This is a genomic window from Pseudaminobacter sp. Soil_N_29 (assembly GCF_057656055.1).
Window position 1 is genome coordinate 111,341 of record NZ_JBDGLC010000008.1, and the last position, 55,886, is coordinate 167,226.

The following is a 55,886-nucleotide window of genomic DNA, read 5'->3' on the forward strand; positions in this document are numbered from 1 at the left end:
CGCGCCCTCGAAGGTGATCGAGCCTCCGGTCGGCTGGATCAGCCCGGCGATGGAGCGCAGCAGCGTCGACTTGCCCGAGCCCGAGCGGCCAAGCAGGCCGACGATCTCGCCCGAGCGCAGGGTCAGGCCGACATCTTCCAGCACCACGAACTGGCCGTTGTCGTAGCTCTGGCTCACGTCCTTGACTTCGACCAGGGGAGCTACGCTTGCAGCGGTGGCTGTCACGAATTCATTCATTTTCCGGTCTCCCGAAGCAATATGTAGTGTCTTTTCAGTCGAGGCGCAGGCGGCGCTCGGCGAAGACGTAAAGCGGGCGCCACAGGGCGCGATTGAAGGTGGTGACGAACAGCGACATCACCGCAATCCCCAGCACCACGCGGGGAAAATCGCCGGCCTCCGTCGCCTTGGCGATGTAGGCCCCGAGCCCGTAGGCCTGGAGATGCGTGTTGCCCCAGCTCGCCACCTCGGCGACGATGGAAGCATTCCACGAGCCGCCGGTGGCGGTCAGTGCCCCGGTCACATAGTAGGGGAATATCCCCGGCAGCATTACCTTGCTCCACCAGCTCCACGAGCTGAGCTTGAACACCGCCGCCGCCTCCCTGAGGTCGGACGGGAAGGCGCTGGCACCGGCGATCACGTTGAACAGGATGTACCACTGCGTCCCCAGGATCATCAGCGGCGACAGCCAGATGTTGGGGCTGGCACCGGTGGCGACAATGGCGATCACCACGAACGGAAACAGCACATTGGCCGGAAACGCGGCCAAAAACTGCGCCAGCGGCTGCACCTTCTGGGCCACGGCCGGCCGCAGTCCGATCCACACGCCCACCGGCACCCAGATCAGGCTGGCGAGGCCGACCAGAACGACGACGCGCAGAAGGGTCGCGAAGCCGCCGCCGAAGGCTTGCGCCACGTCCCCCCAACCCAGCGTGCGGCGGATGTAAAGCACGGTCACCGCAGCCCCTGCCGCGGCCAGAAGCACGATGAAGGCAAGCCAGAGGCGATCCGCAATCCGGCTGGTCCGCGCCGGCTCCACCGGCCGCGGCGCCTTGCGTGGTGCGCCGGCGCCCGCCAGCATCAGCCGGCCCCAGCCGGCCGCAAAGGGTGCGCCGGCCAGCTTGAGCATGCGGGTGCGGCGCATCACGTCATAAACCCAGGAGCGTGGCTTTTCCTGCGCCGCTGTCTGTTCGGCCCGGAATTTGTCGGCCCAGGCCACGATCGGCCGGAACAGCAGTTGGTCGTAGAGCAGGATCAGCAGCGCCATTGCCAGCACCGCCCAGCCCACCGCAACGAAATCCTCCCTGGAAATCGCCAGCGCCAGCCATGAGCCGATGCCCGGCAGTTCCACCGTGGTGTCGCCGACCGTGATCGCTTCCGAGGCGACCACGAAGAACCAGCCGCCCGACATCGACATCATCGTGTTCCAGATCAGGCCCGGCGCCGCAAAGGGCGCTTCCAGCCGCCAGAAGCGCTGCCAGGCCGTCAGGCCGAAGCCGCGGCTCACCTCGTCCAGGTCACGCGGAACGGTGCGCAGCGACTGGTAGAAAGAGAAGGTCATGTTCCAGGCCTGCGCGGTGAAGATCGCGAAGATCGACGCGCATTCGGCCCCGAGCTGGCTGCCGGGAAACAGGCCCATGAAGAAGGTCACGGTGAAGGTCAGGAAGCCCAGCACTGGCACCGACTGCAATATGTCGAGCGCCGGGATGATGACCATCTCGGCGCGGCGGCTCTTGGCCGCCAGCGTCGCCACCACGAAGGTAAAGATCAGCGAGGCGATGATGGCCGCGAACATGCGCAGCGTGGTGCGTAGCGCATATTCGGGCAGGTTGGCCGGGTCGAGCGTCACCGGCCTGGTGGAAAGCAGTTCCACCGAGCCGCGCATCTCGACGGCCGCATGCGCCAAAAGCACGAACACCGCCGCCATGATCGACAGGGCGAGAAGGTCGTAGACATTGGGCATGATGCGGGCGCGCGACAGCGTCGCGGCGTCGCTCAGCGACTGGCGGTTATGGGGCAGGAAGATCATTTGCGAACCTCGGTCTCTGGCTGCTCAAGGCAGCATTGCGTTCCCCGCCGCTTCGGGCGCGACATGGCGGCGGAGCGGGCAGGGGCGAGAGGCGCGCGTCGGCGCGCCGCAACCGGGACGGGTTGCGGCGGGCGCAAGATCTTCGCGATCAGGAAAAAGGCGTTTGCGGCGCGGACCGGAAGGTCAGGCGGCGAGAGCGTGTCGCAAGCTTCGACTGACACCCTCTTCGGAAAGGGTGCGATGCTCCCGTGACCAGCGGCCTTCGAGCCTTCCGGTCAGCTTGTCGCGCTGCCAGCGGCAGGTCAGCGCGCTGCGTCCGGCTTCCGGATGCGCGGGCTCGAGCGGCCGGATGCGGGTACGCGCGACGGGTGCGGCCGAACGCATGGCAAGGCGCACGGCGTCGCGGTCACGAAAAAAGAGGATGGTGTTGTTCATGGCTCACCTCCTTGGCCCGACAGGCCCCGGAAGCAAGCGGACAGACCGTCAGGCCTTGCCGAGGCTCGCCCGGCGGGACATGCCGGACACGGTATCGATTGTCGAATACGGTGTCCGGATCCGGCTCAGAGCCTTCCCCGAACAGCGACTAGAATGACTGTCCATAACCTGTTCAATCAGTTGTTGACTGCCTCGGGCGAGCCAAAGGGCGAGCCGGAAGCATGGGTGCCTTACGCCCCCATCATTTGGGGTGTCAAGCTTGAATTAACCATACGGCCTCACCTCGCCGCAAAGTGATGCGGCGAGGCCATTACTGCAGGCAGCGTTTCCGCGCCGCTACCCGGCGCGGCCTTCCGGCGACAGTTCGATGAGGAAAATCCGCGCCGTGGCGTCGGTTTCGATCCGCAGCGCCTGCGGCGTGCGGTCGAGATGGGCGGTGTCGAGCGGGCCGAGCGCTGCCGTCTCGTCGCCGGTGGCAAGGCGGCAGGTTCCGCGCTGGCAGAACACCAGAAGTTCCGATGCCGACACGGCGATATCGACGGTTCCGGCAATGTCCAGCCGCCGCATGGCGTGGCTCATGCGACCGCGCCGGGTCATGATGTTGAGGTCGATCACGGTGCCGTCGATCAGCTCGGCGCCGGTGGGCGCGTCGCCGGGGAAGGGCAGCGGCGCCGAGCCGGTCGTCAGCTCGGTCGTGCCCATGCCTTCCACGGTGAGGCGAAGCCCGTCGCCGTCGAGCACCGCCAGCGTGCGGTCGATGGCGGCAAAGGTCGAAAACGGCCCGCCTTGCGCTACCGTCGCCATGGAAAGCCGCCAGTCGAAGCTGTCCACCGTCGCGCCTTCCGGCGAAACGGCGATTTCCGTTGTCTCGCCGCCGCCGTTCTTCCACGGCATGCGGCGATAGTTTTCGGCGGGCAGAACGCGCATCATGGTCAGGACAGCCAGCCCATCGACACCGCCAGCCAGGCGACGGGCGCGGTGAGCAGGATGCTGAGCGCGGTGCGCACATACCAGATCACCAGCAGGTCGCGGAACCGGAGCGGGATCGTCGTGGCGAGCACGCAGGGGATCGACGCCGACAGGAACAGCACCTGGCTGACCGACACCACCGCCGCCACGAATTTCAGCGCCAGGTCGGATTCCTTCAGCAGGATCGCCGGCAGGAACATTTCCGCCAGGCCCGCGGCAAGCGACTTGGCCGCAAGCATCGGCTCGGAGAACTGTGCGATCCAGGTGACGGGGTAGAGCAGCAGTCCGATCACGTCGAAGATCGGCGTGTGCTTGGCCGCCAGCAGGCCGAGCAGCCCCACCGCCATGATGCTGGGCAGGATCATGGCTGCCATGCGCAGGCCGTCGAGGAAGTTCTCGCGCAGGGTCGCCGGCAGGCTCTTGGCGACGGCCGCCTGTTCGAGGCCGGCGTCGAAGGCCGCCTGCAGGCGGCTGCGGTCGGCCGGCAGCGGCGCGTCGCGGTCGGCCGGATGCTCCATGCCGGCCAGCGGCCACATCCGCGCGGTGATGGCCGAGACGATGAAGGTGATGAAGAAGGTGGTCCAGAAATACAGGTTCCAGGAACCCATCAGGTCCAGCGTCTTGGCCACGATCACCATGAAGGTGGCTGACACGGTGGAAAAGCCGGTGGCGATGATGGCGGCCTCGCGCACCGTGTACTTGCCTTCGCGGAACACGCGGTCGGTGATCAGCAGCGCCAGCGAATAGCTGCCGACGAAGGAAGCCACGGCGTCGATCGCCGACCAGCCCGGCGTGCGCCAGAGCGGCCGCATCACCGGCTGCACCAGCACGCCGGTCAGCTCGAGCAGGCCGTAGCCCACCAGGAAGCCCAGCGCCAGCGCGCCGATGGGCACGATGAGGCCCACCGAAAGCACCAGCTTGTCGAACAGGAAGGGCAGCATGTCGGGCGCGAACAGTTCGGCCGGGCCCACGCCGGTCAGGTACATGCCGGCCAGGACCGCGCCCAGCACCCTCAGAAACGAGAAGATCGTCCCCGTGACGCTGCCGCGCCAGGTGCCCTGCACGAAGGGTGCCAGGGCGCCATAGGCGATCAGCAGGCAGACGAACGCGATCGCGGCCGGCCGTGCATGAGTCACGATGGCCGTCGCGGCGTGGTCGAGAGGAATGGTCGACTTGCCGCCGATGGTCACCGGCACGAAGAACACGAAGATGCCGATCAGGCTGTAGAGAATGAGCTTGACCGCTCCGCTGCCGCGCGAACCGCGCTCCGTATACGAGATGTCTGTCATCGAGGTCGTCTTCACCTGTTCGTTTGAGTATCAGCCCAGGATGCCGGGCAGGTTGAGGCCATGCTCCCTGGCGCAGTCGATGGCGATGTCGTAGCCGGCATCGGCATGGCGCATCACGCCGGTGGCCGGGTCGTTCCACAGCACGCGCTCGAGGCGACGTGCGGCGTCTTCGGTGCCGTCGCACACGATGACCATGCCCGAATGCTGCGAGAAGCCCATGCCGACGCCGCCGCCATGGTGCAGCGAAACCCAGGTTGCGCCCGAGGCGGTGTTGAGCAGCGCGTTGAGCAGCGGCCAGTCGGACACGGCGTCCGAGCCGTCCTTCATCGCTTCGGTCTCGCGGTTGGGCGAGGCGACCGAGCCGGAATCGAGGTGGTCGCGGCCGATCACCACCGGCGCCTTCAGCTCGCCCTTGGCGACCATTTCGTTGAAGGCGAGGCCGAGGCGATGGCGGTCGCCGAGACCCACCCAGCAGATGCGCGCCGGCAGGCCCTGGAAGTGGATGCGCTCACGCGCCATGTCGAGCCAGTTGTGCAGGTGCTTGTTGCCGGGCGTCAGCTCCTTCACCTTGGCGTCGGTCTTGTAGATGTCCTCCGGGTCGCCCGACAGGGCCGCCCAGCGGAACGGGCCAACGCCGCGGCAGAACAGCGGGCGGATATAGGCCGGCACGAAGCCCGGGAAGTCGAAGGCGTTTTCCACGCCCTCTTCCTTGGCCATCTGGCGGATGTTGTTGCCGTAGTCGACGGTCGGAATGCCCTGGTGGTGGAAGTCGAGCATGGCCTTCACATGCACGGCCATGGAGGCGCGGGCGGCCTTGGCGACGGCCTTGGGGTCGCGCTCGCGCTTTTCTTCCCATTCGGCCACGGTCCAGCCGATCGGCAGGTAGCCGTTGACCGGGTCATGCGCCGAGGTCTGGTCGGTCACCGCGTCCGGCTTCACGCCGCGCTTGACGAGTTCGGGCAGGATCTCGGCGGCGTTGCCGAGCAGGGCGACGGAGATCGCCTTCTTCTCCTTGGTGGCCTTGTCGATGATGGCCAGCGCGTCGTCGAGGTCCTTGGCCTGCACGTCGACATAGCCGGTCTTCAGGCGCATCTCGATGCGGCTGGCCTGGCATTCGATGGCCAGGCACGAGGCGCCGGCCATGGTCGCGGCCAGCGGCTGCGCGCCGCCCATGCCGCCGAGGCCCGCGGTCAGGATCCAGCGGCCGGAAAGATCGCCGCCAAAGTGCTGGCGGCCCATCTCCACGAAGGTCTCGTAGGTGCCCTGCACGATGCCCTGGGAGCCGATATAGATCCAGGAGCCGGCCGTCATCTGGCCGTACATCATCAGGCCCTTCTTATCGAGCTCGTTGAAGTGGTCCCAGTTGGCCCAGTGCGGCACCAGGTTGGAGTTGGCGATCAGCACGCGCGGGGCGTCCGCATGGGTGCGGAACACGCCCACCGGCTTGCCCGACTGCACCAGCAGCGTCTGGTCGGCTTCCAGCGCCTTCAGCGCGCCGACGATGCGGTCGAAGCTGTCCCAGTCGCGGGCCGCGCGGCCGATGCCGCCATAGACCACCAGCTCGCCGGGCTTTTCGGCAACGATGGGGTCGAGATTGTTCATCAGCATGCGCAGCGGCGCTTCCGTCAGCCAGCTCTTGGCGGAAAGCTCGGTGCCGGTGGCAGCGCGAATGACGCGCGAATTGTCGATGCGGGTGTGTTGGGTCATCATTTTCTCCAGCATGAAGGCCGGCCGCGCCTCAGGCGCGGGCCCAGCGGATTGCGGTTTGAAGGATTTCTGTCAGCGTCCCGCGAATCGGCGCGGCAAAGTCGGGATCGTAATCCGCCGGCCAGTCCTCGGCGCTCACCGGCCCCGGCCGCTCATGCATGTAGCAGCGGCAGGAAAGCTCCATCTGCAGCGCATGAACGCCCGCTTCCGGCTTGCCGAAATTGCGGGTGATGAAGCCGCCCTTGAAGCGGCCGTTGATCACATGGCTCTCGCCGGTGCCGGCGATGATGTCGGCCACCAGCGTCTGCAGCGCCGGGTCGGTGCTGGCGCCGCTGTTGGTGCCGAGGTTGAACACCGGCAGCTCGCCATCGAACAGGCGCGGAATGACCGAGCGGATCGAGTGGCAGTCATAGAGCACGACCTTTTCATGCACCTTGCGCAGCCGTGCCAGCTCTTCGGCCAAAGCGGCGTGGTAAGGCTCGAAATAGGTCTTTCGACGCTCGGCGACCTCTTCCGCACCCGGCGCCTGCCCTTCGCGATAAAGCGGCTCGCCATCGAAGGTGGTGGTCGGGCAAAGCTCGGTGGTTGCCTGTCCCGGATAGAGCGAGACGCCGGACGGGTCGCGGTTGACGTCGATCACCGTGCGCGAAATCGAGGTGCGCACCACGGTCGCGCCGAGGCCGGCGGCGAAGCCGTAGAGCTTTTCGATCCACCAGTCGGCATCCTTGCGGCCGAGCCAGGGCGAGACCAGACGGTCCTCGAGGCCCGCGAGGTCGGTGCCGGTATGCGGGATCGACACCAGCAGCGGCGCCTCGCCGCGTGTTATGGAAAGCCAGGGCAGGGCGGTCATGCCTCGCACCCTGCAACCGCCGGCAGCTTCACCGCGCCTGCCGCCGCAATCACCGCGCCGCTGCGCACCAGCGCATTGGCCTTTTCCATGTCCGGGTGGAAGTGACGGTCGTCGTCGAGATGCGGCACCTGCGCCCGCAAGAGCTTGCGCACTGCCTCCAGCGGCGCGCTGGAAGCCAGCGGCGCGTGGAAGTCGCAACCCTGCGCGGCGGCCAGAAACTCGATGCCGATCACGGCGGTGGCGTTCTCCACCATGCCCATCAGCCGGCGCGCGCCATGCGCGGCCATGGAGACGTGGTCTTCCTGGTTGGCCGAGGTGGGGATGGAGTCCACGCTTGCCGGATAGGCCTTCTGCTTGTTTTCAGAGACGAGGGCTGCCGCCGTCACCTGCGGGATCATGAAGCCGGAGTTGAGGCCCGGCTTCGGCGTCAGGAATGCGGGCATGCCCGACAGCGCCGGGTCGACCAGCATGGCCACGCGCCGCTCCGACAGCGAGCCGATCTCGCAGACGGCCAGAGCGATCATGTCGGCGGCAAACGCCACCGGCTCGGCGTGGAAGTTGCCGCCCGAAAGCGCGGTTCCGTCCTCGGCGAAGATCAGCGGATTGTCGGTGACGCCGTTGGCTTCCGTTTCCAGCGTGTCGGCGGCCTGGCGCAGCACGGTCAACGCAGCACCCATCACCTGCGGCTGGCAGCGCAGGCAGTAAGGGTCCTGCACGCGCTCGTCGCCGACGCGGTGGCTTTCGCGGATGGCGCTGCCCGCCATCAGCGCGCGCAGCGCGTCGGCCGTATCGATCTGGCCTTTGTGCTTGCGCAGCAGGTGGATGCGCGGGTCGAACGGCGCATCCGAGCCCTTGGCCGCATCGGTCGACAGAGCGCCGACCACCAGCGCCGAATGATAGAGTATTTCCGCCTCGAACAGCGCGGCCAGCGCATAGGCCGTGGAGAACTGGGTGCCGTTCAGCAGCGCCAGCCCTTCCTTGGGGCCGAGCGTCACCGGCTCCAGCCCGTGCGACACGAAGGCCACCTTGGCCGGCACGCGGCCATGCGGGGTGAAGCAGTCGCCCACGCCGATCATCGCCGCCGTCATGTGCGAAAGCGGCGCCAGGTCGCCGGAAGCGCCCACCGAACCCTGCGCCGGCACCACCGGGATCACGTCGTTGGCCAGCATCTTCTCCAGAAGCTCGACGGTCTCGACCTTCACGCCCGAGGCGCCCTGCGCGAGGCTGGCAAGCTTCAGCGCCATCATCAGCCGCGCCACGGCCACCGGCATCGGTTCGCCGGTGCCGGCGGCATGCGACAGCACGATGTTGCGCTGAAGCGTTTCGAGGTCGGCGGCCGGAATGCGCACGCTAGCCAGCTTTCCGAAGCCGGTGTTGATGCCATAGACCGGCTCGCCCTTGGCGACGATCTTTGCGACCGTCTCGGCGCTGGCCTGGATCTTGGCCCGGGCGCTCTCATGCAGCTTGGGCACGGCGCCGCGATAGATGGCGCGCCAGTCGGCGAGCGTGGCTTCGCCGGGCTTCAATACGAGTTCAGTCATTTCCCCCTCCAGATGCGCGCATGGAGCGGATTGAAGCCCATGCGGTAGACAAGTTCGGCCGGCCGCTCGATGTCCCAGATCGCGAGGTCGGCCCATTTGCCGGCCTCCAGCGTTCCGGTCTCGCCGAGCATTCCCAGCGCGCGCGCCGCTTCGCGGGTCACGCCGGCGATGCATTCGTCGACCGTCATGGCAAAAAGCGTCGCGCCCATGTTCATTGTCAAAAGCAGCGAGGTCAGCGGCGAGGTGCCGGGATTGTTGTCGGTCGCCAGCGCCATTTTCGTGCCGTGGCGGCGGAAGAGGTCGACCGGCGGCTTTTTCGTCTCGCGGATGAAGTAGAACGCGCCGGGCAGGATCACCGCCACCGTGCCGGCGCTCGCCATGGCGGCAGCACCTTCGTCGTCGGTGTATTCCAGATGGTCGGCCGAGAGCGCGCCGTAGCGCGCGGCAAGGGCTGCGCCATGCAGGTTGGAAAGCTGGTCGGCATGCAGCTTTACCGGAAGCCCGTGCGACTTCGCGGCCTCAAACACGCGCACCATCTGTTCCGGCGAAAAGGCGATGCCCTCGCAGAAGCCGTCGACCGCGTCGGCCAGCTTTTCCGCCGCGATTGCCGGCAGCATCTGCTTGGCGACCAGGTCGATATAGGCGTCCTTGTCGCCGTTCGCCTCCGCCGGCAGCGCATGCGCGCCGAGGAAGGTGGTGCGAACCGTCACCGGCCGCTCACCGCCCAGTCGGCGTGCGGCGCGCAGCGATTTCGCCTCGTTTTCGAGGTCCAGCCCGTAGCCGGACTTCATCTCGACAGTGGTGACGCCTTCGGCCAGCAGTGCGTCGAGCCGGGGCAGGGATTGCCGCACCAGCTCTACCTCGCTCGCCGCGCGCAGCGCCTTCACGGAGGAGACGATGCCGCCGCCCGCGCGCGCGACTTCCTCATAGGTGGCACCCGCCAGCCGCATCTCGAATTCGTTGGCGCGGTCGCCGGCATGCACCAGGTGCGTGTGGCAGTCGACCAGGCCGGGCGTGATCCAGCGGCCCTCGCAGTCCACGGTCTCGGCGCCGTCGCGCAGAGCCGCCGGCAGTTCGGCCTCGGGGCCGGCATAGACAATGCGCCCGTCCCTTGCGGCGATTGCCCCATTTTCTACGACGCCCAAGCCGGGCGCGGTTTCGGCCAGCGTCGCGAGGCGGGCATTCCGCCACAGGCGGACCCGTCCCGTTTGCGCGCTTTCGCGGTTCTGCATGATGTTTTCCATTTCCATCCCGATCGTTTATGTATAGACATATGAGCGATTGACGCAAGCGTCTTGTGGCGATCGGATGCAAGAAACGCAGGGGAAGGCTCCATGACGACCATTTTTGCCGGGCAGGCGCTGCTGCCGCAGGGCTGGCGCAACGACGTGCGCCTGACCGTCAGGGAAGGCCGTATCTCGGCCGTCGAGGCGGATGCCGCTCCGCAATCCGGCGACGAGCGCCAGGCGATCGTCCTGCCCGGCATGCCCAACCTGCACAGCCACGCCTTCCAGCGCGGCATGGCCGGCCTTGCCGAAACGCGCGGCCCCGGCGCCGACAGCTTCTGGTCGTGGCGCGAGGTCATGTATCGCTTCGCGCTCTCGATGACGCCGCGCCAGGTCGAGGCCGTCGCCGCCCAGCTCTATGTCGAGATGCTGGAAGCCGGTTTCTCCCGCGTCGGCGAGTTCCACTATCTGCACCACGATCTCGACGGCGGGCACTACGCCAACATCGCCGAAATGGCCGAGCGCATTGCCGCCGCCGCCGCGCGCACCGGCATCGGCCTCACCCTGCTGCCGGTCTTCTATGCCCATTCCGGTTTCGGTGGTGCCGCGCCCAATGAGGGCCAGCGCCGCTTCATCAACGATCTCGACAGTTTTGGCCGCCTGATGGAAGGCGCCCGCGCGGCAGTGAAGGACCTGCCCGGCGCCGTGGTCGGCGTTGCCCCGCATAGCCTGCGCGCGGTGACGCCCGACGAGCTCTCCGCCGTCGTCGCAATGACCGACAAGCCCGTCCATATCCACGTCGCCGAACAGGTGAAGGAGGTGGAGGACTGCATCGCCTGGTCCGGCGCTCGCCCGGTCGAATGGCTGCTCGCCAACGCCCCCGTTGACGGGCGCTGGTGCCTTATCCACGCCACCCACATGCTTGACGCCGAGACGACCGGCATGGCCAAAAGCGGCGCCATCGCCGGCCTGTGCCCGGTCACGGAAGCCAATCTCGGCGACGGCACTTTCGCTGCGCCGCTGTTTGCCGCGCATGGCGGCCGCTTCGGCGTCGGCTCCGACTCCAACGTGCTCATCGGCCTGCCAGACGAGCTGCGCCAGCTCGAATATTCGCAGCGCCTGTTCCACCGCCAGCGCAACGTGCTGGCCGCGCCGGGCCAATCCAATGGCCGCGCGTTGTTCGACGGCGCGCTGGCCGGCGGTGCCGCCGCGCTCGGCGCGGGCCCGGCGGAAATCGCCATCGACGCTTCGGCCGATTTCGTCTCGCTGGGGGCCGACCACCCGTCCCTGGCCGGCAAGAAGGGCGATGGCGTTCTCGATGCCTGGATCTTCGCCAATGGCGCGAAGGTTGACGGCGTCTGGGTCCGCGGCAAGAAAGTTGTGGTTGGCGGCAGGCATTTCATGCGTGATGCCATTGCCGAGGACTTCCGTGCCGTGATGAATGAGCTTGCCGCGGGCTGAAGCGTGACGCGTGCCCGGCCGCCGTTCTGGATCGCACAATGGACAAGATGGACACCTTGAAGGAGCAGGAACCGATATCGCTGCACCAGCGCATTCTCGCTGACATCAGCGAACGCATCCTGTCGGGCGAATGGGCGCCTGGCCATCGCATTCCCTTCGAGCACGAGCTGACAGAGGAATATGGCTGCTCGCGCATGACCGTGAACAAGGCCCTGTCCGAGCTCGCCAGGACGGGCCTGATCGAGCGCCGCCGCCGCTCGGGCAGTTTTGTGCGCACGCCGGTGTCGCAGGCCGCGGTGCTGGAGATCCATGACATCAAGGACGAGGTGCAGGAACTGGGCCTGCCCTATCGCTACGAGCTTGCCTCGCACCAGAAGCGCAAGGGCACGCCGGCCGACCGCGCGCTGATGGAGCTGCACGAGGCCGGGCCGGTTCTGGCGCTCAAGTGCCGGCATTTCGCCGGGCCGCGGCCCTTCTGCCTGGAAGAGCGGTTGATCAGCCTGGTCGCCGTGCCCGAGGCCGCCGAGGAAGCTTTCGAGGAGATCGCGCCGGGGCCGTGGCTGGTCGGCCATGTCCCCTGGAGCGCGGCCGAGCACCGCATAAGGGCAACCGGCGCCGATGCGGAAATCGCCGCCGCGCTCGGGGTTGAGCCCGGGGCGCCGTGCCTGGTCGTCGAGCGCCGCACCTGGAGCGCCGAGCACCCCGTCACCCATGTGCGCTTCACCTATCCGGCCGACAGCCACACGCTGGTGGCCCGCTTCACGCCCTCGCAGGCGCGGTGAGGCAAAGAATTACGCCGCTCCCATCCACTCCTGCGCCTCGGCCCACAGGCGTCGCGTCAGCTCGCCGGCAGGCATCTCGCGGCCGAGCCGGGCCGCCTGTCCCGACCACAGCGACATGAAATCGCCGGAGCCTACCGGCTCGCTCCTTGCCTTCAGCGGCGCCAGCGCGCCGCCGGCCAGCGGAAATGCCGGTGCGAGCCCGGAGATAGGCCCCACCTCCCGCACGATGCGGTTGACGATGCCGCGCGCCGGGCGGCCGGTGAACACATTGGTGATCGCGGTCGCGTCGCTGTGCGTCTCACGCAGCGCCTGCCGGTGCAGGGCCGCCACCTTGGCCTCGGGGCAGAACAGATAGGCGGTCCCGATCTGCACGGCCGAGGCTCCCAGCGCGAAGGCGGCCACGATGCCGCGCGCATCTCCGATGCCGCCGGCCGCAATCACTGGAACCGACACCGCATCCACCACCTGCGGCACCAGCGCGAAGGTGCCCACCTGGGTGGCGATGTTATCGGTCAGGAACATGCCGCGATGGCCGCCGGCTTCCGCGCCCTGGGCGATGATGGCGTCGCAGCCATGGTCCTCCAGCCAGCGCGCCTCGTCCACGGTCGTAGCACTCGACAGCACTTTCGCGCCCGTCGCCTTCACGCGCTCCACAAGCGCCTGTTCCGGCAGGCCGAAGTGAAAGCTCACCACCTCCGGCCGGAATTCCTCCACCACCTCGCACAGCCCGGCGTCGAAAGGCGTGCGGCTGGAGTTCGGCACCGGCGCTTCCGGATCGAGCCCGAGCTCGACATAGTAGGCGGCCAGCCGCTTGCGCCATGCGGCCTCGCGGGCGTCGTCGGGAATTGGCGGCGTGTGGCAGAAGAAGTTGAGGTTGATCGGCTTTGCCGTGCGCTGGCGGATGATGCCGAGCTCGGCGCGGATCTGCTCGGGCGAAAGCAGCGCGCAGGGTAGCGCCCCAAGGCCGCCGGCCTCGGCCACCGCGATTGCGATCTCGGAGCCGACGGGTCCCGCCATGGGCGCCAGCAGGATCGGCAGCTCCGTGCCGGCAAGATCCTGGAAACGGCGGTCTCTGTGCATGGTCGGTGCTCCGTGGGGAAGATCGATGATGCGTCGGCCGTCCGTCGCGGTTCGGCCGAAAAGCATTGGATCAGGCGGTGATGACGGTGTCCATCGGGATGTCGTGCGGCTGCGGATAGATGGTGGCAAGCCTCGCTTGGCTGTAGCCCACGCCGATCGCAAGCGGCTTGCGCGGCATGGCCGCCAGGGTACGGTCGAAAAAGCCGCCGCCATAGCCCAGCCGGTAATTGTCGCTGTCGAAACCCACCAGCGGCGCGATCACCACGTCGGGAAATACTGCCGGCCCGTTCGCCGGCACAAGGATGTTCCACACGCCGCGCTCCAGCGGTTCGCCCGGCGCCCAGGCGCGGAACTCCAGCGGCCAGCCCGACTTGATCACCACCGGCAGCGCGAAGCGCCCGCCGGCCGCGATGGTTTGGGTCATCCAGCCGCGCAGGTCGGGCTCGCCCTTGAACGGCCAGTAGATGCCGATCAGCCGGTGGCGCGGGTCGCCGATCGCCTTGGTCAGCCCGGCCGCGATCGTTTCCGTGCGCCGCGCCCGCTCTTCTGCCGGCACAGCCATGCGCTCGTCGATCAGCCGCTGGCGTTCGGCCTTGCGCCAGCGCAGCACGTCGGCCCACGCAATGGGGTCCGCGGCGCGGTCGTCGGCCTGAAATTCCGGCGTCAGCTCATGCATGAGGCAGGGCGGAGAGGCATAGCCGCGCGCATCGTTATCGTTGCTCATGAAGCCTCCTGGCTGGGCTGCGATGGCAAATATCGATATGGGGAATGGGAAAGGCAAATGGAATTAAATGCTAGATTAATGCAAAAAGATTGTTGCATGGGCGGCATTACCTTCAAGTTGACGCTTGGCCGCTTCGCTGATGAAATGTCCGCGCGGGGAAGGGAGGCGCCATGCGGCAGCCATTCTTCACCATCGGCCACGGCACGCGCAGCATCGAGGCCTTCGTCCATCTGCTAAAGCTTGCCGAGGTGGGGCTGGTGGTCGACATCCGCACCGTCCCGCGTTCGCGCGCCAACCCGCAGTACAATGGCGATGTGCTTCCCGACAGCCTCGCAACCTTCGGCATCGCCTACACGCACATGGTCGAGCTTGGCGGCCTGCGCGGCCGCTCGAAGACGGTGCCGCCCTCGACCAACGGCTTCTGGGTCAACCAGAGTTTTCACAACTATGCCGACTATGCCATGAGCGCCGAATTCCGCGTCGCGCTCGACCGGCTGGTGGAAATGGGCCGAGCGCGTCGGCTCGCCGTCATGTGCGCGGAAAGCGTGTGGTGGCGCTGCCATCGCCGCATCGTCGCCGACTATCTGATCGCCCGCGGCGAGGCGGTTTTTCACCTCATGGACCATGACCGGATCGAGCCCGCCACCATCACGCCCGAGGCCGTGCCGCAGGCAGACGGTTCGATTGCCTATCCACCGCCGGCCGCCGGCTGAGCATTCGTGTTGCGGGCTGCATCAGGCGGCTTGCGGCGCGTGCCTCACCACGCCGGTTCGAATTCGCCCGGCGGCAGCACGCCCTTCTTGAGGATCAGGTTGGCGTAGAGCATCAATTCGCCTGTGGCCACGATATAGGCCGCCTGGCGCGCGCGTTCGTAGAAGGCGAAGCGCTCCAGCGGCGCCACTCGGAACGGGCCGGCCAGCCGGTCGATGATTTCCTGGAACGAAACGCAGATCGGCGGCACTTCCTCCGGCGTCTCCACCATCGCCATTCGGAAGGCGGCGGCCGTGTCGAATGTGTCCAGCGGCATATGGGTGAGAATCGCCTCAACCACGGCCTCGGCGCCGAGGCCGTCGGCGCGGATCACCGGGCGGCCAAGCGTGCTGGCCGGAAAATTGGCGTCGGCGATCACGATCTCGTCGCCATGGCCCATGGTGCGCAGCGCGTGCAGCAGCTCGGGTCCGAGCAGGGGGTGGATACCGCGTAGCATGTCATCTACCTCGGCTTGAGGGGGTGGTTCGCAATCAGCCGGCCGGCCTTGCAGGCTGGTATCTAGGCATGGCCCGGGGCAAAAATCGACTCCGGATTTTTTGGCACGCAGCCTTAGCCATGGGCGATGTAGTCGCCCGAGCGCTCGGCCTCGAAAGCCAGGCGCTGGATCATCAGCGCCAGCTCCAGCTGCCTGCTTGTTCCGGTCTTGTGCAGGATTACCTTCAGCCGGCCGCGCGCCGTTTCCAGCGACACGCCTTCCGCGTCGGCCGCGTGCCGCAGAGTCTCGCCCCGCCCGATGCGTATCGCCAGTCGCACTTCCGCCGGCGTCAGCCGGTAGGTAGAGCGCAGGACGGTTTCGACCTTCGCCGGCTGCCCGCCTCCCAGGCTTACCGTCAGAAGCACGTCAGCTCTGCCCAGCATCTCGTACACCCGGCCGCGCAGCGGCAGCGCGCTGAGGGTCGCGCCGTCGGCGCGCGCCTCCAGCGCAATGGTGGCGAGCGGCTGCGCGCCCTGCGCAGCCTGTGCGATGGCCCACTGCAGCTTTGCATCGGCGTCGTCGCTGGCAGCATGAATGCGTCCGCCGCGCAGATGCAGAACGCTTCCGATAAGCTTTTCGAACGCCGCCGATGCCGCGATCAGCCGCCCTTTCGCATTCACCCAGGCGCGCGGCATGCCCTGTTGGTCCAGCGCTCCCAGAACGCCAGTGGCGAGATCAAGCCTGGCCTTGAGCGCATGGTTGAGCGACAGCGAAAGCAGGCGAAACAGCGAATTCGCGCCGTCCAGTTCCTCGTTCACGTAAGCGCCCTTGGCCTTCCCGCGCTCCACCGACAGGATGAGGTAGGAACTGTCCTCGCGCGGAATGAACGTGCCGGCAAAGTGCGCGTTCTGGTGCCTGACGGCGAATTCCTGTTCGAACGGGTCGCGTGCCAGCTCTTCCGGCGTGAAGCAGAGCCAGTCGGTCAGCAGCCCCTTCGTCCCATCGAGCGTGAGCTCCAGCGCCCGCCGCATGCGCGGAACTTCGTGCGGCCAGGTCTGGAAGTCGGCGTGGACCTCCTCGGACCCGCGCGATGCGAAGGAAACCAGGCTTTCGGGCGAAATATAGTGGGCGAAGGCGTGGTCGGCGCCGCAAGTCTCGGCAAGAATGCGCAGCGCGTTCGGCCAGGCCTCGGGGCTCAACGCCGCTTCCAGCACGCTCTCTACGGCACGCTCTATGTCCACGTCCCCCCACGCCGCTGCACGATTGCGCAGAATGGCAAGTCCCGCGGGGCCAGTCAAACCGACGAACAGGGAGCGCGCAAGGGCAGGCGCCCAGGCGCGCTTATCGGCCGGCTTCAGAAGCCGGCTAATGGAGGCCGCTATTCGTGCAGCGTGTAGCTGTCCATCTCGCAGAAGTCCTGCGTGTCGGTGGTGGTGTCGAGGTCCGAATCCTCGGTGAACTCGAAGCGCATGTCGTATTTGCAGGCGCGGCGCCCGTCGGCCACGGTCACGCGGACGCTTTCGCCCGGGTTCAGCACGTCGCGGCCCAGAATGTCCTCTTCCCATTCGTCCACCCCGCTCGGCGAGGCGTAGAATTCGGTGATCACAGAATTGGTGGCGTTCTTCAGCGTGAACACCAGGTCGTCCGCCTGAGCGGCAAAGGCGAAACAAGTAATGCCGGCCAGCGCCCCCGCTGCGGCCATGCGCAATTTCAAAGTCATCAAAAAGGTTCTCCACCCGGAATTGGGCAAAGCGTCGCTTATCAGCCGCTTGCGACATTTGGAATAAGGCGGGCGCAGGCATCCTTTGCGCCACGCATCGCCGGTCTACAGGTGGTGGGGGGCTCGCTTAGGTATCGAACTCCCATGGATGTGCCCACGCAAGTTGATTTTCCGGCAATACCCGCGAGTTCAGAGAACGAAGCGCCGCATTAACTTGGGTTAAGCTAGAATAACTGTGACGATGGTGAAACAAACGGTGGCCAATATAGTCACAAAACTGACAAAAATCGTCGATTTCATCCTCCAGGGGGCGCCAGAGGAGAGGACAATGCTGAAACGTCATCTTGCGACATTGGCTTGCCTTGGCCTTCTTGCCAGCGGCACATCTTTCGCACATCTCGATGGCTATGGCCTGGTCGGTTTCGCCCAGGCCAAGAACGGAAACGGCAATGGAGGGAATGGCGGCTCCGGCAACGGCCAGTCGTCTTCCGAACACGGCAAATCGGGAGAGGCTCCCGGCAAGTCGGGCACGGCCCCGGGCAAGTCGGGCGAAACCCCCGGCAAGTCGGGCACCGCTCCCGGAAAGTCGGGCGAGACCCCCGGCAAGTCGGGCACCGCTCCCGGAAAGTCAGGCGAAACTCCCGGCAAGGCGGGAACCGCTCCAGGCAAGTCGGCCTCCAATAATGCGCAAAAACCGGAAGTCACGGCTTCGAACACCCTTGGCGCCATGAATGCGGCCCATGCTTCCGCACAGGCGCGCAAGCACGCAAACCCGAAGTCGGCCGTCGGGCTGATCGCCGCCTATGACCTGCTCCGGCAGGCGGCGCTGGAAATCGAGGACCCGGTCGCGCGGGAGCAGGCGCTGGACGACGCGGAAACCCGACTGGCGGCGGATTTCGGAAGAGCCGCGCTGACGGACGACGAAATCGGCAAGATAAACGCGTTGCTAGATGCTCGTCAGTAGCAGTTCTGCAGGCGAATCCCCTCGGCAATGCGATGCAAGTGCCACTTGGCGGTATCGCCAGCTTCTGCCAGGGTCGGGGCGGCTTAGCCGCTCCGGCTGCCGACTCCTAGGCGAGCTCACCGGGCTCCTGCGGAACGGAAGGGAACAGCTTGCCGGGCAGGGTGATCTCGACGTCCATCCGGTTCCTTGACCAGCTGCGGCTATAGTTTCCCCGCAGTTGCGATTTGACGATGAGGTCCAGGAGCTTGGAGCCATAACCATTCTTGAGGGTGTCGGGCTGGCCGCTCAGGCCTGGCGCCCTCTCGCTCCAGTCGATCTGCAAATGCTCGTCATCGCGCCTGATGTGAACTTCCAAAACGCCCTCAGCATCGCTCAAGGCGCCGTATTTGGTCGAGTTCGTCGCCAGTTCGTGGAAGACGAGAGCCAGCGGCGAAACAATTCCCGCATCGACCAGGGCGTCGTCGCCGACGATGGCGAAGCGCTGGCCCTTGCCGCCCTCGTAGGGTCGGAGCAGCACGCCGATCAGTTCCTTCAGCGAGGTACGATCTCCGCCGCCCGTCGGGGCATTCCGGACCCGGATCAGGCTGTGGGCATGCTGAAGGGCAACAAGCCGCTGCCTCAGCTTGTTGGCCAGCGGCTTCATCTCGGGATTGTCGCGAACCGACAGGCTGATCAGCCCGTTGACCAGGGCAAAAAGGTTCTTGATCCGGTGCTCGAGTTCGCTCGAAACGATCTCGCGTTCGGCGGCGAGATATCTCAGCTGGTCCAGCACCTCGTTTCTCGTCGCCGTGGTCGTGGAGATGATGAGCGGCCCCAGGGTGATGAGCGCACCCCCCATGCTGATCGACAGCACGGGCGCCCGGCTGAGGTTCAACACAAAGATATAGCCGAGTGACGTAGCCGTGATCGCCCAGGCGCAGAAGGCGAAGGTCAGCAGCGCGGTGAGGAAGACACGATAGGAAATCGCGCACCAGAGAAGGGCCGGAACCGGGAACACGAAGGCAGCCAGCCCACCGAAGAAAATGCCCGCGACTGCCGACAGAACCAGCACGATGATCGGCGCCTGATCGTGCAGGGTAAGGGGCAGTTCCCGCGTCCATTGGCGATCCACCGGGAACGCCAGGATCATCGGCAGAAAGGCAAGCTGGTTCAAAAGCTCGACGGAAAACCAGTATCGGAAGGTTCTTTCCGCTGCCATTGCGCTGAACAGCGGTCCAACAAGCAGCGTACCCACTATGCTGGCGTATATGGATGCCGCCAAGGCGGCGGAAAACAGATAGAAAGCCGACGTCGGCCGCTCCAGGCGCTGGTCTGTCCGGTCAAAGCTTGAGAGCAGGGCGTAGCCGACGACGACGATGCCGAAATTGAATGTGGCCAGCCGTGCGCCTGTCGACAAGGAATACCCCAGGATCAGCAGCGCTATCGCGAAGCCGACGAGGCAGGCGATCCAGCCCCCCGCGCGCGCCAGCATCGGGAAGCGTACCAGCATGCCGATCATGAACGCGTTGGCGGGCCAGACCAGCGCCAGAACGCTGTTGTTTGCCGTGTAGACTCCGAGAAGGAAGAGGGCCGCATAGGCGCTGCCGAACAGCAGGTAAAGGACCCAGGCCCGGCTCGGAGTGAGCAGTTTGCCTACTCTGGATTCGACTTCGCTGGCATCGAGCATGATCCACATCCCCGGGGCGTCCATGCGTCCCCGGCGTCATTGGCCACCCATCAGGTAACCACCAATGCCGCGCATCGACAAGCGCCGAGCGCAATCAAGCCGCGCGGAATCCGGAGCCAGGACCGCCGGACCAGGCCTTCGCCTGAGACGATCGGGTGCAACGGCAGAGACGATCCGCACACCGTCGGGGGCTATCCGTCGTCATGACGGTCCGCATGGGCCTGGTCCCATCAGTATCGAGAATGCCCGTGGCACCACAGCTGACACGCGAAACCGTCGACCTTTCCGGTTACCCCGACCTCGTGGTCCTCTATCTCGGAATGCGGGTGAACGTCTTCCAGGGGCTTGCCACCCTGTTCGGCTTCGGCTCGAAGATTTCCGAGGCGGTGCAGGATGCGCCCGACGGGCTTCTTGCGCACGAGTCGATCGTCTACTCGCTGTTTCCGCCCCATGTCGGCATGCGCCAATACTGGCGGGATTTCGAGAGCCTCGAGCGCTGGTCGCGCAGCGAACCCCACCGGCAATGGTGGCAGAGCTTCCTGCGCGATCCGAAGGGCACCGGCTTCTGGCACGAGGCCTATTTCCGGCGCGGCGGCATGGAGGCGGTCTATGTGAACATGCCCGACCGGTCCGGCATGCGCGCCTTCGCGCCGGTGTGCGCGGCCAAGGGGCCGATGTTCTCGTCGCGCCAGCGCGCGGGCCTGGAGGGCGATGCGCCGCCCGCGCCCGTCCAGGAACAGGAAATCTACAAGTGATCGCCTCCCAGGCAGACCAAAGAAGGAGCAGAGCAGTGTTCGGTAAAAAAGGCGCATGGATGGCGCTCGTCGCAGGCGGGCTTGCCCTCGTTTCAGGCGCGGCGCAGGCCGAGTCGCTCAACGTGACGGTAACGGGCGTGCGCAGCAGCGCGGGCATCGTGCGCTGCGGCCTGTTCGCCACGGCGAAAGGTTTTCGCGTGCCTGGCCGCGAGGTGCAGGCCGCCGACGCTGCGATCAAGAACGGTCAGGCGGTATGCAGCTTCACCGATGTTGCGCCCGGCGCATATGCCCTGGCCGTCTTCCATGCGGAAAAGAACGAAACTGCAATCGAGTACGGTCTCTTCGGCAAGCCCAAGCAGGGGGTGGGCTTTTCCAACAACCCGTCGATCACCTTCGGCGCGCCGGGGTTCGAAAAGGCTCGCTTCGCGGTAAACAAGCCGCGCGTGGATCTCAGCATCCGCTTGCAATACTGAGGTCGCGTCCTCCCGCTACCGCAGACCCCGGCTCTCGCGCCCGTCCCGCAAACGAGCCGGGGTCGTGCCGGTCGCCTGCGCAAAGGCGCGGGTGAGGCCCGACAGGCTTTCGTAACCGCAAAGAAGGGCGATGCGCGCCAGCGGGATGGCAGGGCGCGCCTTGAGCAGCGAAGAGGCGCGCGCGATGCGAACCGAGCGGATGACGTCGCCCACGCTCTGGCCCCTTTGCGCGAACACCCGGTAGAGATGCGCGCGCGAGCACCCAAGGCGGTAGGCGATGGTGGCAGCCACCAGCGCGGGATCGGCGTAGTGCTGCTGGATGAACTGCAGCGCCCGGCCATGGAGTTCACCCGCGTGGTCGCGCAGCTGCGCTCCGTTCCTTGTCGATCGTTCCGAAGCCAGGATGCCGAGCGCGAGGTCCACCGCGACCCGCATGGCCACCTGCGCAGCGGCTGCGTCGAGATGCGCGGCATCCTGCGCCATCATGTGCAGATGGCTTTGCAGCGAACGGGCAAGTCCGGCCTGGGGCGGGCAAAAGGCGCCTTCCTGCAGGAAGCCTACGTCTCCTTCCAACTCCTCGATCACGGTGGCGCGCGGCAGCGTGATGTAGAGGTGGGCGTGGTCGCGCGAATGCGTGTGCAGCCGCTGGCTCGCGTCATAGATCGCAATCCCGCTTTGCTGAGACATTTCCAGCGCGGGGCCGTGCCCGCTCCGCACCCGCGTCTCGCCAGCCACCGTGGTGCTGATCATGATGAAGTCGCTGTCGCCGCGGGTCCTGCCCACCACGGCGCCGGCATTGGCGCTGTATCCGAAGGTGGCACCCTTGTCGTCGGCGCAAAGCAGCGCCTGGCCGACGAAATGGTCCGCCGCAGAGGCGGCGGTCAGGTCGAGGTCCATGCGCGGAAACAGGCTGCGCCAGTAGTCGAAGCGCTCGCTCGGGTCCAAGTCGTCGGTCGAGAGGCGCCGGAACCCGCTCCCGGCGTGTAGGTCGCTTCCATCGGCCACGCCGCTCCTCCTTCGCGTCATGGACAGGCGGCGGACAGCAAGGCGCGCCGCGCCCGGTTTGGCCAGGTCAGGGCCGCGCCGTCAACACCGCCGCGGATTCGATGCTGTCGAAGATCGTCGCGCCCTTGCGCGCTTCTTGTGCAATTTTCTGTACGTTGGCGTTGTTGCGCACCGCCTGCCGTCCGGCTTCGATGGCGAGGTCGACGTCGTCGCGGGCGAGCTTTAGCCGTGTGGGCATCCGGTTCAGGCGGTCGAAGTGCGCCGGGTCCGCATCGCGGAACGAAAGATACTCGGTCGTAACGGTCACGTCGCGGCAGTCCCAGCCGGCAAGGGTTCCGCGCACCTTGAGCACCTGCTCGCGCGAGAGGCCGCAGCGGTAGCGGATCAACATGTCCTGCCATCGATTCAGGGCGAGATCGACCGCGTCGAACCCGCTCCTGTTTGCCGAGGCAATCGTGGTGTCCGATACGGCACGAACGATATTCCCCAGGTGAGGCGGGCGCTGTGTTTCGCCCCACTCGTAAGGGACATGCCTGCCGGCGTCGGTAACGATGAAGACGAAATTGCGAAGCCGCACGGCCTGCAGCGGCGACAGCGGCGCATATGGCGTGCCCGCCTTTGCCAGTTCGAGGGTGAGACCGGTGATGCCGAGATTGTCGGTCAGCGCACCATCGAGCAGCCGGATATAGTTCAGATTTTGATCGGCCTGGTAGGAGTCCAGCGATCGCGCATAGGCCTGCAGCCGGATCGAGGGGTTCTCCGCGTTCAAGGCCCGCTCCAGCCAGTGCGGGCGGTGATAGCCGCAATCGATCTTGGGCGCCTGCAGGATCATCGGCGCGAAGGCCACAGGAACTGCCGCGGATGCTCCGACCGCCTCGGCGATCTTGAGCCGGTTGATGTCGCTGCACAAGGCGGCGAACGTGTCTTCGGTGAAGAGGAACGGCGTGTTGTTGTAGATGTCGGACGCGGTCACCCAGACCAGCGGCCTGCCAGGCTTGCCGAATTCCGAGAAGGTCGCATGGTCGAACAGGTTGTCGTCAAGCCATCGGGCAAAGCTGTTGCGGTCATTGGCTCCGCCCTGGAGCGCCACCTTGGCCAGAGTGCCGGGCAAGACGCTGGTGGCCATATTGGCTTCGGCATCTTGGTAGAGGAACCGTTCGCGGAAATCGCGGTATTCCTCCTTGCCCTTGTAGCCGAGATAGGCCGCCAGCACGGCCCCGCCTGACGTTCCGGCGACGGTGCGAACATTGTCGACCAATGTGCGATGATGGGGAAACTCGTCGATGGTCAGGCTGTCGAGTTCCTGCAGCACGCCATAGCCGAAGGCCGCCGCCCTCGTGCCGCCGCCTGAAAACGACAGCGCCACTACGGTCGAGCCATCATCGGTGGCGTCGGGGATGTAGTCCGGGGATGGTGCAGCCGGTTGGGTGCTGACGAAGTTTATCGGGGTGGTGTCGACGGCGACGCAGCCCGAAGCCGCGATCGCCGCGGCAAGGCCCACCGCCCCCAGCAGTCTGGACAACATGTTTCGCACTGACTGGAAGGCCCCTACCGCCGAATTCCCTCTATCCTAGGGTGGCACGGGCGAAGCGATCCTTCAAGCAGTCTTGGCTCTGGCGAGGGATTGATTCCGTTGTGGTTTCGGCGGGTAGCCCGCTCAGAAAAGGGTGGGTTCGGAAGGTGCTGCCTGCGCCGGCACCGGCGCCTCCACCACCACCAGCATGTCGTCGGGCAGGGGGCGCTGCAGGGCCCTGGCCTCCTCCCATGGCGCCAAAAGCCAGAGATCGACCTCCTCCGGCGTGGTGAGAATGACCGGCATCGCCTTGGGATGGATCGGTGCCATCAACCCGTTCGGCTCCGTCGTCAGGAAGCCGAAGAGCTCGAACTCGCGCTCGCCGTCGCGCACCTTCTTGATGCCTCTCCAGGGCGTCCAGAACCCGGCGAAGAACATCAGCGGCCGGTTGTCGTCGCGGGCGAACCATGCGTTGCCGGCGCCCTTGCCGGGAAGCGGCTCGGCGAAGCTGGTGAAAGGCACCACGCAGCGGCTCGTCGGCCCCAGCCAGCGCCGCCAATGCGGCGAACCGACGTTCCTGATGTTGGTGACGCCCGGATCGTAGTTCTTCACGAAGGCCGGCGGGGAAGGCATGCCCCAGGTGGCGGGCGCGACCTCGCGCTGCCCATCCGCGCCGGTGCGGACGATCGGCGCCAGATAGCCCGGATAAATGTCGCGCGACGGCTCGTTGAAGCCGGTGCGGTCGCGCAGGGCCCGCGTGATCTGGACGATGGCTTCCCGGGTCGTGGTGACGTTGTAGAGGTTGCACATGCGGCCATCCTGCTTCAACTGCTACGAATTGGCCAGCGCCGCCCCAAGTGGCCGCCGCAGACCCGCGTTGACTGCGGTCCGCTCGGAGATCGCCGACTAGGTGGCCGACTTCAAGTTCAGTGATAGGGTTACGAGAAGCAACGCCGACAGAATTGGGCCACGGAGTCACAAATTTATTCGCCTAAGCTGTTGTCCAATTGATGATAGACAATCCTCCAATCGAAGTAGACATAAGATTCATCATCGGTTCAGGGGGATGCGCGAACGATCCAATTGAGAAGACAACTTCTGCCAGACATAAGATGACAGAACCTTGCTTTCCCTACTTTAGCTACGGAACTTGCGATGGCGATTGAAGCTGACGCACTTGAAGCATTGCGAGAAAGGCACCGTCGCTGGCTCTCACGGCTTGGCATCCTGGCTAAGCCGTGGTTGATTCTCGGCTCCGCGCCGTCCCCCACGATTCCACCTGACCTGATTGGACATTGTGCACGCGTCGACGTCAACAACTCAGGCAAGACAGCCAACGCACTAGGTCTCCCGCCCGCCGACTTGACGTTCCGCAAGCGGAAGAAGTCGTGGGAAGAGCATCCTCATGTAAGGACGAGAGGCCTCCTATGGCTCCATACGAAGCCTCTTTGGGTGATGTATCTGAGCCTTCTAGCTAAGCCGCACGTGCGTTATGAGAGCCTGATGCGCGCCACTAAAGCTGAGCGCGAGGCGATCGTCGACGTCGTGAGTGGCGGACTTCCCTCTGATATTGGAGAGGTCGGCCATGTGACGAACGGAGTTGCCGCCCTCTGCTACGCACTTTTCATGGGCGTACCATCTGTGACCCTCGCAGGGTTCTCGATCACCAGGATGGGCCATTCTTACGACGACAAAGGGAAAATTCGGAGACAGATCGCCGAAGACACCTTCGTTCTGACGCGTTTAAAGGATCGGGGAAACGTCTTCACGACCGAGTTGGATCTCTCTGAGCATGTCGGCTTGCCTTTTGTTCGCGATAGAAGCGGCATCGCCAACATCGACAGCTCGATCGCACTGAGATCGCCCCCATCATCATTACCAGCAAATCGCCTGCCTGCGTGAAGGCCGGTGAACTTCCATAAACGAGAAGGCAACAAAAAAGCCCGGCGAACCGGGCTTTTTGACTTCATCCGCCGTGGTCAAGAACGGCTATGATCGGATGATGGTGCCCAGGAGAGGACTCGAACCTCCACGCCTCGCGGCACACGGACCTGAACCGTGCGCGTCTACCAATTCCGCCACCTGGGCTAGGTGTGCCGCCGATGTAAGCGGACAGCGGGGCCGTGTCAACGCGCTTTCGGCAAAAAAAACATCCGAATGCAAAGATGCTGTGGGTCAGCTGTTTTTCCCTCGCGCGAGGCTGCTCGCGCCGCGCAACAAATGGCCAAAAAACGTGTTTTTTCCGACCTTTGAACCCTTGCAGGGCACACAGTGTCCTATGCCTCAGGCTCCGACGCTCGGGTTCGGCAGCACGGGCGAATCGCTTTGCCGGCTGTGCGGGCGCGAATCGCTGCTGGGGAGGCGAAAAGGCCCGGCGCGGGGCCGGGCCTTTTCATTCCATTCGCGTTGCGAGTGCTTTATGCCGACAGCACTTCCTTCGATGCCACGGTCGAATCGGCGTTGAGCCGGTAGACGATCGGCACGCCGGTGGCGAGTTCCAGCTTGACGATCTCGTCGCCCGAGATGCCCTCCAGCGCCATGATCAGCGCGCGCAGCGAGTTGCCGTGGGCGGCCACCAGCACGGTCTCGCCGCGCAGCACATGCGGCTGCATGTCGTGCATGTAATAGGGCCACACGCGCGCGCCGGTGTCCTTCAGGCTCTCGCCGCCGGGCGGGGGCGTGTCGTAGGAGCGGCGCCACACATGCACCTGCTCGTCGCCCCACTTGGCGCGGGCGTCGTCCTTGTTGAGGCCGTTGAGGTCGCCATAGTCGCGCTCGTTCAGCGCCAGGTTGGAAACCGTCTTGAGGCCGCTCTGGCCGGTGGCCTCGAGGATGTACTGGCAGGTCTTCTGCGCCCGCTTCAGCACCGAGGTAAAGGCGATGTCGAACTTCATCCCGCGCGCGGCGAGCCGGGCGCCGGCTGCCTTGGCCTCGGCCTCGCCCTGCGCGCTGAGGTCAACGTCACGCCAGCCGGTGAACAGGTTCTTCATGTTCCATTCGCTCTGGCCGTGGCGCACGAGCACGAGGGTTCCGGTCATATGTCGCTCCTTGAGGGTAGTTGGCTGCGATCAGGGGGCCCGGGAAAGGCCCAGCACGTCGCGCATGGAAAACAGGCCCGGCTTGCGGCCGCGCGCCCACAGCGCCGCCTTCACCCCGCCGCGCGCGAATATGGCGCGGTCCTCGGCGTTGTGCGACAGGGTGATGCGTTCCCCGGTGCCGGCCAGAATGACGGAGTGGTCGCCCACCACCGAGCCGCCACGCAGCGTGGCGAAGCCGATCGACCCGGCCTCGCGCGGGCCGGTGTGGCCGTCGCGCACCCGCACGCTGTGCTCGCCCAGGCGAATGCCGCGGCCCATGGCGGCAGCCTCGCCCAGCAGCAGGGCCGTGCCCGAGGGGGCGTCGACCTTGTGGCGGTGGTGCATTTCCAGAACCTCGATGTCGAAGTCTTCCGGCCCCAGCGCCTGCGCGGCCTGCTCCACCAGCACCGCCAGCAGGTTCACGCCGAGGCTCATATTGCCGGATTTGACGATGGTGGCATGGCGCGCCGCTGCGGCAATAGCCGCGTCCTGATCGTCCGAGAAGCCGGTGGTGCCGATGACATGCACGATACGCGCCTGCGCGGCATAGCCGGCAAACTCCACCGTCGCCGCAGGTGCTGTGAAGTCGAGCACGCCGTCGGCCTTGGCAAAAGCCGAGAGCGGGTCGTCGGTGATCGTCACGCCGAGCCTGCCCAGCCCGGCCAGTTCGCCGGCATCCGCGCCAACGTGCGGCGAGCCGGCGCGCTCCACCGCGCCCGCCAGTTTCGCGCCCGGCATGGCGTGGATGGTGCGGATCAGCGTCTGGCCCATCCGGCCGGCAGCCCCGACGACGACGAGACCCATGTCGGTCATGCGTTTTCTCCTTCCGGGTTCCTGGCCAGCTCTGCGGCGGTCGCGGTGTCGTCCACCAGCTCCAGACCTCTCTGGTTCTGCAGGCGGTGGAAGCGGGCATAGGTGCCGTGCGGGTTGGCCATCAGCTCGGCATGGGTGCCCTGCTCGATCACCCGGCCGGCCTCCATCACGACGATGCGGTCGGCATTGACGACGGTCGACAGGCGGTGGGCGATGACGATGGTGGTGCAGCCCTTCATCACGGTCGCCAGCGCCTGCTGCACCCGCGCTTCCGATTCATTGTCCAGCGCCGATGTCGCCTCGTCCAGGAGCAGGATCGGCGCCTTGCGCACGATGGCGCGCGCAATGGAGACGCGCTGGCGCTGGCCGCCCGAAAGCGTCACCCCGTTCTCGCCCACCAGCGTGTCGTAGCCCTTGGGCTGCTGGCGGATGAACTCGTCGGCGGCGGCCTGTTCGGCGGCGAAGCGGATCTCGGCGTCGCTCGCGTCAGCGCGGCCGTAGCGGATGTTGTCGGCGATCGTACCTTCGAACAGGTAGGGCTGCTGCGACACATAGGCCATCGAGCTGCGCAGCGAGCTCTTGGTCACCTTGGAGATGTCCTGCCCGTCGACGGTGATCGTGCCGCCGTCCACGTCGTAGAAGCGTTCCAGCAGCGCTGTCAGCGTGGTCTTGCCCGCGCCCGAGGCGCCGACGATTGCCGTGGTCTTGCCCGCCTCGGCCACGAAGCTCACATTGGTCAGCACCGGCAGGCTGCCCGAATAGGCAAAGGACACGTTGTCGAAGCGCACCTCGCCCTTGCCGACCTTGATCTCGGCGGCATCGCGCGCGTCGCCCTGCTGCGGCGTGAGGTCGAGGATCTCGTAGATCATGCGCGCATTGACCAGCGAGCGCTCCAGTCCCACCTGCAGCCGCGCCAGCCGGCGCACCGGGTCATAGGCAAGCAGCAGCGCGGTGATGAAGGACACGATAGAGCCGGGCAGCGACCCGCCATGGGTAGCGCGATAGCCCGCATAGCCGATGACGCCGGCCACTGCGAAGCCCGCAAGCATTTCGGCTATCGGTGTCATCCGCTCCGAAACCCGGGCGATCTTGTTGGAGCGCTCCTCGGCATGGTCGATCATCTTGCGCATGCGCCGCGACAGCTGGTCTTCCATGGTGAAGGCCTTCACCACGGCGATGCCCTGCGTCGCTTCCTGCATGGAGCCGATCAGTCTCGAATTGATCTCCACCGCCTGCCGGGTCACGGCGCGCAGCCGCCGCATCAGGTAATTCACCGAAATCACCAGCGGCGGCCCGACGAGGAAGGCCAGCAGTGACAGCATCGGGTCCTGCACCACCATCACGGTCACCAGCGCCACCAGCGAAACCGCGTCGCGCGTCACCGCCGTCAGCGTCATCGACAAGAGGTCGCGTATGCCGCCGACATTCTGGTTGATCTGCGCGGCCAGGTGGCCGGAGCGATTTTCGGTGAAGAAGCCCACGTCGAGCTTCATCAGGTGGTCGAACAGCCGGCGCTGGTAGCGGGCGACAAGGTTGTTGCCGACCTTGGCCAGGATGACGGCCTGCGCATAGCCGGCCACGCCGCGGATGATGAATGCCGCCATGATCGACAGGCAGATCAGCGCGATCAGGTCGTTGCGCTGGCGATAGAAGATGTCGTCGATCACGTCGCGCATGATCCACGCCGGAAACGCCGTCGTCAGCGCAACCGCGACCATGCACAGCCCGGCGATCATGTACGAGCGCACATATTCGCGCCCGTTTTCAGCCAGGACGCGCTTGATCACGGCGATAATCGCGCCGCGGTCGGCTGCCGTCCTGCTTTTGTTCTTGAAGAGGCTCAAATTCGGATCTGCCGTGCCTATTGCGATGGGAGCGGCGCGCCGCGCCACCCGCTGGCGATCCTAATAGCGTCATCGCGCCGGCTTGCCTATGGCCGGAGTGCGAAACATCGTCGCTGTGGCCGCGATGCAGCGAGCGTTCCGGCCATGCCGTGGCGCGAAAGCCGCCTATTTGCTCCAGCGCCGGCCGGCGGTTTCCACGCCGAAGCGCGAGGGCGTGCGGGCGTAGGCCGCCAGCCCGGCAAGCGCCGCCAGCGGATGGGTGATCACATAGACCGGCATGCTGCGCATCAGCTCGCGGTGCGGCGCCTTGTCCTCGAAAGCCTCGCGGAAGCTGCCTTCCTTCAGGGCCGGCACGATCTTCTGCACGATGCCGCCGGTGAGATAGACGCCGCCCCGGCTCATGAACACCAGCGCGACATCGCCTGCCGTGCGGCCAAGCGCGGTGACGAAGAATTTCAGCGCCTCCTCGGCCACCGGGTCCGACTTCTCCAGCGCCGCGGCGGTAATCTCTGCCGGCGTGGTGAAGCGCGGCTCCTTGCCGTCGGCGGCCGCAATCGCCCGGTAGGAGCTCACCAGCCCGCGCCCGCACAGGATCTGCTCGCCCGAAATGCGGCCCTCGATCGGCTCCAGATGCGGGAAGATTTCGCGGTCGCGCGCCGTGCGCGGGCCGATATCCATGTGCCCGCCTTCGCCCGGAACGGGAATCCATTTGTGGCAGGCGTGGATCAGCCCGGCCACGCCCAGCCCGGTTCCGGGGCCCAGCACCACGCGGCCGGCATTCGGCTCCGGCTCGCCGCCGCCGATCTTCTCCATATGCTCTTCGCCGAGCGCGGCCACCGCAAGCGCCTGCGCCTCGAAGTCATTCAGCACCACGATGTCGGAAAGGCCGAGCGTCTCGAACATCGCCTTGGGCCGCACCACCCAGGGGCAGTTCGTCAGCGCGATCTCGTCGCTGTCGACCGGGCCCGCCACCGCCAGCACCGCCGAGCGCGGGGTCAGCGAGGTGTGGTCCAGCACCGCGCGCTGGATGGCATCGTCGATGGAGGCATAGTTTGCGGTCTGCACCACCCGCGTCTCGCCCGGCTCGGAATTGGCGTCGACGATGATGGCGAAGCGGGCGTTGGTGCCGCCAATGTCGCCGATCAGGATCGGAAACTGCAGCACGGGATCCTCGTCTCGGACAAAAGCCATTCTGATCGTCGTCTCCAAATTCACGGCTGGCGCAGCCGCTTGAGCATCATTTCGGCCGTGGCGAGGTTCAGCGCAAGCGGTATGTCGTAAACGATCGCCAGCCGCATCAGCGCCTTCACATCCACGTCATGCGGCATCGGCGTCAGCGGATCAACGAAGAAAATCAGCGCGTCGACCGCGCCTTCGGCAATCAGCGCGCCGATCTGTTGGTCGCCGCCCAGCGGGCCGCTCTTCAGCCGCCGCACCTCGAGTTCCGGGCAGGCTTCGGTCACGCGCTCGCCGGTGGTGCCGGTGGCCACCAGGTCGCATCCGGCCAGGAAGCCCGCATGCGCCCGGGCGAAGGCGACCATGTCGTCCTTCTTTTCGTCATGCGCAATCAGCGCCAGCCGGAGCGGAGATGCCACCTAGAAGTGCCTTCCCATAGCTAAATCGGTTGAAACCTATAGCCAAGCTCGCCGCAGCGTGAAAGGGGCCGTGGACGATGGTGGCCGATTTTGCCGGCGCGGCTGGCGCGCCGGCCGCGCGTCAATTACCGGGGCGCGGCAGCGGCAGTGGAATGCGATTGTCGGGTGTCGGCGCAAAGGCGCTGGCCGAAATCGGCGGCGCGCCCACCTCAACGGTCGGCCGCACCGGCTCGGAGGTGGAAGCCACCGCCGATGCGCCCATACCGCCCAACGTCACTGCGGCTTCCGAAACGGGCGCAGGCGCGTTCAGCACGGCGCGGCATTCCTTGGGCAGGCTCGCCATGGTCATCACGTCGCGCGCCTTCGGGGCGTCCGGGTTCTTGCTGGGGCGCCACGGCTCTTCGGTGAACCACCAGGCCAGCGACTTGTCGCAGCCGTCGCCCGGCGGCGTCGCCTCCTGCGCCTTGCAACCAACGGAGCCTGGCTGGCAGCCGATGCGCACATGGAAGTGGTAGTCGTGGCCCCAGAAGGGGCGCACCTTGCGCAGCCATGCGCGGTCGCCTGTCACCGTGTCGCACAGCTTCTTCTTGATGCCGGGGTTGACCAGGATGCGCTCGACTTCCGGATAGCTCGCGGCGCGCTTCAAGAGCCGCTCATGCGCCGGTGTCCACAGCCGGTCGATCACCAGATGGGTCTTTTCATTCACCAGCGAGGTCGCGCTCATGTTCTCGCGCTCGGTCGGCGTCAGCCGTCGGTCGGGCATCGGCGTGAACCAGATGTCGGCGTCCAGCCCGATCTGGTGCGAGGCATGGCCGGTCAGCATCGGCCCGCCGCGCGGCTGCGAGATGTCGCCCAGGAGCAGGCCCGGCCAGCCGTCGGCCACCGCGTCCTGCGACAGCTTCTCGATAAGGCGGATCATCGTCGGGTGGCCCCAGCGACGGTTGCGCGACAGCCGCATCGCCTGCCAGGTCGGGCCGTCGGTGGCGATAGCCATGCCGCCGGTAAAACAGCCCTTGGAATAGAAGCCGAAGGATTTCGGCGCGGTCGCCCCCGGCAGCCTCTGGGCGCCGAACAAATCCTTGGCCAACTCTTCCGCATGGGCCTGCGGCTCCGCCAGCACCGAGAGCGAAACCGCCGCTGCGACCGCCGCGACCAGGCGGGTTGCCGTCCGAAGCAAAGTGTTCATGCGCATGTCCATCCGGCCCCTTGCCGACAAGCTTGGAACGCCCCGGTTAGCGAAGTGTAAACGATCGCTCGGTGTGTCCCAGCCGTCTGTTGCGGCTTCTCCTGCCTCTCATCCGCGCTTCATCGGGCTGCGCGACTCGCCCTCGTTCCAGTCGCCCGCTTCCCACATGGCGTCGAAGGCCGCCCGATAGTCCGGATAGCGGAAGCGATAGCCGGCTGCCTTGATCGCCGCGTTGGAAACGCGCTTGTTCTCGCCATAGAAAGACCGCGCCATGGGCGAAAGTTGGGCGGTCTCGAAGGGAATTTCGGGCGGCGGCGTCACGCCCATCAGCCTGGCTGCATAGGTCACCACGTCCTGCGGCGGCGCAGGCTTGTCGTCGGTCACGTTGAAAATGCCGCCCTTGCCCTGTTGTGCAAGCGTCCAAACCGCGCCGGCAATGTCCTCGCCATGGATGCGGTTGAACACCTGGTCCGGCTTGATCAGCCGCTTGGCGGTGCCGTTGGTCAGGTTCACGAGCGCGTTGCGCCCCGGCCCGTAGATGCCCGAAAGGCGCATCACCGCCACCGGCAGGCCGGTTTCCGCGCCCAGCGCCAGCCATTCCTGTTCCGCCTTCAGCCGCATCACCGAACGGCGCGAGACCGGCCGGCACTCCGCCGTCTCGTCCACCCACGCGCCGCCATGGTCGCCATAGACGCCGACGGTGGAGAGATAGCCGATCCATTGAAGCTTCGGCATGCCGCGCAGGATTTTTTCGCGCGCGGCGTTCAGGACCGGGTCGCCGGCTTCGTCGGGCGCGATGGAGATCAGCAGATGCGTTGTTTTGGCAAGCTCTCCGGTCAGTTCATCAGTCAGCGCCCCGTCGAAGACGATGGGTTCCATCCCCGCCTGCCGCAGCGCCTCGAATTTCTCGGGCGAGCGCGTTGTGCCGGCAATATGGATGCCGGCGTCGGGCTTGGCCCGGCCAACCGCTTTGCCGGAATAGCCCGCCCCGAAGATGAACATTCTTGTCGCGCTCATGCATGTTCCCCGATCGTTTGCGGCTGGCCGGCAGCCAAGTCCCATTCCCGGCGCACATCGGCGTCGTCTTCCGTCTTTGCCCGCTCAGCCAGCGCCGCAAAATCCGCCGGCTCCATGAGCCGCGACAGCGCCCACACCGCCGCCCCCCGGACCAGCGGAGAGGGATCGGACAAAAGGCTTTCGCAAGCCGCGATCAGCGCGCGGTCGCCAGAATTGCCGGCGGCGATCAGCACATTACGGACAAAACGGTCGCGGCCGATGCGCTTGACCGGCGAGCCGGAGAAGAAGGCGCGGAAGGCCGCATCGTCCATGACAAGAAAATCCGTCAGCCTCGGCGCGAGAAGGTCGTCGCGGGCGGCGAGTTTCGCTTCCGAAGCAGCCCGCGCAAACTTGTTCCACGGGCAGGCGGCCAGGCAGTCGTCGCAGCCATAGATGCGGTTGCCCATCGCCGCGCGGAATTCGTGCGGGATCGGCCCCTTGTTCTCGATGGTGAGGTAGGAGATGCAGCGCCGCGCATCGAGCTTGTAGGGCGCGGGAAAGGCATTGGTCGGGCAGGAATCGAGGCAGGCGCGGCACGAGCCGCAATGGTCTGTTTCCGGCTGGTCCGGCGCGATTTCCGCCGTGGTGAAGATGGTGCCCAGAAACAGCCAGGAGCCGAACTGCCGGCTGACCAGATTGGTGTGCTTGCCCTGCCAGCCGATGCCGGCGGCTTCCGCCAGCGGCTTTTCCATCACCGGGGCCGTGTCGACGAACACCTTCACGTCGCCGCCGGCCTGCGCCACGATCTTGCCGGCCAACTCCTTCAGCCGGCCCTTGATGACGTCGTGATAGTCGCGGTTGCGGGCATAGACCGAGATCGCCCCGCGCTCGGCCTGAGCCTGCAGTTGGCGCGGGTCTTCCTCCGGCCCGTAGTTCATGGCCAGCACGATGACGGAGCGAACGTCGGGCCAAAGCGCTTTGGGAGCGGCCCGGCGCTCAAATGTCTCGGCCATCCAGCCCATCGAGCCGTGAAAGCCCTCGGCAAGAAATTCGGCCAGCCGGGCAGGGGCCTGGGGGATCGCCTCCGGCAAGGTCACGGCCACGGCGTCGAAGCCGGCACGGCGCGCCTCGCGGTCGATCATCCGCCGCAGGCGCTCGCCCTTTTCGGGCTTGTCAGAAATCGAGGTCCGCATAGTGGGATACCGGCGAAATACCGCGCACCCGGTCGCCGAGCAGCGGGCGGAACGAGGGGCGCGACTTCACCCGCGTGTACCAGTCGCGCGCCGCGGCGTGGTCGCTCCAGTCGATCTCGCCCAGATAGTCTAGCACCGAAATGGCGGCGGCGGCGGCAAGATCGGCATAGGTGATGCGCGGCCCTGCCAGCCAGTGGCGGGTGCCGGCCAACCAGTTGGTGTATTTCATGTGCTGGCGGATATTGGCGCGGGCGGCGCGGATGGCGCCTGAATCCGGCGAGCCGCCGCCCATCTCGTTGGGCATCAGCGGCTTCAGCACGCGCTCGCGCACCAGATGCTTGGTCACCTCGCCCTCGGTCTTGACCAGGTACCACTCCACCAGCCGGCGGATTTCCGCGCGCTCCATCGGATCCTCGGCGAACAGGCGCCGCTCGCGCTTCAGCACGCCGCGCGTCTCGTCGAGATATTCGGCGATCACGCCGGCGCCGATGATCGGGACGTCACCCTCGGCCAGCAGCACCGGCAGCGTGCCGGCGGCGTTGAGCACCAGGAATTCACGGCGGCGCAGCCACGGCTTTTCCTCGATCAGCGCCAACTCTTCGCCGTATTCGCCGAAGGCGAGACGGACGAAACGACAGGAGGCGAACATGGGATGATGGAAAAGGGTCAGCATGGTTCCGTGGCGAAAACTGCGCTGGTCATTTTTCGGCCGCGCCAGTAGTTCTATCTCTGCCCGATTCATCGGGCGGTCAAGGCGCATCGGTATAGGGACAGTTCCGCGCCGTGACAAGCAAGCCCAGTCGCTCCCCCGCCTCGTCGAGATATTCATGGAACATCAGACCATCATCGAAGCCCTGCTGCTTGGCCTGCTCGAGGGCTTGACCGAGTTCATCCCGGTCTCGTCCACCGGCCACATCCTGCTGGCCGGCCATTTCCTCGGCTTCGAGTCCACCGGCAAGGCCTTCGAGGTGCTTATCCAGCTCGGCGCCATCCTGGCGATCCTGACGGTCTATTTCGGGAGGCTGTGGAAGATCGTCACCGGCCTGCCGAGCGACGCGCGCACGCGGCGCTTCGTGGCCGGCATCCTGCTGGCCTTCCTGCCCGCGGCCGTCATCGGCGTGATGGCACATAACTTCATCAAGACGGTGCTGTTCGAATCGCCGATGCTGATCTGCATCACGCTGATCGTCGGCGGCATCGTGCTTCTGGGCGTCGACCGGCTGAAGCTGACGCCGAAATATCACGACGTGATGGATTTCCCGCTGCCGGCCTGCCTGGCCATCGGCTTCTTCCAGTGCCTGGCGATGATCCCCGGCACCTCGCGCTCGGGCGCAACCATCGTCGGCGCGCTGCTGATGGGCACCGACAAGCGCTCGGCGGCCGAATTCTCGTTCTTCCTGGCCATGCCCACCATGGCCGGCGCCTTCGCCTACGACCTCTACAAGAACCGCGACGCGCTGTCGGCGGCCGACCTGCCGATCATCACGGCCGGCTTCATCGCCGCCTTCGTCGCCGGCGTCTTCGTCGTGCGACACCTGCTCGACTACGTCTCGCGCCGCGGCTTCGCCCCGTTTGCCTGGTGGCGGCTGGTCGTCGGCAGCGTCGGCCTCGCCGCACTGCTGGCCCTGCGCTGAGCTTTTTTGGCTGGCGTGTGGGAGGCTATTTCCCGCCACTGTGCTACGCACCCGGGAATGACCCCCACCCCTAGCCCCTCCCCACAAGGGGGAGGGGGACGATTTCGCCACCTTAGCCACTAGAAAAATGCGCTGAAGGTTGGTGCTGAGCCGTGCAGCAAAGTTCCCCTCCCCCTTGTGGGGAGGGGTTAGGGGTGGGGGTACAAGCCCGCCGGGCTCACCAAATCACATGCGATGTCCCTGCCTTGGGAAAAGAGCTGCCGCGAAGCGAATGAAAGGTGCGCTTTGCGAAGTCCTCCCTAAATCACCCGCAGCAGGACGACGTCAGCATTGCCGCGATGTGCTTGTCCTCGTCGGGATACTCGTCGTGGCGCTTCACCCAGTCCATGGCGCTCTTCTCGTTGCGGCCCTTGGGCGTGCGGTCGAGGATGGCGTAGGTGCTTATCTTGTCCTCGTCGCCGCGCGCATATTGCGAGAAGGTGCGGTAGATGGTGCCATCCTCGTCCTTGTAGAACACGGTCATGCCGTGCAGCTCTTCCATGTCGAAGTCGAGCGGGGCGAAGTTGTAGATCGCCTTGCCGTTCTTGATGTCTTCCTTGTGGAAGGACACGCCGAAATCATAGTTGAAGTCGCTGCCGAAGGACGACACCCAGTCGAACTTCCAGCCCATGCGCTTCTTGTAGGCCTCGATCTGGGGCAGCGGTGCACGCGACACGGTCACCAGCGTCACGTCATGGTGCTTCAGGTGCTGGTCGGGGCCGGCGAGATGATCGGCGCCGAAGGAGCAGCCGACGCAACCCGCCTCCCAGTCCGGCCCGAGCATGAAGTGCACGACCACCAGCTGGCTGCGCCCTTCGAACAGCTCGGCCAGCGTCTTTTTGCCTTGCGGCGTGTCGAAGACGTACTCCTTCTCCACCCGCGTCCAGGGCAGCGCCTGGCGCTCGGCGTTCAGCCGGTCGCGGTGCCGGGTATATTCCTTTTCCTTCACCAGATGGGCCTTCTGGGCTTCCATCCATTCCTGCTGCGAGACGATCTTGTGCGATTGCATCTGTCTTCTCCCTTGGTGGATCTGCGATCAGGAAAACTGCCTCTCCAGTCTGTCGAGCGCCGCCATCCAGCCCATGCGGTGGCTGTCGCGTGCGGCCTCGTCGAAGAACTGCTCGTGGTGCAGCGTCAGCATGGTGCCGTCGCCGTCGGGCCGCATCGTCAGCGTCACCAGCGACTCGCGCTCCGGGGTCGAGCGCCATGCCCAGCTGAACACCAGCCTTTCGGCCGGCACCACTTCGCGATAGACGCCGCGCACGTCGAACTCCTCGCCGTTGGCGGCGCGAAAGACGAGACGGAAGCGGCCGCCGGGGCGCACATCCGTCTCGGCCAGCACCGGTTCGTCGTCCTCGCGCGGTCCCCACCAGCCCATGAGCCGCTCCGGCTCGGTCCAGGCTGCGTACACTTTCGCCGGCGCCGCGTTCAGACGGCGCTTCAGGGTCAGGCTTGGCTTGTCCAGCATCATTCCTTCTCCAAAAAATTCGCCAGCCGGTCGAGGCTGCCGTTCCAGAAGCGCTCGTAGCGATTCAGCCAGTTCATTGCTTCCTCCATCGGACCGGCGTTCAGCCGGCAGGCAACGGTGCGCCCGGTCTTGGCGCGGCTGATCAGCCCGGCATCCGACAGCACGTCCAGATGCTTCATCACCGCCGGCAGCGAGACCGGGAAGGGCTGCGCCAGCTCGCTCACCGAAAGGCTTTCCTCTTCCTCCAGCCGGGCTAGCAGGGCTCGCCTGGTCGGGTCGGCAAGGGCGGCAAAGACACGGTCGAGATTGGCTTCTTGATACTTAACCATGAAGTTAAGTATTGGGCCGCAAGCCGCCGCTGTCAAGGCCTGGGTTGCGATTTCTGGAGCAGTTTGCAGCTAGGCGGAATCGTCTGGCGTCGCACAAATGCGGCCAAAAAGGCCATCCGTCAGGATGGCCGCCGCTCTAGCCGGCCGGCGTGCTCCGCTCGGCCGAAATCTGCGCCAGCGCACCGGCAATGGTCGCCTTGTAGCGCACATGCGGCGGCTTCACGCCGTGGGTCATCAGCATGCGCCGCACCTGCGGGGCCGCTCCCGTCACGAAGACGCGCAGGCCTTCCCGGCCCGCCTTGCGCACCGCGCCCTCGATCACATTGGCCGCGGTCGAGTCGAGAAACGGCACCGCCGAGCAGTCGAGCACCAGGTTCTGCCGGTGGTCGCCGATGCGGTCCAGCACGGCGCCCACGGCGGAGGCGGCGCCGAAGAAGAAGGCGCCGGAAATGCGGTAGACCACCGTGTCGGGGTCGCTTGCCCCGGCCGGGTCATAGGCCCTGCGCTCGCCGTTTGCGGTGTCGGCCACGTCTTCCTCCGCCATTGGCACATGCGCCTCCACCGCAATCGCCTTGGCCATGCGGTTGATGAACAGCAGCGCCCCAAGCGCGAAGCCCACCACGATGCCGGTGGTCAGGTCGCGGAAGATGACCAGGCCGAAGGTCACCACCAGCACCAGCGCATCCCCGGTGGACGAGCGCAGCAGGGCGGCCACCGCCGGCTTCTCGATCATGTTCCAGGCCACCACGGCCAGCACGCCGGCAAGCGCCGCCAGCGGGATGTAGCTGGCCAGCGGTGCCGCCACCAGCATGAAGGCGAGCAGGAACAGCGCATGCAGCATGCCCGAAACAGGCCCATTCGCGCCGGCGCGCACATTGGTCGCGGTGCGGGCAATCGTGCCGGTCACGCAGATGCCGCCGAACAGGGCCGCGCCCATATTGGCGAAGCCCTGGGCCACCAGTTCGCAGTTGGAGCGGTGGCGTCGCCCGGTAATGCCGTCGGCCACCACCGCCGAGAGCAGGGATTCGATCGCCCCCAGCAGCGTGAAGGCGATGGCGTCGGGCAGCACGGCCAGCATCTTGTCGGCGGTGAAATGGGGCAGAGACGGCTCGGGCAGCATGCGCGGAATGCCGCCGAAGCGCGTGCCGATGGTCTCGGCCGGCAGGCCGAATGCCGCCACTGCGAGGGAGGTCACGGCCACCGCAATCAGGAATCCGGGCCAGCCCGGCCGCCAGCGCTTCAGCCCGGCGATGATGCCGATGGTCAGCACCGCTACAGCGACGGCGGCCGTGTTGACGGTGCCGGCCGCTTCGCCCAGTGCCATCAGCCGCGGCAGCAGCTCGCCGGGCTCCTTGCCTTCCAGCGTCAGCCCGAACAGGTCGTGCAACTGGCTGGAAAAGATGATCACGGCGATGCCGGCGGTGAAGCCGACCGTGACCGGATAGGGAATGAACTTGATGTATGTGCCGAGCCTGAGATAGCCGATCGCGACCAGGAAAACGCCCGACATCATCGTGGCCAGGATCAGCCCGTCCACCCCCTCCCGCTCCACGGTCGCCGCCACCAGCACGATGAAGGCTCCGGCCGGCCCGCCGATCTGGAAGCGGCTGCCGCCCAGCAGCGAAACCAGGAAGCCGCCGACGATGGCCGTGAACAGGCCGCGCTCCGGCCCCACGCCCGAGGCAATCGCAATCGCCATGGAAAGCGGCAGCGCCACGATGGCAACCGTCAGGCCGGCGATCAGGTCGGCGCGAAACTGCGGCAGGCGATAGCCTTCGCGCAGCACGGTCACCAGCTTGGGCGTGAACAGTTCGGCGAAGCTCGGCTGCGCCGAGGCGGAAACAGATTTGTGGCGCGTGTCCATGCGCAGCCCTCCGCAATTGGCGCGGCGGGGATCGTCGGCGTGAACTGTCGGCGGTCGCCGTCGCGAACGCGTCGCCGCGCGTCCGCTCGGGCGCATCGGCGACACTTGAACCACTTCCCTTGCCCGCTTCCGCTTGCCGGGCTTGCCGCCCGGCGCGTCTGCGCGGCGTTCCTGCCGGAGCGTCCTTTCCTGCGCCTTGCAGGCCTGGATCGCGCCGGTTGCGAAATCAGCCGTTGCCGCTGCGTTCGGCCGAGGCCTTGAGGCGCACGCCCCGGCCGCCGCCTTCGCTCGGCTGGTTGTCTCCGATGAGTTCCACTCCGGCGCCTTCCAGCGCCTGGATGACCTTCATCAGCGTGTCGACCACGCCCCGCACCAGTCCGTCGCTCGCTTCCATCCGCTGGACGGTCGGAAGCGAAACGCCGGCCAACTCGGCAAGCGTCTTCTGGTCGATGCCGGCCAGCGCCCTTGCGGCGCGCATCTGCGCTGCTGTGATCACTGGCAAGAGCTCCCGTCTGAGTCCGCAATATGCATGTATGATACAGTCATGATGATGTTTCAAGCATGAATTGAGATTTATGAAGCATCAGCGCTGCCGAGCGCTCGGGCGCGTCGCCGCACCCAGCGCGCCGCCAGCCAGCACAGCATCGCCCAAGCGGCCCCGGCGCACCATCCGGCCGCCACGTCGGAGGGCCAGTGCACGCCCAGATAGAGCCGGCTGAAGCCCACCACCAGCGTTGCCAGCACAGCCACCGTCAACACGTAGATCTTGGTGGCGCGGTCGGGCAGCGTCTGCGCCAAAAGCGCGCCCAGCGTCAGGAAGGTCACGGCCGACATCATCGCGTGGCCGCTCGGAAAGCTCATCGTGTGCACCTCTGCCAGGTGCGGCACCACATCGGGTCGCGTCCGGTCGATGCCGAATTTCAGTAGGCTGCTCAGCGCCTGGCCGCCTGCCACCGCCACCAGCACCAACAGCGCCGCCAGCGGCTTTCGCTCCACCAGCAGGTAGAAGATCGCGGCCGCGGTGATGAAGATCAGCACCGCCGCGCTGCCGAGGCTGGTCAGGTCGCGCATGGCATCCGGCAGCCAGCGCGGGCCGATGGGTGTGGCAAGGTCGCCCGGCGTGCGTAGCGCCAGCAGGATTTCGGTGTCGAAGCCGTGCGGGGCGCTGTCGCGCGCCACTTCCATCAGTTCCACGAACCCCCACAGCCCGCCCGCGACGATCAGAGCCGCGAGAAGAACCGCGAACTCGATCTTGCCGAAAATGCCCGAAGGCTGTGGCCGCATGTGCGTTTCCTCCGTTTCGCAGTTGCCGCTAGCACAAACGGGCAGACATCATAAGGGCGTTTGGCGCGTCTCCGCCCCCTGCTTTCTTGCCGTTCAAGGTCTTGTCAGCCCGGCTAGGCGATCGGGGCCTTCACGGTGCGGTTGCGCCGGGCAAAGGCTTCGGCCAGCGGACTGGCGGTCAGGCCATGCGCCAGAATGCTGAGGATCACCGTCCAGGCGACCGTTGCCGTCAGCGTCTCGCTGCCCGGAAGGTTGGCATCCAGGACGATGATGGCAAACACGATGCTCGCCAGGCCGCGCGGGCCGAACCAGCCCAGGAAGAGCTTGCCGTCCGCCTTCAGGTCCGTGCCGGCCAAGGCCAGCCAGACCGGTATCATCCGAACCGCTGTGAGGCTCAGGACCGCGTAGAGGGCAATCTCCCAGTTCAGCCGTCCCAGCGCCTGGCCAATCACCGCTGCTCCGAAGAGCACCCAGGTCAGGAGGCCGAAAAGATCGCCCGAGCCTTCCGCCGCAAGCAGCAATTCGTGCTTCTGCTCACGGTGCCGGGCCATCCCGCCGGCCACGATGCCGCCGACGAAGCAGGCGATGAAGCCGCTCCCGCCCAGTGCCTGTGCCGCGCCGAAGGAGGCCAGCGCCAGCGCCATTGCCGGAAGCTGCCGCCATGCCGGGCCCAGCCAGCCGTATCGCGACGAAAGGCGCAGCGCCCACACGCCGACGAATGCAAAGCCTGCGCCCACAACCAGCCCGATCCCGATCTCCTGCGCGAAATGACGTAGAACGAGTTCCCACCCGGCGCCGGCCGGCTCGGCGGCAAAGGCCAGGAGGATCAGGAGCACCGGCACGCAAATGCCGTCGTTCAGCCCGCTCTCCACATTCAGGCCTTCGCGGATTGGCGGGGGAACGGCGGGGTTGGTCACCACCGCCTTGCCCAAAGCCGCATCGGTGGGGGCCAGCATGGTGGCAAGCAGCGCGCACTCGATCATTGCGAGCCCTGGGAAAAGCAGGCCAGCGGCAGCGGTCCCCAGCAGGATCGTCAGCGGCAGGCCGATCAGCAGCAGACGCTCAGGGATCGTGTAGTTGAGCCTGAGCACACTGAGATCGGCATTGGCCGCATCCGTGAACAGCACCAGCGCCAACGTGAGTTCGGCAAGGGTGCGAAGGCCTTGCGCATGAACGTCCAGGGTGAGCCAGTTCAGCCCCGCCGGACCGACGGCCAGCCCGAAGGCGGTGAAGACGAGGGCGCCGGCAACCGGCGTGCGCTCGAGCCGCCCCGCGATCAGGGCGTAGACGAACGCGAATGCAGAGAGGATGGCCAGGTCCTGCTGCATGATCCACCGGTTCCACCCACGGCTGGTCGCCGGCTGCATCATTCCATGCCGCACCACGCCGAAGGTTTTCGGATCATATCATGCCGGAGCGGCTACCGCATTCGCTCGGCCGGATGCCGGCGCGCCTCTTCCTGGCTGACTGCCTGCCGTCGCCAGGGGTTTTGCCAAGGCTTGTTGCGGGCCTACTGCCCGCCGGCCTGCGGCCCGAGCGTGATGAGGCCGACGGCCAGGATGGCCAGCACGACGCCGCCGCTCTGCACTGCGCTCAGCCGCTCGCCGAAAAAGGCCAGCGCGATCACGTTGATCGCCACCAGCTGGATCACCGCCGAGAGGCTGAAGGCCGAGGCCATGCCGAACTCGCGCACCAGCCGCAGCATCACCAGGTTGCCCGCCGAATAGAGCGCCAGCGTCAGCGCCAGCTTGCCGAGCGTGGGCGTCAGCGCCCAGGATTTGGCGCAGGTGGCCGCAAGCAGGAAGATCACCGTCGAGGCGGCAAGCTGCACAAAACCGGATAGGCTCAACTCGTTCTCCGCAGACATGGCGCGGGGCGCCACATCGGCACCCGGCTGGAAACTCCGGCCCGTCCCCGCGATGTCTGGCAAAGCCGCCGCGCGCCGTCAAGATGGCGGCCTTGCCGCCAGGGCCGCCCGCCTGCTGGTCCAGCGGATTGCCGGGCAGCGCCGGCGCGGATACCTCTTGTCGATATGGATCGTGCCGCCGCGCGCTGCGCGGCCGCCGGAGGGAGTGGGGGAAAAGCATGTCGGAACTGAAGACGGCCATCATCACCGCTGGCGGCAGCGGCATGGGCGCGGATGCCGCGCGCAAGCTCGCCGAGGAGGGGTTCCAGGTCGCGATCCTGTCGTCGTCGGGCAAGGGCGCCGCGCTGGCCGAAAAGCTCGGCGGCATCGGCGTCACCGGCTCCAACCGCTCCAATGACGACCTCAAGCGCCTCGTGGATGCCACGATGCAGAAGTGGGGTCGCATCGACGCCGTGGTCAACAGCGCCGGCCATGGGCCGCGCGCGCCGGTGCTGGAGATCAGCGACGAGGACTGGCATCTCGGCATGGAGACCTATCTGCTCAACGCCGTGCGCATGGCGCGCCTGGTCACGCCGGTCATGCAGGCGCAGAAATCGGGCTCCATCGTCAACATCTCGACCTATGCCGTCTTCGAGCCGGAGGCACTGTTTCCCACCTCGGGCGTGTTCCGCGCCGGCCTCGCCGCCTTCACAAAACTCTTCGCCGACAAATACGCGCCCGACAACGTGCGCATGAACAACGTGCTGCCGGGCTTCATCGACAGCCTGCCCGAAACCGGCGAGCGGCGCGAGCGCATCCCCATGGGCCGCTACGGCCGCGTGGAGGAGGTTTCGGAGCTCATTGCCTTCCTGGCGAGCGAGAAGTCGAGCTACATCACCGGTCAGAACATCCGCATCGACGGTGGCATCACGCGCTCGGTGTAGCCTGGCCCAGCCTGTTGCGCGAGACGGCCTGGCGATCTGACCGGCCTGCTGCACGGTGTGTGGAAGCGGCCGCGGATGTTGGGCCGCATGCCCAGAGCCACAGGCCCGGCGCGGAAAGCGGCTTCTGGCGGGCCATGTTCCACGGCGCCTACAGATCGGCGCATGTCCACCGACGGGTCTTCAACCTGCAAGGGCAGGCGGCGTTCAAGCGCCACTTCCACGGAGAGGAAGAGCCCGCCTACATCGCCTTCAGGAAGGCTGCGCCGCTGAAGGCAATGGCGCTGAGCAGCAGCGCAAACCTCGCTCATCCCGACTTGAGAGCCCGAAGGGCGAGCCAGGAAGGGATAGTTCGGCGAAGGGGCAGACTGCGTTCGTCTTCGAGACACTAAGGCCCGGCACGCCTCTCGAGCTCGTCCAGGCGATCCCTGATGTCGCTGGCGTCACCAAGGTTGCTCAGGCCGACCTGCAATGCATTCAGGATTTCGTTCTGCTGGGCAACGATCTCAAACCTGGCAGCCTTGATCTCGATTGCGTTGTGGTCGGCGAGATGCTCGAGTTCCTCGAGGCGGCGGCCGACGGCATCGAGCCCAGCGGTGATGTCGGCCCGGAAACTCGAAAGCTCCGATTGCAGCTTCAAGCCCTGCCTGGTGAGCTTCACCATCTCCGTGTCGATTCTATCGAACCTGTCTGTGACCGTCGCGAGCGACGCCAACATACGCTTCTGTGAATCGATCAGGGCTTCGAGCGTCGGCAGCAACCGCCCTTCCGCCCCGGTCCTGTCCTCGGCCATGTCGCCCGCCTCATTCGAGTTAGTTGTCAGGTGGAATATGGCTTCGGTGGGTTCATATGACAACTCTCTCGGCCCTTGGCCCCGGCCGAGGTCCCGAGGAAGCATGGCAAGAGGCTGAGGCACGTTGAGCCGCCAGACCGTGTTTGTGTTCGACACCTGCCGATGCGCCATCGCAAATTTCTGCCACTGGCAACCGAGCGGGCAGGTAGCCTTGCCGTATCCTACAACGGGGATAAGCTTATCCGCACGAGCCACGTCAACGACCCGGAGATCCGGTGTTCCGCGAGATCACCGGATGCCCTTGAGAGGCCGGCCATGAACACGCTGCCCGAAGACGAACGATTCACCCACGACCACCTCTTCCTCGGCGAGCATCACGACCGCAATGCGCGCCGCACCTTCATCGTGGTCGGGCTCGCACTGGTCATGATGGTGGGCGAAATCGTCGCCGGCCTGGCGTTCGGCTCCATGGCGCTCCTGGCCGACGGGTTCCACATGTCCACCCATGTCGGGGTGCTCGCCATCGCTGCCGCGGCCTACGCGCTCGCGCGCCGCCATGCGCATGACGAGCGCTTCACCTTCGGCACCGGCAAGTTCGGCGAGCTCGCCGGCTACACCAGCGCCATCGTGCTGGCCATCGTGGCGGTGCTGATCGGCGTCGAATCCGCGTTGCGCCTCGCCCATCCGGTGCCGATCCGTTTCGACGAGGCCATCGCGGTCGCGGTTCTGGGCCTTGCGGTCAATCTGGCCAGCGCCTGGCTGCTGTCGGCCCGGCATCACCATCACACCCACCATGACGAGCCCGGCCACGAGCATCGCCATGCCCATGCCCACGCCCATGACGATCACAATCTGCGCTCGGCCTACCTGCATGTGCTGGCCGATGCCCTGACCTCGGTGCTGGCCATCCTCGGGCTTCTCGGCGGGCGCTTCTTCGGCTGGCTGTGGATGGACGCCATGGTGGGCATCGTCGGTGCCGTGGTCATCGCCAGCTGGTCATTTGGCCTGCTGCGCGCTTCGGGCGCGGTGCTGCTCGATGTCCGTGGCGATCCGGGGCTGGCGCGCAATGTGCGCGAACGGCTGGAGCGCGATGGCGACCGCGTAACCGACCTTCATCTCTGGCGGCTCGGCCCCGGCCATCTGGGGCTCGTCGTCTCCATCGTCTCAGCGCAGCCCATGTCGCCCGAATCCTACAAGGCGCTGCTCGTCGACCTGCCGCGGCTGTCGCATGTCACGGTGGAAGTCCACGCGGCCTGAGACATCCGGCGGAAGAGCGATCGGCACGTCCTGCCTCTGCGCCACCCCGCCGCTTTGACCGTTTGCCGCCGTTGCCCTATCTTGCCTTTCGGGGGAGAGCAGGAGCATGCTTCATGGACCCGCTGATGCTGTCGCGCATACAGTTTGCTGCGAACATTTCGTTTCACATCCTGTTTCCGACCATCACCATCGCCCTTGGCTGGGTCCTCCTCTTCTTCAAGCTCCGCTACAACGCCACCTCCGATCCGGCCTGGATGCGCGCCTACTTCACCTGGGTGAAGGTCTTTGCGCTGTCCTTCGCCATCGGCGTCGTCACCGGCGTCACCATGACCTTCCAGTTCGGCACCAACTGGCCCGGCTACATGGAGCATGTCGGCAACATCGCAGGTCCCTTGCTGGCCTACGAGATCCTGACCGCCTTCTTCCTGGAGGCGGTGTTCCTGGGCATCATGCTGTTCGGCTTCCGCCGCGTGTCCAACAAGGTCCACACCGCCGCCACCGTGCTGGTCGCCTTCGGCACCACCGTCTCGGCCTTCTGGATCCTGGCGCTGAACTCCTGGATGCAGACGCCGGTGGGCTTCGAGCTTCGCGATGGCGTCGCCTACGCCACCGACTGGTGGGCGATCGTCTTCAACCCGTCATTCCTCTACCGGCTGGTCCACATGCTGCTGGCCTCGGGCCTCACCGTGTCCTTCTTCATCGCCGGCCTTTCGGCGCTGCGCTATCTTGCCGGCGATCGCTCGGATTCCATGTGGAAGGCGCTGCGCACCGGCGTCTACACCGCCGCCGTCCTCATCCCGATCCAGATCTACGCCGGCGACCTGCACGGCCTCAACACGCTGGAGCACCAGCCGCAGAAGGTCGCGGCCATGGAGGCCAACTGGGAAACGCGGCCCAACGTGCCGCTGGTGCTGTTTGCCATCACGGACGAGAAGGCGCGCGAGAACAGATACGAGATCACCATCCCCAACGGCGCCAGCCTCATCCTGCGCCACAGCGCCAGCGGCATCGTGCCGGGCCTCAACGATTTCGTGGGCAACCACCCGCCGGTGTCGCCGGTGTTCTGGGGCTTCCGGCTCATGGTCGGCACGGGCATCGTCATGCTGGTCGTATCCTGGCTCGCCGCTTGGTTCCTGTGGCGCCGCCGCGACCTGCCCAGATGGCTTGCCTATGTGCTGGTGCCGATGACGATTTCCGGCTGGGTGGCCACGCTGGCCGGCTGGTATGTCACCGAGATCGGCCGCCAGCCCTGGCTGGTCACCGGCGTGCTGACGACGCAGGACGCGCTGGGGCCGGTCGCCGGCAGTCATGTGGCGCTCACCCTCACGCTTTACCTCATCCTCTATCTCATACTGATCGTCGTCTACATGGGCACGCTGGTGCATCTGTCGATGAAGGCGGCCAGGGATGGCGACCAGTCGCCGCTGCCGGGCGTGCTCGACCGGCCGCTGTCGCAGCCGGTGCACGGCACGGAGTGAGCGTCATGGCGGCGGCACTGCCTGACCACCAAGCGAAGGGGAGACATGAACCATGAGCTACGACTGGCCCACCATACTGCCCTTCGTCTTCGCCTGCCTGATGGGCCTGTCCATCCTCATCTATGTCGTTCTCGACGGCTTCGACCTCGGCATCGGCATCCTCTTTGCCGCTGCCGACGACCATGAGAAGGATGTGATGATCTCGGCCATAGGCCCGTTCTGGGACGCCAACGAAACCTGGCTGGTGCTGGCGGCGGGGCTTCTGCTGGCCGCCTTTCCCTACGCCCACGGCGTCATCCTCAGCGCGCTCTACATCCCCGTCTTCCTGCTTCTGTTCGGCCTCATCCTGCGCGGCGTGGCGTTCGACTTCCGCGCCAAGGTGCCCTCCCACCGCAAGCGCCGCTGGAACACCATCTTCTTCTCCGGCTCGCTGATCGCCTCGCTGGCGCAGGGCTACATGCTGGGCGTCTATGTGCTGGGGCTGCAAAGGGGTGCTGCCGCCTTCGCCTTCGGGCTGCTGGTGGCGCTGTGCCTGGCGGCCTCCTACGCTGCCATGGGCGCTGCCTGGCTGATCTACAAGACGGAGGGCCCGCTGCAGGAAAGGGCCGTGCACTGGCTGCGCCGCGCGCTGGTGCTCACCGCGCTCGGCATGGTGGCGGTGTCCATGGCGACACCCTTGGCCAGCCAGCGCATCTTCGAGCGCTGGTTCGTGCTGCCCGACATGATCTATCTCGCCCCGCTGCCCATCGTTTCGGCCATCCTGTTCGTCTGGCTGTGGTGGCAGACCTTTCATCTGCCCAAGGAGCGCGACCGCCACGCCATCCTGCCCTTCCTCACGCTGGCGGCCATCTTCGCGCTCGGCTTTGCCGGGCTCGCCTGGTCGTTCTACCCCTACGTCGTGCCCGAAAAGCTGACCATCTGGCAGGCGGCGGCGGCCACCGAGAGCCTCGCCATCATCCTGGTCGGCACGCTGTTCGTGCTGCCGGTCATCCTGGGCTATTCGCTCTATGCCTACCGCGTCTTCGGCGGCAAGGCGTCCGACCTCACCTATGATTGAGCACGTGCCGCGCGGCTTCTCCTTCGCGGCGCTTGTGGAAGGTTCTGGCCCCTGCTAAATGCGCGCCCATGACCACAGCGCTTGATCACATCCGCAATTTCTCCATCGTCGCCCATATCGACCATGGCAAGTCCACGCTCGCCGACCGGCTCATCCAGATGACCGGGGGCCTCGACGCGCGCGAAATGGCCGGCAAGGAGCAGGTTCTCGATAACATGGATATCGAGAAGGAGCGCGGCATCACCATCAAGGCGCAGACCGTGCGCCTCAACTACAAGGCCCGCAACGGCGAGGAATACGTCCTCAACCTCATCGACACGCCCGGCCACGTCGACTTCGCCTATGAGGTCTCGCGGTCGCTGGCTGCCTGCGAAGGCTCGCTCCTCGTCGTCGACGCCTCCCAGGGCGTCGAGGCGCAGACGTTGGCCAACGTCTACCAGGCCATCGACAAGAACCACGAGATCGTCGTGGTGCTGAACAAGATCGACCTGCCCGCCGCCGAGCCCGAGCGCGTCAAGGAGCAGGTGGAAGAGGTCATCGGCATCGACGCTTCCCAGGCCGTCTACATCTCGGCCAAGACCGGCCTCGGCATCGAGGACGTGCTGGAGGCCATCGTCCACCAGCTTCCGCCCCCGCGCGAGGGCGACCGCACCGCCCCGCTGAAAGCCATGCTGGTCGATAGCTGGTACGACGCCTATCTCGGCGTCATCGTGCTGGTGCGCGTCATCGACGGCGTGCTCAAGAAGGGCCAGACCATCCGCATGATGGGCACCGGCGCAAAGTATCCGGTCGAGCGCACCGGCTTCTTTACCCCGAAGATGATCCAGGCCGACGAGATCGGCCCCGGCGAGTTCGGCTTCATCACCGCCTCGATCAAGGAAGTGGCCGACACCCGCGTCGGCGACACCATCACCGAAGACCGCCGCCCCACCGCTCAGGCCCTGCCGGGCTTCAAACCTGCCCAGCCGGTTGTGTTCTGCGGCCTGTTCCCGGTCGACGCCGCCGACTTTGAAGATCTCCGCGCGGCCATGGGCAAGCTGCGCCTCAACGACGCCAGTTTCTCCTACGAGATGGAAACCTCAGCGGCGCTCGGCTTCGGCTTCCGCTGCGGCTTCCTCGGCCTGCTGCACCTGGAAATCATCCAGGAGCGGCTGGAGCGCGAGTTCAACCTCGACCTCATCGCCACCGCGCCCTCCGTCGTCTACCGCATGGTCATGACCGACGGCACGGTCAAGGAGCTGCACAACCCGGCCGACATGCCCGACGTGGTCAAGATCGACCACATCGAGGAGCCGTGGATCCGCGCCACCATCCTGACCCCCGACGACTATCTCGGCAGCATCCTGAAGCTGTGCCAGGACAGGCGCGGCATCCAGGCCGACCTTTCCTATGTCGGCAAGCGCGCCATGCTGGTCTACGACCTGCCGCTCAACGAGGTCGTGTTCGACTTCTACGACCGGCTGAAGTCGATCTCAAAGGGCTATGCCAGCTTCGACTACCACCTCACCGACTATCGGGAGGGCGACCTGGTGAAGATGTCGATCCTGGTCAATGACGAGCCGGTGGACGCGCTCTCCATGCTGGTGCACCGCACGGCCGCCGAAAAGCGCGGCCGCGTCATGTGCGAGAAGCTGAAGGAGCTGATCCCGCAGCACATGTTCAAGATCCCGATCCAGGCGGCCATCGGCGGCCGCATCGTCGCGCGCGAAACCATCTCGGCGCTGCGCAAGGACGTGACTGCCAAATGTTACGGTGGCGACGTGTCGCGCAAGCGAAAACTTCTGGAAAAGCAGAAGGAAGGCAAGAAGCGCATGCGCCAGTTCGGCAAGGTGGATATCCCGCAGGAAGCGTTTATCCAGGCGCTGAAGATGGGTGATAACTAGGGCGCCTAGCGCCCTCGTGGTTCGAGGCCCGGCCTTGCGGGCTTTCGGAACATGATCAGCGCTCTGCGGGCCGGGCACCTCACCATGAGGGCTACTGGAACGCCGCTGCGCTAACCTTCAACGTTGGCATGCTTGTCACGGCTTGCTGCTCTCATGGGAGCATGCGGCACCGCCCTCATGATCAGGTGCGTCCTTCGAGACGGCGGCTATCGCCACCTCCTCAGGATGAGGGAGGTTGGCGCAACCTCCACCCTCAAGAAAGGCGGCGGTACGCCCCCACAATCAAGGTTGAGCGCCGTGGCACGCCCCTTCAACATTGAGCGAGGCGGCACGCCCCCACCCTCATGGTGAGGTGCGTAGTGGAGCGAAGCGGAACGGAGCCTCGAACCACGGGGGTGGCTCCAGCTATCTTTTCTTCCTGCTGGCCAGTTCCGGCAGCCTCTCATAGGCGAGCGCGATCAGCGCTTCCTTCTTGGCGCGCGACCAGCCCTTGATCTGCCGCTCCCGCGCAATCGCATCGATGATCCGGTCATAGGTTTCGGTGAACACCAGATCCACCGGCCGCCGTTTGGATGTGTATCCGTCGTAGATACCCTCATTGTGCTCCCAGACCCGCGCCTCGACCTCCTGCTTGGTCAGACCGGTGTAGTAGGAGCCGTCCGAGCAGCGCAGGATGTAGATGGTGACCTCCATGCACTGCCTCCCCCTCATCCTGAGCCCGTCGAAGGATGAGCCTGTCCAACCGTGGCGCCTGGAGCAGGCAGGAAGACCGGCGTCTAGCGCCCTTGTGGTTCGAAGAGGTTGGCGCGATGCATCAAAAAAAGCTTACGGCTATGCTCTACAGACACCTGCGCCGATGATCTGATTTATGCGCCAGCTATATTTTTTGTGGACCAACCCAGCCGAGCCATTCAGAAATTCAAAAATCTAGCCAAGTTTGACATTCCGTTTGGCGAGCAACTTTGAAGTGTACAGGGAGCCTGGGGGTAGGAGTTGTATCTCCCGGCTAGGTGCGATGTATACGTAACGATCCTCGACCATGCGAGAGAGCAATTTCGTAAAATAGCCTTTGTTCTTATACATGGTCCATTCCCTTAGAGTCTCGGCCTCTACGGGAACAGGAGAGGAGGCGAGTAGGATCAGAATCTGATCATGCAGCGACAGCTTTGGATCTAATACGCGCTTAACTCCTCCGCCTTGCCAAACGAGTGGCACATCACGTTCCGCCAGCATATCCACCAGCGCCTGTGCATCCTGGATGTTCAGTGCGTGCAGGACTCTGACTAGTTCGCCCATAATCCAGTTACATATGCCGACCACCACTGTGGCATCCATGTGGTTGGGATCAACATCCCCTCCAACATGGCCAACCCCACGGTTGTTTCGCACTTCATACAGAGGGGGTAACATTCGAGGGATTAGAATTTGAAAGCTGCGAGGCACGTGGGTGTGTGCCTCCAACTGGCGGCAAGCAGTCACGAAATTGCCTGGCTTCGAAGGAGCGTTGGGGTAAGCGCCCGAAGCGTATCCATCGAGGATAGTATAGACGATCTCACAAAAGCGCCCGCCACTAAGTTCCGACGGCCCCCATCGGTGCTCGGCGAAATTCTGAATAATGGCCCTGTACTCCTCTAGCAATGGATCGCGGAGACCTGTTGGAAGTGGAGCAAATGCCTTTGACGAATCAATCACTGGTAGCCAAGATCCTTAAGGCCATCTGGAGTGATGAAGAAACCGTCACCGTTCTTTTCGCAAAAGCCTTTGGAGACAAGTTTATTGAGGCAATCGGCAGGATTAGAGAGTTTCTTCTGGTGATTTGACGAGAGAGCCTTAGCCACTGCGCCCGAATTCAATGGGGTTGCCCCTCTTTGTCGGAGCCAGTCGGCGGTCGCTAGGAAGCGCTTCACTTGGTTAGTGTCGCCACCCTTGGTCTTTATGTGTGCTGCCAACGAGGTCGTGAACTCGGCGCCAACGGATTGAACGCCATTCTCGCCCTCGGAGTTGTCTGTATGCGAGGCGCCCTTCAATTGCCCAAGCGCCGGTGCGGCCTCGATTACCTTTTCTAGCTGTGCCGAAAGCCAAGCCTCCGTACCTTCAGCAGAGAAGCTAAGATTTCCGAATGCAAACTCAATCTTCGCAGCTATCATATCAACCCCCGATCTTTATGACGCATAGTAATGTCTCGGTCAAAAACATCCAGCCCTTGTGTTAAGGTAAACTGATTGGTCAGGCACAGTTACAGTAGTAGTGGGTACTGCTCTCCCAAAGACAGGGCTCTTAGGGGGTAATCAGAAACTTTGAGGGAGAACGTCATGCAGTCAAATCGATGCCTTCTTGGTGTCGGCAGACCAAGCGTGGACAAGAAATCCCACTCTCTAGCTCTGTCGAGCCGACGCTCGCCGCGCGACATCAGCCAACCCGTTGAAATCCCGCCACTTCGCTGGGCGTCAAGCCAAAAGGTTCGGGCGAAGCCAGGGCCGCCCGGTCGTCAAGCTATCCGTTACCCCCTCTCAAACCTCATCACCCAATTCACCTCCCAACTCTCCCCGTCGTCCGTCGAAAACGCCTGTTCCCAGCGCGGGTTTTCTCCCGCCGTCCATAAAAACCGCACGCGCACCGGCTTTCCGCCCTCGACATCGTCGCCATAGAATTCGCCGCGACCGTTTTCGAATTTTCCCACCGTCGGCGGAAACAGCCGGTGCGATTTGGTGTCGGACCAGTAGAGCGACCAAAGTCTTGTCTCGGGGTTGTAGAGGCGCAGCGTCATGCCGGTGAAGCCGCGCGCGGGCACGAACATCTGGTCGAGATTGCCGCCGCCATCCATCACCTTTTCCACGCGCGCCGTGGCCGGAAAACTGTGCCATTCGGTGCAGCCGGTCAGCCGCTCGTTGAGGCATTCATTGGTGATGTTCCATTCCCCGATCAGGAAATCGAAATCGGCAAAACCCTGGTCGCGCATTCGTCCCTCCCTTGATTGATGCCGCAGCATAACTGACAGCTCCTGACAACTTGCTGTCAGGAGAGATGCCTGCCGACGACAAAAGAAGGGGACAAAAGCCGGGCGTGGTAGCGACAGGACCTGACCCGCGCTGGCTCAACCTTGCGGTGCTTCCGTGGCCGGGCTTTGTGGGCTAAGGGCAGGGGCGAGTTCAACCGCCCCGGAATGCCCGCGACATGACCCAAAAGCCCACGCCGTCGTCCCCGCTGTTGCTCGGCCCCCTTTTTCTGGGCATCGATACCGGCGGCACTTATACCGACGCGGTGTTGTGGTCGGAGAGCGCGGGCGTCACCGCCAAGGCAAAGTCGCTCACCACGCGGCACGATCTGGCGGTCGGCATTTCCGGCGCGGTCGATGCGGTGCTGGGGCAGGCCAAGGCCGACCCGGCCGGCATAAAGCTGGTGTCGATGTCCACCACGCTTGCCACCAACGCTCTGGTCGAGGGGCAGGGCGGGCGCGTGGCGCTGGTCATGATCGGCTTTTCGGAGGCCGAACTCGCCCGCGATGGGCTCAAGACCGCGCTCGGCACCGACCCGGTGGTGTTTTGCGGCGGCGGGCATGACGTGCATGGCAATGCCGCGCCGCTCGACCTTTCCGCGCTGGAGGCGGCGCTGCCGGAGCTGGAGAAAACGGTATCGGGCTTTGCGGTCTGCGCCTACTTCGCCACCCGCAACCCGGCCCACGAAATCGCCGCGCGCGACCTCATCCGCGAAAGAACCGGCCTGCCCGTCACCGCCAGCCACGAGCTTTCGGCAAAGCTCGGCGGCCCGCGCCGGGCGCTGACCACGCTGCTCAACGCGCGGCTGATCTCGATGATCGACCGGCTGGTCGCCGCCACCGAAGGATTTTTGGTCGCGCGCGGCATCAAGGCGCCACTGATGGTGGTGCGCGGCGATGGCGCTTTGGTCTCGGCCGCCTTCGCCCGCCAGCGTCCGATCGAGACGATCTTGTCCGGCCCCGCCGCCAGCCTCGTCGGCGCCCGCCACATGACCGGCCTCGACAACGCGGTCGTGTCGGACATCGGCGGCACCACGACGGACGTCGCCGTGCTCGATCATGGCCGCCCCCGGCTCGACCCCGAAGGCGCCACCGTGGGCGGCTTTCGCACCATGGTCGAGGCGGTCGCCATGCGCACCTTTGGCCTCGGCGGGGATTCGGAAGTCGGGCTGGAGGATGGCGGGCTGGCCCCGCGCATCACGCTGGGCCCCCGCCGCGTCGTGCCGCTGTCGCTTGCCGCCGTCGACCATGGCGAGGCGGTGCTGGGCCAGCTCGAGCGGCAGCTGCGTGCGCCCAACCCCGGCCGCATGGACGGCCGCTTTGCCATGCGCACCGGCGTGCCGGAGCGCCTCGCAGCCGGCCTCACCGCGCCGGAAGCCAAGCTCTACGAGGCGATCGGCCCCGTGCCGCTGCCGCTTGACAAGCTGCTCACCTCGACCGCGCAGAACGCCACGCTCAACCGGCTTGTGGGGCGCGGGCTGGTGCATGTCGTCGGCTTCACGCCGTCGGATGCCGCCCATACGCTCGGCCGCCAGACCAACTGGAACGTAGCGGCCGCCCGCCTTGGCGCCGAGATTTTCGCCCGCAAGCGCGACGGTCGCGGCCAGCCGATCGGCGAGACGCCGGAAGCGCTTGCGGAAAGAGTGCTGCTGGCCGTCACACGCAACTCTGCCGAGGCGATCCTCGAAACCGCCTTCGCCGAGGACGGGCTGGACGGCGCCGCAACGGTCGCCCACGCGCTGGTGCAGCGCGCGGTGGACGGCCAGGGCGGCATCGCCCGGTTTGCTGTCGCGCTGGACCGCCCGGTGATCGGCCTCGGCGCCTCCGCGCCGCTGCATTACGCGAACTTGCCGGGCTTCGTCGGCAACGGCTGCGTCGTGCCGCAGGATACGGACGTGGCCAATGCGCTGGGCGCCGTGGTGGGCCAGGTGCGCATTTCGGCCGAGGCTCGCGTCAGCCAACCGAAGGAAGGGCTATTCCGCGTCGCTTCGGGCGACGACATCCGCGATTTTCTGGACGAGGAAGAGGCCATTCGCGTGGCCGATGCCGAGATCCGCAAGATTGCCGCCCAGCGCGCGCTGGATGCCGGCACCGACGCCGCCGAGATCGAGGTCACGCATGATGTGCGCGCCTCGATGGTGGACGGCCAGCGCATGTTCATCGAGGCGCATATTCTGGCCGTCGCCACCGGCCGCCCGCGCATTGCAGTCTGAAGGACAGGTTCATCCAAGCCTGTTTCGCGCGTATTATTATGCGCCTGCGGCCCGGTAAACCCGCGGATGAATTGACCCTGCCCCACCAACGTGGTCAAAGGCCGCGGAACTATTGAGCGGGGCCGGGCTTAACTGGTCCGCCCGGAAGGCATCAGGAGAGGAATATGAGCGGTATGATCGAAGCGTCGGGATTGAGGATTGCCCGGGAGCTTCACGATTTCGTGGCGCAGGAGGCTTTGCCGGGAACCGGATTTGTCGGCATCGATGCGTTCTGGGCCGGGGTGTCGGAGATCGTGCACGAGCTTGCGCCCAAAAACCGCGCTCTTCTGGCCAAACGCGACGAGATCCAGAAACGGATCGATGCCTGGCACCGGGAAAACGGTGCGCCCTCCGACATGGCCGCCTACCGCGCCTTCCTGAAGGAGATCGGCTATCTCGTCGAAGAAGGACCGGACTTCCAGATCGCCACCGGGAGCGTCGATCCGGAAATCGCGACGGTTGCCGGCCCGCAGCTCGTCGTGCCGATCATGAATGCGCGCTATGCGCTCAATGCCGCCAACGCCCGCTGGGGCTCGCTGTATGACGCGCTCTACGGCACCGACGCGATCCCCGAGACGGATGGCGCGGATAAGGGCAAGGGCTACAACCCCAAGCGCGGCGAAAAGGTCATCGCCTGGGGCCGCAATTTCCTCGATGCCTCGGCGCCGTTGCAGTCGGGCTCGTGGACAG

At 65.7% G+C, this 55,886-nt stretch carries 55 protein-coding genes and 1 tRNA gene (2 of these 56 running past the window's edge); 15 read left to right on the plus strand and 41 right to left on the minus strand.

What is annotated here, in order from left to right:
* From AC3A4H_RS18200 to hutI, 9 genes are all read right to left on the minus strand, one after another.
* Nucleotides 1-237: the 5' end (the start) of an ABC transporter ATP-binding protein gene (locus AC3A4H_RS18200; RefSeq protein WP_487767959.1), read on the minus strand. It extends 1,083 nt beyond the left edge of the window; 237 of the gene's 1,320 nt are visible here — the first part of the coding sequence; its start codon is at nt 235-237; its stop codon lies off the left edge, out of view.
* A gap of 34 nt (nt 238-271) precedes the next feature.
* Nucleotides 272-2,026 (minus strand): ABC transporter permease, encoded by a 1,755-nt coding sequence (locus tag AC3A4H_RS18205; protein WP_487767960.1) that lies wholly within the window; start codon nt 2,024-2,026, stop codon nt 272-274.
* Nucleotides 2,027-2,209: 183 nt separating this feature from the next.
* On the minus strand, nt 2,210-2,461 hold the full coding sequence (locus AC3A4H_RS18210; protein WP_487767961.1) for a hypothetical protein: 252 nt from the start codon (nt 2,459-2,461) through the stop codon (nt 2,210-2,212).
* 336 nt (nt 2,462-2,797) lie between these two features.
* Entirely contained in the window at nt 2,798-3,388 is a 591-nt protein-coding gene (locus tag AC3A4H_RS18215; RefSeq protein ID WP_487768107.1) for a HutD/Ves family protein, read from the minus strand.
* 5 nt (nt 3,389-3,393) lie between these two features.
* Entirely contained in the window at nt 3,394-4,719 is a 1,326-nt protein-coding gene (locus AC3A4H_RS18220) for a YjiH family protein (RefSeq protein WP_487767962.1), read from the minus strand.
* A 30-nt stretch (nt 4,720-4,749) separates the two neighbouring features.
* On the minus strand, nt 4,750-6,426 hold the full coding sequence (gene hutU / locus AC3A4H_RS18225) for a urocanate hydratase (RefSeq protein ID WP_487768108.1): 1,677 nt from the start codon (nt 6,424-6,426) through the stop codon (nt 4,750-4,752).
* Between the two features lie 31 nt (nt 6,427-6,457).
* Nucleotides 6,458-7,276 (minus strand): N-formylglutamate deformylase, encoded by an 819-nt coding sequence (hutG, locus tag AC3A4H_RS18230; protein ID WP_487767963.1) that lies wholly within the window; start codon nt 7,274-7,276, stop codon nt 6,458-6,460.
* Entirely contained in the window at nt 7,273-8,817 is a 1,545-nt protein-coding gene (gene hutH, locus AC3A4H_RS18235) for a histidine ammonia-lyase (protein WP_487767964.1), read from the minus strand. Before hutH ends, hutG begins: the two co-directional genes overlap by 4 nt.
* A complete protein-coding gene (hutI, locus tag AC3A4H_RS18240; RefSeq protein WP_487767965.1) occupies nt 8,814-10,049 on the minus strand; it encodes an imidazolonepropionase in 1,236 nt (411 codons plus the stop codon). The genes hutH and hutI overlap by 4 nt, the downstream gene beginning before the upstream one ends.
* Before the next feature lie 102 nt (nt 10,050-10,151).
* On the opposite strand from hutI, the gene AC3A4H_RS18245 reads away from it, so the two are divergent.
* A complete protein-coding gene (locus AC3A4H_RS18245; protein ID WP_487767966.1) occupies nt 10,152-11,504 on the plus strand; it encodes a formimidoylglutamate deiminase in 1,353 nt (450 codons plus the stop codon).
* Between the two features lie 38 nt (nt 11,505-11,542).
* Complete coding sequence (gene hutC / locus AC3A4H_RS18250; protein ID WP_487767967.1) at nt 11,543-12,286, plus strand: histidine utilization transcriptional repressor HutC; 744 nt, start codon at nt 11,543-11,545, stop codon at nt 12,284-12,286.
* 9 nt (nt 12,287-12,295) lie between these two features.
* Here hutC and AC3A4H_RS18255 read toward each other — a convergent pair whose 3' ends face one another.
* The gene (locus AC3A4H_RS18255; RefSeq protein WP_487767968.1) at nt 12,296-13,366 is read right to left on the minus strand and encodes an NAD(P)H-dependent flavin oxidoreductase; all 1,071 of its coding nucleotides are present in this window, start codon (nt 13,364-13,366) and stop codon (nt 12,296-12,298) included.
* Between the two features lie 70 nt (nt 13,367-13,436).
* Complete coding sequence (locus tag AC3A4H_RS18260; RefSeq protein ID WP_487767969.1) at nt 13,437-14,090, minus strand: 5-formyltetrahydrofolate cyclo-ligase; 654 nt, start codon at nt 14,088-14,090, stop codon at nt 13,437-13,439.
* 170 nt (nt 14,091-14,260) lie between these two features.
* Between AC3A4H_RS18260 and AC3A4H_RS18265 the strand changes: the two genes are divergently transcribed.
* Complete coding sequence (locus AC3A4H_RS18265) at nt 14,261-14,803, plus strand: DUF488 domain-containing protein (RefSeq protein WP_487767970.1); 543 nt, start codon at nt 14,261-14,263, stop codon at nt 14,801-14,803.
* A 44-nt stretch (nt 14,804-14,847) separates the two neighbouring features.
* On the opposite strand, the gene AC3A4H_RS18270 is transcribed toward AC3A4H_RS18265, so the two are convergent.
* The 3 genes from AC3A4H_RS18270 to AC3A4H_RS18280 form a co-directional block, all read right to left on the minus strand.
* Entirely contained in the window at nt 14,848-15,297 is a 450-nt protein-coding gene (locus tag AC3A4H_RS18270) for an RbsD/FucU family protein (RefSeq protein ID WP_487767971.1), read from the minus strand.
* A 113-nt stretch (nt 15,298-15,410) separates the two neighbouring features.
* Nucleotides 15,411-16,517, minus strand: coding sequence for a helix-turn-helix transcriptional regulator (locus tag AC3A4H_RS18275; protein ID WP_487767972.1), 1,107 nt, complete (start codon nt 16,515-16,517; stop codon nt 15,411-15,413).
* A 137-nt stretch (nt 16,518-16,654) separates the two neighbouring features.
* Nucleotides 16,655-16,996, minus strand: a complete 342-nt coding sequence (locus AC3A4H_RS18280) for a hypothetical protein (protein WP_348779011.1) — start codon at nt 16,994-16,996, stop codon at nt 16,655-16,657.
* A 328-nt stretch (nt 16,997-17,324) separates the two neighbouring features.
* Here AC3A4H_RS18280 and AC3A4H_RS18285 point away from each other — a divergent pair, with 328 nt between their 5' ends.
* Nucleotides 17,325-17,960: a hypothetical protein gene (locus AC3A4H_RS18285; RefSeq protein WP_487767973.1), complete on the plus strand. Its 636-nt coding sequence runs from the start codon at nt 17,325-17,327 to the stop codon at nt 17,958-17,960.
* A gap of 106 nt (nt 17,961-18,066) precedes the next feature.
* On the opposite strand, the gene AC3A4H_RS18290 is transcribed toward AC3A4H_RS18285, so the two are convergent.
* Complete coding sequence (locus AC3A4H_RS18290) at nt 18,067-19,626, minus strand: sensor histidine kinase (RefSeq protein ID WP_487767974.1); 1,560 nt, start codon at nt 19,624-19,626, stop codon at nt 18,067-18,069.
* Between the two features lie 248 nt (nt 19,627-19,874).
* Between AC3A4H_RS18290 and AC3A4H_RS18295 the strand changes: the two genes are divergently transcribed.
* Entirely contained in the window at nt 19,875-20,381 is a 507-nt protein-coding gene (locus AC3A4H_RS18295) for a DUF4188 domain-containing protein (protein WP_487767975.1), read from the plus strand.
* Nucleotides 20,378-20,854 carry a DUF2141 domain-containing protein gene (locus tag AC3A4H_RS18300; protein WP_487767976.1) on the plus strand — a complete coding sequence of 159 codons (477 nt, stop codon included), beginning with the start codon at nt 20,378-20,380 and terminating at the stop codon, nt 20,852-20,854. The genes AC3A4H_RS18295 and AC3A4H_RS18300 overlap by 4 nt, the downstream gene beginning before the upstream one ends.
* A 15-nt stretch (nt 20,855-20,869) precedes the next feature.
* Here AC3A4H_RS18300 and AC3A4H_RS18305 read toward each other — a convergent pair whose 3' ends face one another.
* The 3 genes from AC3A4H_RS18305 to AC3A4H_RS18315 all read right to left on the minus strand — a co-directional run bounded on the left by AC3A4H_RS18305 (nt 20,870) and on the right by AC3A4H_RS18315 (nt 24,182).
* Nucleotides 20,870-21,859 (minus strand): helix-turn-helix transcriptional regulator, encoded by a 990-nt coding sequence (locus AC3A4H_RS18305; RefSeq protein WP_487767977.1) that lies wholly within the window; start codon nt 21,857-21,859, stop codon nt 20,870-20,872.
* A gap of 67 nt (nt 21,860-21,926) precedes the next feature.
* A complete protein-coding gene (locus tag AC3A4H_RS18310; protein ID WP_487767978.1) occupies nt 21,927-23,384 on the minus strand; it encodes a patatin-like phospholipase family protein in 1,458 nt (485 codons plus the stop codon).
* Between the two features lie 132 nt (nt 23,385-23,516).
* Entirely contained in the window at nt 23,517-24,182 is a 666-nt protein-coding gene (locus tag AC3A4H_RS18315) for an SOS response-associated peptidase (RefSeq protein ID WP_487767979.1), read from the minus strand.
* A gap of 345 nt (nt 24,183-24,527) precedes the next feature.
* Here AC3A4H_RS18315 and AC3A4H_RS18320 point away from each other — a divergent pair, with 345 nt between their 5' ends.
* Nucleotides 24,528-25,274: a hypothetical protein gene (locus AC3A4H_RS18320; protein ID WP_487767980.1), complete on the plus strand. Its 747-nt coding sequence runs from the start codon at nt 24,528-24,530 to the stop codon at nt 25,272-25,274.
* A 101-nt stretch (nt 25,275-25,375) separates the two neighbouring features.
* On the opposite strand, the gene AC3A4H_RS18325 is transcribed toward AC3A4H_RS18320, so the two are convergent.
* The 10 genes from AC3A4H_RS18325 to AC3A4H_RS18370 all read right to left on the minus strand — a co-directional run bounded on the left by AC3A4H_RS18325 (nt 25,376) and on the right by AC3A4H_RS18370 (nt 34,749).
* Nucleotides 25,376-25,460: transfer RNA gene (locus AC3A4H_RS18325), tRNA-Leu, on the minus strand.
* Nucleotides 25,461-25,789: 329 nt separating this feature from the next.
* Nucleotides 25,790-26,410, minus strand: a complete 621-nt coding sequence (locus AC3A4H_RS18330; protein ID WP_348779056.1) for a 2,3-bisphosphoglycerate-dependent phosphoglycerate mutase — start codon at nt 26,408-26,410, stop codon at nt 25,790-25,792.
* A 30-nt stretch (nt 26,411-26,440) separates the two neighbouring features.
* Nucleotides 26,441-27,262 carry a 4-hydroxy-tetrahydrodipicolinate reductase gene (gene dapB / locus AC3A4H_RS18335; protein ID WP_487767981.1) on the minus strand — a complete coding sequence of 274 codons (822 nt, stop codon included), beginning with the start codon at nt 27,260-27,262 and terminating at the stop codon, nt 26,441-26,443.
* Nucleotides 27,259-28,998: an ABC transporter ATP-binding protein gene (locus AC3A4H_RS18340; RefSeq protein WP_487768109.1), complete on the minus strand. Its 1,740-nt coding sequence runs from the start codon at nt 28,996-28,998 to the stop codon at nt 27,259-27,261. Before AC3A4H_RS18340 ends, dapB begins: the two co-directional genes overlap by 4 nt.
* A gap of 273 nt (nt 28,999-29,271) precedes the next feature.
* Nucleotides 29,272-30,297, minus strand: coding sequence for a glucokinase (locus AC3A4H_RS18345; protein ID WP_487767982.1), 1,026 nt, complete (start codon nt 30,295-30,297; stop codon nt 29,272-29,274).
* Between the two features lie 20 nt (nt 30,298-30,317).
* Complete coding sequence (locus AC3A4H_RS18350; RefSeq protein WP_348779060.1) at nt 30,318-30,701, minus strand: methylglyoxal synthase; 384 nt, start codon at nt 30,699-30,701, stop codon at nt 30,318-30,320.
* 121 nt (nt 30,702-30,822) lie between these two features.
* Nucleotides 30,823-31,899, minus strand: coding sequence for a penicillin-insensitive murein endopeptidase (mepA, locus tag AC3A4H_RS18355; protein ID WP_487767983.1), 1,077 nt, complete (start codon nt 31,897-31,899; stop codon nt 30,823-30,825).
* A 96-nt stretch (nt 31,900-31,995) separates the two neighbouring features.
* Entirely contained in the window at nt 31,996-32,904 is a 909-nt protein-coding gene (locus AC3A4H_RS18360) for an SDR family oxidoreductase (protein ID WP_487767984.1), read from the minus strand.
* Nucleotides 32,901-34,076, minus strand: coding sequence for a tRNA epoxyqueuosine(34) reductase QueG (queG, locus tag AC3A4H_RS18365; protein WP_487767985.1), 1,176 nt, complete (start codon nt 34,074-34,076; stop codon nt 32,901-32,903). Before queG ends, AC3A4H_RS18360 begins: the two co-directional genes overlap by 4 nt.
* Nucleotides 34,057-34,749 carry a glutathione S-transferase family protein gene (locus tag AC3A4H_RS18370; protein WP_487767986.1) on the minus strand — a complete coding sequence of 231 codons (693 nt, stop codon included), beginning with the start codon at nt 34,747-34,749 and terminating at the stop codon, nt 34,057-34,059. The genes queG and AC3A4H_RS18370 overlap by 20 nt, the downstream gene beginning before the upstream one ends.
* Before the next feature lie 154 nt (nt 34,750-34,903).
* Here AC3A4H_RS18370 and AC3A4H_RS18375 point away from each other — a divergent pair, with 154 nt between their 5' ends.
* Nucleotides 34,904-35,710, plus strand: a complete 807-nt coding sequence (locus AC3A4H_RS18375) for an undecaprenyl-diphosphate phosphatase (RefSeq protein WP_487767987.1) — start codon at nt 34,904-34,906, stop codon at nt 35,708-35,710.
* Between the two features lie 304 nt (nt 35,711-36,014).
* Here AC3A4H_RS18375 and AC3A4H_RS18380 read toward each other — a convergent pair whose 3' ends face one another.
* The 8 genes from AC3A4H_RS18380 to AC3A4H_RS18415 form a co-directional block, all read right to left on the minus strand.
* On the minus strand, nt 36,015-36,758 hold the full coding sequence (locus AC3A4H_RS18380; RefSeq protein WP_487767988.1) for a DUF899 domain-containing protein: 744 nt from the start codon (nt 36,756-36,758) through the stop codon (nt 36,015-36,017).
* 27 nt (nt 36,759-36,785) lie between these two features.
* The gene (locus AC3A4H_RS18385) at nt 36,786-37,220 is read right to left on the minus strand and encodes an SRPBCC family protein (RefSeq protein ID WP_487767989.1); all 435 of its coding nucleotides are present in this window, start codon (nt 37,218-37,220) and stop codon (nt 36,786-36,788) included.
* Nucleotides 37,217-37,546 (minus strand): ArsR/SmtB family transcription factor, encoded by a 330-nt coding sequence (locus AC3A4H_RS18390; protein ID WP_487767990.1) that lies wholly within the window; start codon nt 37,544-37,546, stop codon nt 37,217-37,219. The genes AC3A4H_RS18385 and AC3A4H_RS18390 overlap by 4 nt, the downstream gene beginning before the upstream one ends.
* Before the next feature lie 136 nt (nt 37,547-37,682).
* Complete coding sequence (locus AC3A4H_RS18395; protein ID WP_487767991.1) at nt 37,683-39,410, minus strand: SulP family inorganic anion transporter; 1,728 nt, start codon at nt 39,408-39,410, stop codon at nt 37,683-37,685.
* A gap of 226 nt (nt 39,411-39,636) precedes the next feature.
* Nucleotides 39,637-39,906 carry a helix-turn-helix domain-containing protein gene (locus AC3A4H_RS18400; protein ID WP_487767992.1) on the minus strand — a complete coding sequence of 90 codons (270 nt, stop codon included), beginning with the start codon at nt 39,904-39,906 and terminating at the stop codon, nt 39,637-39,639.
* A gap of 77 nt (nt 39,907-39,983) precedes the next feature.
* A complete protein-coding gene (locus AC3A4H_RS18405; protein WP_487767993.1) occupies nt 39,984-40,694 on the minus strand; it encodes a phosphatase PAP2 family protein in 711 nt (236 codons plus the stop codon).
* A gap of 113 nt (nt 40,695-40,807) precedes the next feature.
* Nucleotides 40,808-42,022 carry a cation:proton antiporter gene (locus AC3A4H_RS18410; protein WP_487767994.1) on the minus strand — a complete coding sequence of 405 codons (1,215 nt, stop codon included), beginning with the start codon at nt 42,020-42,022 and terminating at the stop codon, nt 40,808-40,810.
* A gap of 182 nt (nt 42,023-42,204) precedes the next feature.
* A complete protein-coding gene (locus AC3A4H_RS18415; protein WP_487767995.1) occupies nt 42,205-42,543 on the minus strand; it encodes a hypothetical protein in 339 nt (112 codons plus the stop codon).
* A gap of 236 nt (nt 42,544-42,779) precedes the next feature.
* On the opposite strand from AC3A4H_RS18415, the gene AC3A4H_RS18420 reads away from it, so the two are divergent.
* Nucleotides 42,780-43,484 carry an SDR family oxidoreductase gene (locus tag AC3A4H_RS18420; RefSeq protein ID WP_487767996.1) on the plus strand — a complete coding sequence of 235 codons (705 nt, stop codon included), beginning with the start codon at nt 42,780-42,782 and terminating at the stop codon, nt 43,482-43,484.
* 385 nt (nt 43,485-43,869) lie between these two features.
* On the opposite strand, the gene AC3A4H_RS18425 is transcribed toward AC3A4H_RS18420, so the two are convergent.
* Nucleotides 43,870-44,274 (minus strand): hypothetical protein, encoded by a 405-nt coding sequence (locus AC3A4H_RS18425; RefSeq protein ID WP_487767997.1) that lies wholly within the window; start codon nt 44,272-44,274, stop codon nt 43,870-43,872.
* Nucleotides 44,275-44,589: 315 nt separating this feature from the next.
* Here AC3A4H_RS18425 and dmeF point away from each other — a divergent pair, with 315 nt between their 5' ends.
* The 4 genes from dmeF to lepA all read left to right on the plus strand — a co-directional run bounded on the left by dmeF (nt 44,590) and on the right by lepA (nt 49,949).
* Nucleotides 44,590-45,531, plus strand: coding sequence for a CDF family Co(II)/Ni(II) efflux transporter DmeF (gene dmeF, locus AC3A4H_RS18430; RefSeq protein ID WP_487767998.1), 942 nt, complete (start codon nt 44,590-44,592; stop codon nt 45,529-45,531).
* A gap of 113 nt (nt 45,532-45,644) precedes the next feature.
* Nucleotides 45,645-47,009, plus strand: a complete 1,365-nt coding sequence (locus AC3A4H_RS18435; protein ID WP_487767999.1) for a cytochrome ubiquinol oxidase subunit I — start codon at nt 45,645-45,647, stop codon at nt 47,007-47,009.
* 52 nt (nt 47,010-47,061) lie between these two features.
* Nucleotides 47,062-48,066, plus strand: coding sequence for a cytochrome d ubiquinol oxidase subunit II (locus tag AC3A4H_RS18440; RefSeq protein WP_487768000.1), 1,005 nt, complete (start codon nt 47,062-47,064; stop codon nt 48,064-48,066).
* A 68-nt stretch (nt 48,067-48,134) separates the two neighbouring features.
* On the plus strand, nt 48,135-49,949 hold the full coding sequence (lepA, locus tag AC3A4H_RS18445; RefSeq protein WP_487768001.1) for a translation elongation factor 4: 1,815 nt from the start codon (nt 48,135-48,137) through the stop codon (nt 49,947-49,949).
* Between the two features lie 405 nt (nt 49,950-50,354).
* On the opposite strand, the gene AC3A4H_RS18450 is transcribed toward lepA, so the two are convergent.
* The 4 genes from AC3A4H_RS18450 to AC3A4H_RS18465 form a co-directional block, all read right to left on the minus strand.
* Nucleotides 50,355-50,642, minus strand: coding sequence for a GIY-YIG nuclease family protein (locus tag AC3A4H_RS18450; RefSeq protein WP_487768002.1), 288 nt, complete (start codon nt 50,640-50,642; stop codon nt 50,355-50,357).
* Nucleotides 50,643-50,876: 234 nt separating this feature from the next.
* Nucleotides 50,877-51,284 (minus strand): hypothetical protein, encoded by a 408-nt coding sequence (locus AC3A4H_RS18455; RefSeq protein ID WP_487768003.1) that lies wholly within the window; start codon nt 51,282-51,284, stop codon nt 50,877-50,879.
* Between the two features lie 353 nt (nt 51,285-51,637).
* Complete coding sequence (locus AC3A4H_RS18460) at nt 51,638-52,096, minus strand: hypothetical protein (protein WP_487768004.1); 459 nt, start codon at nt 52,094-52,096, stop codon at nt 51,638-51,640.
* 353 nt (nt 52,097-52,449) lie between these two features.
* On the minus strand, nt 52,450-52,908 hold the full coding sequence (locus AC3A4H_RS18465; protein ID WP_487768005.1) for a hypothetical protein: 459 nt from the start codon (nt 52,906-52,908) through the stop codon (nt 52,450-52,452).
* Nucleotides 52,909-53,123: 215 nt separating this feature from the next.
* Between AC3A4H_RS18465 and AC3A4H_RS18470 the strand changes: the two genes are divergently transcribed.
* Nucleotides 53,124-55,157 (plus strand): hydantoinase/oxoprolinase N-terminal domain-containing protein, encoded by a 2,034-nt coding sequence (locus tag AC3A4H_RS18470; RefSeq protein ID WP_487768006.1) that lies wholly within the window; start codon nt 53,124-53,126, stop codon nt 55,155-55,157.
* A 164-nt stretch (nt 55,158-55,321) separates the two neighbouring features.
* A protein-coding gene (locus AC3A4H_RS18475; protein WP_487768007.1) for a malate synthase G crosses the window boundary here: on the plus strand, nt 55,322-55,886 show its start. Its footprint extends 1,607 nt past the window's final position; the window shows 565 of its 2,172 coding nt (coding positions 1-565); the start codon lies at nt 55,322-55,324; its stop codon lies off the right edge, out of view.

Coding starts and splice junctions, on each gene's coding strand:
- AC3A4H_RS18320 (WP_487767980.1), top strand. CDS start 24,528: ATGGCGATTGAAGCTGACGCACTTGAAGCATTGCGAGAAAGGCACCGT.
- hutG (WP_487767963.1), bottom strand. CDS start 7,276: ATGACCGCCCTGCCCTGGCTTTCCATAACACGCGGCGAGGCGCCGCTG.
- AC3A4H_RS18380 (WP_487767988.1), bottom strand. CDS start 36,758: ATGCAATCGCACAAGATCGTCTCGCAGCAGGAATGGATGGAAGCCCAG.
- AC3A4H_RS18285 (WP_487767973.1), top strand. CDS start 17,325: ATGCTGAAACGTCATCTTGCGACATTGGCTTGCCTTGGCCTTCTTGCC.
- AC3A4H_RS18280 (WP_348779011.1), bottom strand. CDS start 16,996: ATGACTTTGAAATTGCGCATGGCCGCAGCGGGGGCGCTGGCCGGCATT.
- dmeF (WP_487767998.1), top strand. CDS start 44,590: ATGAACACGCTGCCCGAAGACGAACGATTCACCCACGACCACCTCTTC.
- AC3A4H_RS18385 (WP_487767989.1), bottom strand. CDS start 37,220: ATGATGCTGGACAAGCCAAGCCTGACCCTGAAGCGCCGTCTGAACGCG.
- AC3A4H_RS18360 (WP_487767984.1), bottom strand. CDS start 32,904: ATGAGCGCGACAAGAATGTTCATCTTCGGGGCGGGCTATTCCGGCAAA.
- AC3A4H_RS18340 (WP_487768109.1), bottom strand. CDS start 28,998: ATGATCGCCGGGCTGTGCATGGTCGCGGTTGCGCTGACGACGGCGTTT.
- hutI (WP_487767965.1), bottom strand. CDS start 10,049: ATGCAGAACCGCGAAAGCGCGCAAACGGGACGGGTCCGCCTGTGGCGG.
- AC3A4H_RS18330 (WP_348779056.1), bottom strand. CDS start 26,410: ATGACCGGAACCCTCGTGCTCGTGCGCCACGGCCAGAGCGAATGGAAC.
- AC3A4H_RS18310 (WP_487767978.1), bottom strand. CDS start 23,384: ATGTTGTCCAGACTGCTGGGGGCGGTGGGCCTTGCCGCGGCGATCGCG.
- lepA (WP_487768001.1), top strand. CDS start 48,135: ATGACCACAGCGCTTGATCACATCCGCAATTTCTCCATCGTCGCCCAT.
- AC3A4H_RS18410 (WP_487767994.1), bottom strand. CDS start 42,022: ATGCAGCAGGACCTGGCCATCCTCTCTGCATTCGCGTTCGTCTACGCC.
- AC3A4H_RS18375 (WP_487767987.1), top strand. CDS start 34,904: ATGGAACATCAGACCATCATCGAAGCCCTGCTGCTTGGCCTGCTCGAG.
- AC3A4H_RS18370 (WP_487767986.1), bottom strand. CDS start 34,749: ATGCTGACCCTTTTCCATCATCCCATGTTCGCCTCCTGTCGTTTCGTC.
- queG (WP_487767985.1), bottom strand. CDS start 34,076: ATGCGGACCTCGATTTCTGACAAGCCCGAAAAGGGCGAGCGCCTGCGG.
- AC3A4H_RS18245 (WP_487767966.1), top strand. CDS start 10,152: ATGACGACCATTTTTGCCGGGCAGGCGCTGCTGCCGCAGGGCTGGCGC.
- AC3A4H_RS18470 (WP_487768006.1), top strand. CDS start 53,124: ATGACCCAAAAGCCCACGCCGTCGTCCCCGCTGTTGCTCGGCCCCCTT.
- AC3A4H_RS18315 (WP_487767979.1), bottom strand. CDS start 24,182: ATGTGCAACCTCTACAACGTCACCACGACCCGGGAAGCCATCGTCCAG.
- AC3A4H_RS18290 (WP_487767974.1), bottom strand. CDS start 19,626: ATGCTCGATGCCAGCGAAGTCGAATCCAGAGTAGGCAAACTGCTCACT.
- AC3A4H_RS18440 (WP_487768000.1), top strand. CDS start 47,062: ATGAGCTACGACTGGCCCACCATACTGCCCTTCGTCTTCGCCTGCCTG.
- dapB (WP_487767981.1), bottom strand. CDS start 27,262: ATGACCGACATGGGTCTCGTCGTCGTCGGGGCTGCCGGCCGGATGGGC.
- AC3A4H_RS18210 (WP_487767961.1), bottom strand. CDS start 2,461: ATGAACAACACCATCCTCTTTTTTCGTGACCGCGACGCCGTGCGCCTT.
- AC3A4H_RS18390 (WP_487767990.1), bottom strand. CDS start 37,546: ATGGTTAAGTATCAAGAAGCCAATCTCGACCGTGTCTTTGCCGCCCTT.
- mepA (WP_487767983.1), bottom strand. CDS start 31,899: ATGGACATGCGCATGAACACTTTGCTTCGGACGGCAACCCGCCTGGTC.
- AC3A4H_RS18455 (WP_487768003.1), bottom strand. CDS start 51,284: ATGGATGCCACAGTGGTGGTCGGCATATGTAACTGGATTATGGGCGAA.
- AC3A4H_RS18465 (WP_487768005.1), bottom strand. CDS start 52,908: ATGCGCGACCAGGGTTTTGCCGATTTCGATTTCCTGATCGGGGAATGG.
- hutH (WP_487767964.1), bottom strand. CDS start 8,817: ATGACTGAACTCGTATTGAAGCCCGGCGAAGCCACGCTCGCCGACTGG.
- AC3A4H_RS18270 (WP_487767971.1), bottom strand. CDS start 15,297: ATGCTACGCGGTATCCACCCCCTGCTCGGACCCGAGCTGCTGCACGCG.
- AC3A4H_RS18435 (WP_487767999.1), top strand. CDS start 45,645: ATGGACCCGCTGATGCTGTCGCGCATACAGTTTGCTGCGAACATTTCG.
- AC3A4H_RS18255 (WP_487767968.1), bottom strand. CDS start 13,366: ATGCACAGAGACCGCCGTTTCCAGGATCTTGCCGGCACGGAGCTGCCG.
- AC3A4H_RS18260 (WP_487767969.1), bottom strand. CDS start 14,090: ATGAGCAACGATAACGATGCGCGCGGCTATGCCTCTCCGCCCTGCCTC.
- AC3A4H_RS18220 (WP_487767962.1), bottom strand. CDS start 4,719: ATGACAGACATCTCGTATACGGAGCGCGGTTCGCGCGGCAGCGGAGCG.
- hutC (WP_487767967.1), top strand. CDS start 11,543: ATGGACAAGATGGACACCTTGAAGGAGCAGGAACCGATATCGCTGCAC.
- AC3A4H_RS18460 (WP_487768004.1), bottom strand. CDS start 52,096: ATGATAGCTGCGAAGATTGAGTTTGCATTCGGAAATCTTAGCTTCTCT.
- AC3A4H_RS18450 (WP_487768002.1), bottom strand. CDS start 50,642: ATGGAGGTCACCATCTACATCCTGCGCTGCTCGGACGGCTCCTACTAC.
- AC3A4H_RS18405 (WP_487767993.1), bottom strand. CDS start 40,694: ATGCGGCCACAGCCTTCGGGCATTTTCGGCAAGATCGAGTTCGCGGTT.
- AC3A4H_RS18395 (WP_487767991.1), bottom strand. CDS start 39,410: ATGGACACGCGCCACAAATCTGTTTCCGCCTCGGCGCAGCCGAGCTTC.
- AC3A4H_RS18215 (WP_487768107.1), bottom strand. CDS start 3,388: ATGCGCGTTCTGCCCGCCGAAAACTATCGCCGCATGCCGTGGAAGAAC.
- AC3A4H_RS18420 (WP_487767996.1), top strand. CDS start 42,780: ATGTCGGAACTGAAGACGGCCATCATCACCGCTGGCGGCAGCGGCATG.
- AC3A4H_RS18205 (WP_487767960.1), bottom strand. CDS start 2,026: ATGATCTTCCTGCCCCATAACCGCCAGTCGCTGAGCGACGCCGCGACG.
- AC3A4H_RS18345 (WP_487767982.1), bottom strand. CDS start 30,297: ATGGCTTTTGTCCGAGACGAGGATCCCGTGCTGCAGTTTCCGATCCTG.
- hutU (WP_487768108.1), bottom strand. CDS start 6,426: ATGACCCAACACACCCGCATCGACAATTCGCGCGTCATTCGCGCTGCC.
- AC3A4H_RS18265 (WP_487767970.1), top strand. CDS start 14,261: ATGCGGCAGCCATTCTTCACCATCGGCCACGGCACGCGCAGCATCGAG.
- AC3A4H_RS18425 (WP_487767997.1), bottom strand. CDS start 44,274: ATGGCCGAGGACAGGACCGGGGCGGAAGGGCGGTTGCTGCCGACGCTC.